Origin of the sequence: Streptomyces morookaense (assembly GCF_013030945.1) — a bacterium.
GTDB classification, from domain to species: domain Bacteria; phylum Actinomycetota; class Actinomycetes; order Streptomycetales; family Streptomycetaceae; genus Streptomyces; species Streptomyces morookaensis.
The window spans coordinates 1-51,651 of the sequence record NZ_JABBXF010000019.1 but is presented as its reverse complement, the minus strand read 5'-3'; the positions used below and the strand labels follow the sequence as shown (position 1 = coordinate 51,651).

The following is a 51,651-nucleotide window of genomic DNA, read 5'->3' as shown; positions in this document are numbered from 1 at the left end:
CCACACGTTCTCCCAGTACAGCTGGACCGGCGTCGAGGTCTTCTTCCTCATCAGCGGCTTCGTCATCTGCATGAGCAGCTGGGGCCGCTCGGTCGGCGACTTCTTCGTCTCCCGCATCTCCCGGCTGTACCCGGCCTATTGGGTCGCGGTGGCGGTGACGTTCACCGTGATCACCCTCTGGCCCGTCGTCCCGCTGTTCCACCGCACGGACAGCTGGACGCACGCCGCGATCAACTTGACCATGCTGCAAGGGGGCATGGGGATCCCGGACGTCGACGGCGTGTACTGGACCCTCTTCTGCGAGCTGAAGTTCTATCTCCTCTTCGCCCTCGCGGTCGTGGCCCGGGGTGTGGGCTACCGCAACTGCGTGATCTTCTGCTGCCTTTGGACGGTCGCCGGCATCGTCGACTACACGGCGCCGAGCCAGCTCCTCGACATGTGGGCCATGCCGCTCTTCTCGCCGTACTTCGTGGCGGGCATCGCGTTCTATCTGATGTACCGGTACAAGCCGAACGCCGTGCTCACGGGCATCGTGCTGGTCTCGTTCCTGCTCGCCGAGAACCAGATCGTCAAGCGCGTCGGCTTCAACCTGACCGAGCCGCACCGCCCCATCCCGGCCTGGCCGGCCCAGGTGATCGTGGCACTGGCCTTCGCCTTCATGGCACTGCTGGCGCTGGGCGCCTTCGACCGCATCCAGTGGCGCTGGCTGACCACGGCGGGCGTCCTCACCTACCCGCTGTACCTGCTGCACGAGAACATCGGCTGGACCATCATCGCTGCGCTCCGCCGTACGGCTCCGCCGCTGGTGCTGGTGGCGGGGACGACGGTGGCCATGATGCTGGCCGCGTACGTCCTCCACCGGCTGGTGGAACGCCCGTTGGGCCCGAGGCTGAGCCGCTGGCTCAAGAGCGCCACGGCGGAGATCAGGAGCCTCTGAAACTGCGGGCTCGTCGTGGCTGGTCGCGCAGTTCCCCGCGCCCCTTACGGGGCGCAGAACCGCAAAATCCCCGCGCCCCGTGAGGGGCGCGGGGAACTGCGCGAGCAACCGGGAACGAGCCGCACCCGTCAGGCTGCGTGCACCACGTCCTTCTCCTCGGCGAAGTGGCAGGCCGACTCATGCGCCGCCAACGTGCTGCGGCCGGCGAACACCTCCGGCACCGCCAGCACCGGCACCTCCTCCGCGCACTTGTCCTGCGCCTTCCAGCACCGCGTGCGGAACCGGCAGCCCGACGGCGGGTTCGCCGGCGACGGCACGTCACCGGTGAGGATGATCCGCTCGCGACCCTCGCGCGCCTCCGGGTCCGGGACCGGGACGGCCGACAGCAGCGCCTGCGTGTACGGGTGCGTCGGGTGGTCGTAGATCTCCGCGTCCGTGCCGATCTCGGCCAGCTTGCCGAGGTACATCACGCCCACGCGGTCCGAGATGTGCCGGACGATCGACAGGTCGTGCGCGATGAAGACGTAGGACAGGTTGAACTCGTCCTGCAGCTTCTCCATCAGGTTGATGACCTGGGCCTGGACGGACACGTCCAGGGCCGACACCGGCTCGTCGCAGATGATGATCTCGGGGTTGAGCGCCAGGCCGCGCGCGATGCCGATGCGCTGCCGCTGGCCGCCCGAGAACTGGTGCGGATAGCGGTTGATGTACTCCGGGTTGAGGCCCACGACGTCCAGCAGCTCCTGGACCCGCCGCCGGCGGTCGCCCTTCGGGGCCACCTCGGGGTGGATGTCGAAGGGCTCGCCGATGATGTCGCCCACCGTCATACGGGGGTTGAGCGAGGTGTACGGGTCCTGGAAGACCATCTGGATGTTGCGGCGCACGGCCTTCAGGGCGCGCCCGGACAGCTTGGTGATGTCCTGGCCCTTGTAGAAGACCTCGCCGGAGGTGGCCGTCTCCAGGGTCATCAGCAGCTTGGCGACGGTGGACTTGCCGCAGCCGGACTCGCCGACGATGCCGAGCGTCTCGCCCTGGTAGAGGTCGAAGGAGACCCCGTCGACGGCCTTGACCGCGCCGACCTGCTTCTTGAACAGGACGCCCTGCGTCAGCGGGAAGTGCTTGACGAGGTTGCGGACCTGGAGGATCGGCTCGCCGCGCTCCACCGGGGCGTCGAGCACGGCCTCCACCTCGGCGGTCGTGCTGGCGTCACTGGCCACGACGTCGGAGAGGGCCTCGTCCTTCATGCCGGTCTCAGCCATGGATCGTCTCCTTCCAGAAGTGGCACGCGCTTCCGCGTCCGGCCATGGCCGCGCCGTCCTGCTCGGTCACCTGGTGCAGCGCGGGGGTCTCCGAGCGGCAGATGTCCTGGGCCTTGGGGCAGCGCGGGTTGAAGGCGCAACCGGTGGGAATGCGCAGCAGGTTGGGCGGCAGGCCCTTGATCGCGTAGAGCTCCTGGCCCTTCTGGTCCAGGCGCGGGATCGAGTCCAGCAGACCCCGGGTGTAGGGGTGCGCGGGGCGCTTGTACAGCTCGTGCACGGGCGCCGTCTCCACGATCCGGCCCGCGTACATCACCGCGATCTTGTCGGCGACGTCCGCGACGACGCCGAGGTCGTGGGTGATGAGGATGAGCCCCATGTTGAACTCGCGCTGCAGCTCGGCGAGCAGGTCCATGACCTGGGCCTGGACGGTGACGTCCAGGGCGGTCGTCGGCTCGTCCGCGATGATCAGGTCCGGCTCCAGGGCCAGCGCCATCGCGATCATGATGCGCTGCCGCATACCGCCCGAGAACTGGTGCGGGTAGTCGTCCACCCGCTCCTTCGCGGCCGGGATACGGACCCGGTCCATCAGCTCGATGGCCTTGGCCTTGGCGTCCTTCTTGGACATGCCCTGGTGGACGCGGAACATCTCGCCCAGCTGGTAGCCCACGCTGAGCACGGGGTTGAGGGCGGACAGCGCGTCCTGGAAGATCATCGCGATCTTGGCGCCGCGGATCTTCCGGCGCTCCTCGGGGGACATCTTGAGCATGTCCTGGCCGCGGAAGAGGATCTCCCCCTTGGGGATCGCCCCCGGCGGCATGTCGAGGATGCCCATGACGGCCTGGGCCGTCACGGACTTGCCGGAGCCGGACTCGCCGAGCACGGCGAGCGTCTCGCCCGCGTTCACGGAGTAGTTGACCCCGTTGACGGCCTTGGCGATGCCGTCACGGGTGTGGAACTCCACGTGCAGATCGCGGACTTCGAGGAGCGGGGCGTCCTTCTTCCCCGACTGCTCGGGGGTGTTCGCCGTCTTCTCTGTGGGGGTGGTGGTCACGTGCGTCTCCCTCAGCGCAGCTTGGGGTCGAGGGCGTCGCGCACCGCGTCGCCGAGCATGATGAACGCCAGCACGGTCACGCTCAGGAAGCCTGCCGGGAAGAGCAGGACGTGCAGCGCGTTGCGGATCTGCTCCGAGCCGTCGGAGATGTCGCCGCCCCACGAGATGCCGTTCTGGATGCCGATGCCGAGGTAGGACAGGGTCGCCTCGAGCGAGATGTACATGCCGAGGGAGATGGTCGCCACGACGATGACCGGCGCGAGGGAGTTGGGCAGGACGTGCTTCATCAGGATCCGGCCGCTGCCCGCGCCGAGGGCCCGGGCGGCCTGGACGTAGTCCGCCTGCTTGACGGTGATCACCGCACCGCGCATGACGCGGGTGATCTGGGTCCAGCCCAGGACGCCGATGGCCGCCGAGACGGTCCAGGCCGTACGGCCGGTGAACGCCTGCAGGATGACCAGGGAGCCGAGCAGGATCGGCACGCCGGAGAAGATGTCGGTGAGCCGGGAGAGGACCGCGTCCACCCAGCCGCCGAAGTAGCCGGCGATCATGCCGATGAGCATGCCGAGCACGGTGACGATCGCGGTGGTGACGACGCCGACGATGATCGAGGCGCGGGCGCCGTAGATGACACGCGCGTAGATGCTGCGGCCCTGGGCGTCGTAGCCGAACCAGTCCGCGTCGCCGATGTGGCTGAAGTTGGGCTTCTGGAGGAAGTGCGTCAGGTCGCCCGGCTTCGGGTCCGCGTCGGTGAACCAGCCGGGGAAGGCCGAAATGGCCAGCAGCAGCAGGATGATGACCGCGGAGACGATGAAGACGGGCCGGCGGCGCAGGTCCCGCCAGGCGTTGGACCAGAGGCTGTTGGAGGTTTCCTTCTTCGGCTTCTCCGGGGTGACGTCCCCGGTGCCGGCGGGGGAAACGGTCGCGGTTGCCCGGGCAGTTGCGGTGTCGTTCAGCTCAGGCATAGCGGATCCTCGGGTCCAGAACGGCGTAGAGGAGGTCGACCAGGAGGCTCGCGACCAGGTACACGACGACCAGGAAGGTCACGGTCCCGACCACCAGCGGGCCGTCGGCCCCGGTGATGGCCTTGTAGAGCGTGTTGCCGACGCCCTTGACGTTGAAGATGCCCTCGGTGACGATCGCGCCGCCCATCAGGGCGCCGAGGTCGGTCCCGAGGAACGTCACCACCGGGATGAGGGAGTTGCGCATCAGGTGCACGCCGACGACGCGGCGGCGCGGCAGGCCCTTGGCGATCGCGGTGCGGATGTAGTCGGAGCGGATGTTCTCGACCACGCTGGTGCGGGTGAGCCGGGAGACGTACGCGAGCGAGACCGAGCCGAGCACGATGCCGGGGAGGATCAGCTGCGTGATGTCGTTGGAGTCCGTGACCGTGGGATTGACGATGCCCCACTTCGTCCCGATGTAGACCTGCGCGAGATAGCCGATCACAAAGATCGGGATCGAGATGACCAGCAGGGTCAGGACGAGGACGATCTGGTCCACGATCTTGCCCCGCTTGAGGCCCGTCAGCATGCCGAGGGCGATGCCGAAGACGGCCTCCAGCACGAAGGCCACGAGCGCGAGCTGAATGGTGACGGGGATCGCGTCCCCGAGGATGTCGGACACCTCGCGCTGGCTGAAGCTCGTGCCGAGGTCGCCCTTGAACAGGTTGCTGAGGTACATCCAGTACTGCTCGATGAGGGACTTGTCGAGTCCGTACTGGTGCTTGAGCCGGGCCACGGTGGCCGGGTCGGCGGCCTTGTCGCCGAAGAGCGCCTTCACGGGGTCGCCCGGGAGGGCGTACACCGCAAGGAAGATGATCAAAGTGGTGCCGATGAACACCGGGATCATCTGGAGCAGGCGTCGCAGGATATAACGCCCCATCGTGCCTCCAATGCGGTCGGCACGACGGCGGCCGGAGGGTCCTCCCGGAACCCGCCGGCCGCCCGCCGTGCGACCGGTTCAACCGTCCCCGGCGGTGGGCGCCGGGGACGGAACGCCGGTGTGTGAGCTACTTCTTGAGAACCTGGACGTCGGTCCAGACCGGGTCGCCGATCCAGTCGTAGGTCACGTCCTTGACGTGCGTGGAGTAGCCGCCGTTCTCCTCGTAGTTCCACAGCGGGATCTGCGGCATGTCCTTGAAGAGGACCTCTTCGGCCTTCTGGTACAGCTTCGCCGACTCCTCGGGCGACTTGGCCTTGTCGGCCTCGTTCGCGAGGTCGTCGAACTCCTTGCTGCTGTAACCGGAGTCGTTGGAGGCGGCACCCGTGCGGTACACGTCGGCGAGGAAGCTCGCGATGTGCGGGTAGTCGGCCTGCCAGCCGGTGCGGAACATGTCGCCGGCGCCCAGCTTCTTGCTGGTGATCAGGTCACGCGACGTCTTGAAGTCCGGCTTCGGGTTGCCCTCGCAGGCGACGCCGACCGTCTTGGTGATGGAGTTGCAGACCGCGTCCACCCACGGCTTGTGGTTGCCGTCGCTGTTGTAGAGGATCGTGATCTTGTTGCCCGGGACGCCGCCGCCGTCCTTGATGAACTGCTTGGCCTTGTCCGGGTTGTACTGCAGGAGGTCGTTCTTGGCATTCGGGTCGTAGCCGAGGATGCCCGGGGTGAGGAAGCTGTTGGCGGGCTTGCGGGAGCCCTGCAGCACCGTCTTGGTGATGGTGTCGCGGTCGATGGCCATGGACAGGCCCTGGCGGACCTTGGCCTTGTCGACGCCGTCCCAGTCCTTGTTGTACATGGCGAAGCCGATCATCTGGATCGTCGCCATCGGCTGGTCCACGGCGCGGTCGCCGAGGTCCTGCTTGTACTTGGTGAGGCTGGACGGCGGGACCATGTCCAGCACGTCGAGGTTGTTGGACTGCAGGTCGGCGTAGGCCGCCTCGCCCTTCAGGTAGAACTTGAAGTCGACGCCGCCGTTCTTCGGCTTGTCGTCGCCCTTGTAACCGTCCCACGAGCGCAGGGAGATCTGGGAGTTGTGGTCCCACTTCTCCACCTGGTAGGGGCCGTTGCCGATCGGCTTCTGGCCGAACGCCTTGGGGTCCTTGAAGAACGCCTTCGGCAGCGGGGAGAGGGCCGGGTAGCCCGTCTTGTACTGCCAGTAGGAGACCGGCTGCTTGAGCTCGACGGTGAAGGTCTTGTCGTCCTTGACCACGAGGCCCGACATCTTGTCGGCCGTCGGGTCGCCCTTCTCCGGGTGGACGTCGTCGTAGCCCTTGATGTCGGCGAACCAGGAGCTGTTCAGCTGCGCGTTCTTGGTGTTGGCGCCCCAGTTCCAGGCGTCGACGAAGGACGAGGCCGTCACCGGCTCGCCGTTCTGGAACGTCCAGCCCGGCTTCAGCGTGACGGTGAAGTGCTGGGAGTCCGTGGTCTCGATCTTGTCGGCCACGGCCATCTTCAGCGACCCGTCCTTGGGCGCGAACTGCGTCAGGCCCCGGAAGATGCTCTTGAGGATGCGACCGCCGCCGACCTCGTTGCCGTTGGCCGGCTGCAGCGGGTTCTGCGGCTCCGTCGACTGATAGGTGAAGATGCCCTTGGCATCCGGGTCACCGGACGCCCCGTCGCTCTTGTTTCCGCCGCAGGCAGTCGCAGCCATCGCCACGACTATTGCGCACGCCGCCCACTTGGCGCTCTTGGCACCGCGCATGGGTTCGCCTCCTCATGAGTCCACTATCACTACGAGTGAGGCGCCGGTCCCCCTGCTGACACCCCTGACAGCGGAGCGGGAACCGGCACCTCGAGTGTGCTCGTGAGTCGGCGCTCCCCACAGCGCGTGACCCATTGACCCGAGCTCAGTGAACCCAACTATTAAGTAACTGCGGCCTGTAAACCACACTTAAAGGGTTTCGCTTTGGTCACATCGACCCCTGACGAAAGTTGAGAAACCGGACAAAGACCGCACAGACAGACAGCTACGAAACGGACTGTTAACACGGCATCCGGACGCGGGATGACGATTTCCGGACGCGCGGCAGGGGCCCCGGCATGCTGCCGGGGCCCCTGCCGTCTGCCGGATGACCGGCGGAATCACGCGTCGGCGAGACGAACGATCATCTTGCCGGTGTTCTCCCCCCGGAGCATTCCGAGGAAGGCTTCGACGACTCGGCCGAAACCGTCCGCCACGGTCTCGTCCGGTACCAGGGCGCCCGACCGGATGTGCGGGACGAGACGCTCCTCCATCTCCTCCTGAAGATGCGGGTAGTTGCGGACCAGGAAGCCCTCGAGCCGGATGCTCTTGCCCACCACGTCGTAGAGGTTGCGCGGTGCGGCAGGGGGCCGCCCGGGGTCGTTGTACGTGGACACCGCTCCGCACCACACGATGCGGCCGTGGGACCGTACCGCGTCGATCGCCGCCTCGAGGTGTTCGCCGCCGACGTTCTCCAGGCAGACGTCCACCCCGTCCGGGGCCGCCTTCGCGAGCAGTTCGGTGACCGGGCCGTCGTGGTAGTCGAAGGCCGCGTCGAACCCCAGGTCCTCCACGAGGTGACGGACCTTGGCCGCCGACCCCGCACTGCCGATCAGCCGCCCGGCGCCGAGGATGCGGGCCAGCTGCCCGGCGGCCGTCCCCACCCCGCCCGCCGCGGCGGAGATGTACAGGGAGTCGCCCGGCTCGAGACGGGCGATGCGGGTGAGTGCCACGTAGGCGCTCAGACCCGTGCCGCCGAGGATGCTGAGGTAGGCGCTGGGCGGCACGCCGTCGTGCCGGGGCAGCACCCTGGCCTCCTCCCCCGTCACCAGGGCGTGCGTGCGCCAGCCCTGCCGGTGGAAGACCAGGTCGCCCACCGCCAGGCGCGGGTCCTCGGAGGCGATGACGCGGCCTATGGACCGGCCCTCCAGGGGGCTGTCGAGCGCCCACACCCCGTTCATGCACTCGCGCATGTAGGGGTCGACGGACAAGTAGAGGTTCTCGACGAGGGCCGTGCCCGCGGTGGGGGCCGGCAACTCGCCTGTGACGAACGCGAAGTGCTCGGCGGCCGGCATGCCCTCGGGCTCGGCGACCTGGTGCACGGCGGAGAACCGGACGGTCATGACGACCTCACTTCCTGGTGATTCCGGCCAGGACGGGCTCGCCGCCGACCGGGTTGACAACGACGTTCGTGTACGCGGCGGAGTGGAGCGTGGAGCCCTTGACGTACCAGACGGGCATGGCGGGCATGTCCTCCGCCACCAGGTCCTCGGCCCGCTGGTAGTACGCGATGGCCTGGTCGGGCGTGGGCGCGCTGTTGCCCTCGGCCACGAGCTCGTCGAAGCGGGGGTCGGTCCAGCCGGTCACCGCGGTAGAGCCGTTCTTGCCGTACAGCGGCGTGAGGAAGTTCTCCATGCTCGGGTAGTCGGAGTTCCAGCCGCTGCGGAACATACCGGTCATGCCGTTGGTGTGGATCTTGTCCACGTACTGCGAGTACGGCAGGTCGGCCTTGACCACGTAGTCGATGCCCAGGTTGCGCTTGAGCTGTTCGCCGAGGGCGGCCATCCACACCTGGTGATCGGCGCCGGAGTTGGTCCACAGCTCCAGAGTGCCGCCGTGCCAGCCGCCCGCCTCGGCCAGCAGCTGCCGGGCCTTCTCCGGGTCGTAGACACAGTACTGGCACGAGGGCCGGGCGCCGGGGAAGACCGGGGAGACGAAGCCCCTGGCGGGCTCGTGCGCACCGTGATAGATGGTGTCGACCAGCGCCTTGCGGTCGACCGCCATGGAGATCGCCTGGCGGATCCGCTTGTCCTTGAAGCGGGCATCGTAGGTGGGGAAGGCGATCCGCTGCAGGGACGCCATCGGCACCTCGATGAGCTGGTGCGGGTACTTCTGCCGGGCCTCCTGCAGCTTGTCGCCGGGCAGGAGCTTGCGGATGACGTCCAACTCGCCCTTCTCGTAGGCGGCGTAGCCGTCCGAGACGTTGGACATCAGCTTGAACGTGATGCGCGGGGACTTGCCCTTGTCCCCCTTGTACCGGTCGAAGCGGACCGTCCGGATGACCTTGTTGTGCTCCCACTTCTCGATCCGGTAGGGCCCGTTGCCGATCGGCTTCTCGTCGCAGGCCTCGATGTGGGCCAGGCATGCCTTGGCCATCGGGTGGAAACCGATGTAGCCCAGCATGGTCCTGAAGCCGCTGTAGGGCTCGGACAGGGTGACCTTGAAAGTGCGGCCGTCGACCTTGCGCAGGCCCGAGAGGGCCTTGGCCCGGGGCGGAGCAGGCGGTTGGCCGGCGCCGGCTGCGGGGCCCTCCTGCAGGTCCGCGAAGCCCTGGATGCTGTGGAAGAAGTCGTTGTTGGCCTGGTGGTTGGGCCCGTACGCGGTGTAGTTCCACGCCCTGATGTAGGCGTCGGCGTTCACCGGCTCACCGTTGTGGAAGGTCAGCCCACGTTTGAGACGGATGGTCCATACCCGCTGGTCGGCGGACGGGGTGATGGACTCGGCCTGCACGTTGACCGGCTGCAGCGTCCTGGGGTCGTAGCGGACCAGTCCGGCGTAGAGCACGGAATCGACGATGAGGCTCTCGCTCTGGTCCACGTTGCCCGGGACGAGGTGGCCCGGTTCCTCTGCGAAGACGCGCAGTCCCTCGCTGCGGTCGGTGGCACCGGCGGTACCGCCGCCGGACACGCCGGTGAAGGCGAGGACGGTGGCCGCGGCACCGGCGGCCAGTCGGGCGGGCTTGGGTCTGGTGAGCATCAGTCTTCCCTGGACGAATGAGGTGAGGTGAGGTGAACGGGGCATGCGACCGGTTACCGGCTCACGGCCGCTCCGGGGCGGAAGCGCACGGCCGGCCAGATGCTGCCGACGGCGAACACCAGCATGATCACGGACACGCTGACGAAGCCGGCGCTGAGCGAGGTCTTCGCCGCCTGTCCGACCGACGGCATCAGGACCACCGACCCCAGGCCGATCGCCAGCAGCCGGAGGGAGGCCATCTTGGCCTTGTCCCCGTCGCCCGCGTGCTGCTGCAGCGAGGAGAGCAGCCAGACCAGGCTGTTGAGGTTGGCGAAACCCGCCGTCAGGAAGGCGGCGAAGTGCACGGCGGGCACCGCGGTGCACGACAGCACCAGGGCGATCCCGGCCTGCACCGCCAGCCAGAAGGGCAGCAGTTTCTGCCGGGCGGTGCGGGAGGTGAAGAAGGAAGCGGTGATCATGCCGATGCCGAAGGTGGCCTCCAGCGCCGAGACGTACCAGCTCTGCCTGCCGTAGAACTCGTCGACCAGCGGCACGACCAGGGTGCTCAGGCTGTTGGCGAACAGGAAGTCCGCGGCACAGGTCACCACCATGGCGAAGACCACCAGTTCCCGGCGGTACTGCCCGAACATCCGGCGCCAGTCGCCGAGCAGCCCCAGGACGGCGGACCGCAGCATCGCCACGGACAGCGGCTGGGTGCGCTCCGGCACCACCGTCCGGATGCGGGACGCGATGCCCGCGCACACGGCCGACGAGCCCGCGCTCACCAGCAGTGCCCCGACCGGTGAGCCATAGGCGAGGACCACGCCCAGCAGGGCCATGCCCACCACCACACCGGCCTGGAAGACCATGCCGGTGACGGCGTTGAACTGGACCACGCCCTCCTTGCCGACATGGTGGGCCGTGAACTTGAACAGCGCGGCGCGCTCCACGTTGTCGAAGACCGCCAGCAGGACGGCCGCCGCCAAGATGAAGGGCACCGGGTCGCCGAGCCGCATCGAGGTGATGCCGACGATCGCGAGGACGCAGCTCGCCTTGCCCAGAGCGGCGGTGATGTAGACGCGCGTGGAGCTGAGCGCATCGACGACCGGCCCGCAGAACGGCAGCACGCAGATCGCTCCGGCCCCCTGCGAGGCGACGACGGAGACGAACGCCTGAGTGCTGCCCGTGAGTTGGAAGAGAACCTGGCCGAGTGCGAGGACGTTCAGACCGAAGGCGAGGCTGGACATCAGGATCGCTCCCAGCATCCGGCGCGCCCGGCCGTCCTGCCAGACCGTTCTCATGTCACTCCCCCGCCGGGGCCGGCGAGACGGCGATGTCCCGGGCGCACTGCCGGAGGAAGGCCTCCAGTTGCGCCGGGTCGCTGTGCGACGCCTCGATGAAGACCGGAACCAGCCACTCGTGGTAGGTGACGTGGTCCGGCAGGGGCTTCCCCGGCGCGAGCGTGAACAGCGCGTCGACGCAGGGATGTTCGCGCAGCTCCTCGGGCACGCCGACCGACCCGACCGTGCCCGGGCCGAGGTGGTGTCCGGGGACGGCCAGCCAGCCGTGGTAGCGGCCCGTGGGTTCCGCGGCCTCCGGCCGCTCCAGGCCGAGCCGGATGGCGATTTCGTGCGAGGGCAGGTGGATGCCCGAGTGCCGCAGGTGGGCGTTGACGACGCCGGCGCCGCCCATCCGGTTGGCCACCTCGAGGAAGACCAGCTCGCCGTCGTCGGTCTCGAAGAACTCGAGGTGGAGGCAGCCGGACTCGATCTCCAGCGCTTTGACCACGCGTTCGGCGAAGTCCCGGTAGTCACCGCGGGGGTCCGCGACCTGGTGGGACCCCAGGGGAGCACCGCCGAGGTAGTCGACGGGCTTGTTGACGTACCTGCTGACCGCGAGGTCCACCAGGGCACCGTCGCCCACCAGGCCGTCGGCGTGCAGGATGGCGCCGTCGATGTACTCCTCGAGCTGATGCTCCCGGCGGTCCGCCAGCTCCCGGTAGGCGGTCAGCGCCTCCGCGGCGGTCGCGTGGACGGTGACGCCCTCGCTGGACGCGCCCTGCCGGGGCTTGATCACGGTGCGGCCCGTCCAGGGCAGCGGCTCGCCGGGGCCCGGCTCCGCCACGAACCGGGGGTGGCGGATCCCGGACTCGGCGAGCGCCGCCTTCATGCTGACCTTGTCCCGCACCCGCTCGATCCGCTCCCGCGAGGGACCGTCCAGCCCGAGGTGGCGGCGGATGTGCCAGGCCTGCAGGATCCCGAACTCCGAGAGGGCCAGCACATGTTCGAAGCCGTCGTCCGGGGACGTACGGGCGATCACCCCCGCGACGAGGTCCTCGCCGGAGGCGAGCTCCAGCCTGCGGCAGCGCAGCCCTTCCGGCAGGTCCGCCATCCGGTCCGGATGTCCGATGTAGGTCACCTCGTGGCGGTCGTGATCGAGACCGAGGTGGTAGGGCATTTTCCGGTACGGGACCTGGTGGACGACAAGAATCCTCATGCGCGAAACTCCAAGGCGGTGATCCCCCAGCTGAATCCCATGGCACTGGACGCCATCAGCACCAGGTCGCCGCGGGCCAGCTTCTTCTCGGTGAGCAGATCCTGCAGGGCGATCAGGGTGTCCGCGCCGCCCATGTGGCCCAGCCTGTGGTAGTTGAAGACGCTCTTCTCCGGCGGCAGTCCGAGGGTCTCCAGGAGTCGCCGGTGCATGTTCCTGTCACCGTGGTTGATCAGGAAGTAGGCGACGTCGGACACATCCCGGCCGAGCGCGTCCAGGGTGTCGCCGACCAGTGCGGTGAAGTTCTCCACGTACGCGTCGGCCAGGCCGGGGCGATGCGCCGCCCGCCGGATGACCACCCGGTTCCGCCGGTGCTCACCGGCGTAGTAGTCGGACCAGCCGGGGTCGGTGCGCATCTCCGCGTGCAGGTGCTCGAACGAGACGTCCCGCCCGGACACCAGGACGGCGGCGGCGGCGTCCCCGTAGTTGAACAGGGCCTTCGACCCGGGGTCGGTGTAGTCCACCAGCCGGCTCAGCCGGTCCCCGACGAGCACCAGCGCGTACTCGCCCCGGCCCAGCGCGATCCCGTCGGCCGCGATCCTCAGCGCGGCCATCCCCGCGTTGCAGAAGTTGGTCACCTCGTAGGCGTGCGCCCGCTCGATGCCCAGCTCGTGCGCCACCTTGGCCGCCGGTGACCAGAACGGCCTGTCCCATTCCCCGGATCCGGCATAGATCACCTGCCGGATGTCCTCGGGCCGTACGGCGGTGCGGTCCAGCACGGCACGCGCCGCCCGGCAGGCCAGCTCCCACGCGCGGCCGTGGTCGCCGAGCACGGGCCAGCCGTCGCCGTGGGTGATCTTCTTGATGTCCTCGACGCCCACGCCGGACGCCGCGTGCATGTCCTGCACGCTGACGTACGACGTGGGCAGGCAGATGTCGAAGTCGACGATGCCGACCACGGATCACGCGTCCGCTTCGATGCTGATGCGGTGCACGGTGCGCGGCACGCCGGGCTCGACCTCGGTGGCCTGGTGGAAGGTGGTGCGGGTCTTCCAGATCACCAGGTCGTGCGGGGTCCAGCGGTGGGTGTGGACGTGGTCCTCGTCCGCCAGCAGACCGTCGACGAGGGAGAAGAACTCCTCGTTCTCGTTGTGGTCGAAGCCCTCGACGGAGTCCATGTACTCGCGGGAACCGTAGAGGTACGGGCGGCCGGTCCCCTCGTCGGTCTGCACCATCGGGTGCCGCACCTTGGGGTGCTCGATGTCGATCAGGGCGCGGAACTCGGCCACCGACAGGCCCACATGCTCGCTGCGGATCCGCAGACGCTTGGCGACGGTGTGCACCCCGGTGCGGCCGGCGAGCTTGTCCTTCCACTCCTGCGGCAGCCGGTCGTAGATGTCGAGCGCGCTGGCGTAGAGCGTGTGCCCGCTGGTCGAGGGGACGTTGACGCCGTGCAGCATCGTGTAGGGGGCGGGGTCCGCCACGAAGGTGGAGTCCTGGTGCCAGAAGTTGCCGACCCGGGCCACTCCCACCGGCTTGTCGTCCCGGACCTCGTTGGACGAGATCATGATCTCGGGGTGGACCGGGTGCCGGTACTTGCCGATGACGAACGGCACCGGCCGGCCCAGCCGCTTCGCGAGCGCGATCTGCTGCTCCGGGGTGAGCTCGAGGCCGCGTACGACGACGAGCTGGTGCCGGGCCAGGCGATCGGTCAACTGGTCGAAGACATCCTGCTGCTGAAGGTCCTCGTAGGTGAAGCCGGTGAACTCCGCACCGATGAACGGAGTGATTTCGCTGATCTTCAAGGGTTGCTCCTGTGTCAGTCCTGTGCGAGGCACTGCTTCAGCGCAGCGACGAAGTAGTCCATCTGCTCCCTCGTCCGGTAGGGCGGAGCAGTGACGCGGAACCGCTCCCCTCCCCTGGGCACCGACGGGAAGTTGATGGGCTGGACATAGATCCCGAACTCCTGGAACAGGCGGCGCGAGACCGCCCGGACACGCTCGCTGCCGGGCACCATGACCGGAACCAGGTGGCTCTCGGCGTCGATGAAGTCGATGCCCTCGGCCCGCAGTGCCGCCTTGAGGTACCGCGCGTTGTCCAGGAGATCGCGGCGCAAGTCGTTGCCGTCCTGGACGAGTTCGAGTCCACGGAGGGTGGCGTCCATGCTCGCCTGCGGCAGGGCCGTGGTGAAGATGAAGCCCGGCGCGTGGGACCGCACGTAGTCGAGCGGGGCGTCGGGGCCGGCGACGTAGCCGCCGACGGTTCCGAGGGCCTTGCCGAACACTCCCTGGACGAAGTCCGCCCGGTGGTCGCCGAGTTCCTCGGAGAGTCCGGCGCCGGTCGGGCCCATGATGCCGATGGCATGGGTCTCGTCGAGGTAGGTCAGCGCGTTGTGGCGCTCGGCCAGATCGAGAATGCTGCTCAGCGGCGACCGGTCGCCGTCCATGGAATAGACGGACTCGAAGACGATCAACTTCGGCCGGTCCGCGGCGTATTGGGCGAGGGCCGCATCGAGTGCCGCGACGTCGTTGTGCGGGAAGACGACCTTCTCGCATCCGCTGCGCACGATGCCCTCGATCAGCGAACGGTGGTTCAGCGCGTCGGAGAAGACGACCATGTCCGGGACCGCGGCCAGCAGGGTGCTCAGCGTCTCGAAATTGGCCACGTATCCGCTGGAAAAGATCAGCGCACGTTCCTTGCCGTGCCAGACCGCGAGCCGGTCCTCCAGCTCGACATGGGTCGTGCTGGTGCCGGCGATATTGCGCGAGCCGCCGTTACCGGTGCCGTGCACCGTCGTGGACTCGCACTGCGACTTGATCAGATCGGGATGGCGGCTCATCCCGAGATAGTCGTTGGTGCACCAGACCTGCACCTTCCGGCCTTGGTGCGAGGTGGAACCGGGCTCGTCGACGAGGTGCCCGCAGGGAATGAACTCCCGGTACAGGCCCTCCTGCCTGAGCTCCTCGATCTTCTGCCCGAATACATCGAAGGCAGCGTGGGGCTGCCTCACGGAGGCCGTGGTCATCATGTCCTTCCACAAAAGGTCGAAGTTCTCCGGGCCGTCATCCCCAGGCGGAGTCACCGGGGGCCTGTGCCTGAGCGACCTCGTGGAACGAACCGGAATCCATGTCTCCGGCCGCCGGCGCCCACCATCCGATCGCCACGATCGCGGCGAATGTGAACGCACCAATAAATTTCCGCAACGGAGCACCGCGCTTCATCTGCATTTTCCCCGATTTCCTCGACGGGGTTCCGAACACCCCGTCCAGACAAGGAAATTGTGCTGCTCGGGCACATCCGGAAGAAATGCCGCAGTGGCATCATGATCGCGCAACTCAGGAATCTGAAGGGGGAGCACATGTGCACAAATGCGGATACAGGCGGAACAACCGGTCCGGTCGAGACGTGCGCGGAAGGGCTGGAGCTCTACCGGGAGGCCCTCGCCCGGGGAGGCGTCGCGGGCGACGTACCGGAATGCCTCGTCCTGCTGGGCCTGCTCAGACCCGTCGACGGCGCCGGCACCGAACTGGTCCCCGTCCCTCCCGACATCGCCGCCGCACGGCTCTCCCGGCCCGTCGAACGTGCCATCTCCGAGCAGCAGAACGCCCTGACGGACATCCACGCCTCGCTCGCCGGGGCCCAGAACGTCTACCGGCAGGCCCAGCAGCAGGCGAAGGCCCCCCTCCGGCTGATCCTCGGCACGGCCGCGATCAGCGCCGCCCTGGAGGAGGCGGTAGGAGCGTGCCGCGAGGAGTTGCTCACCGCCCAGCCGGGCGGCGGGCGTTCCACCGAACTGCTCACCGAGGCCCTGCCCCGCGACCTCGCCCTGCAGGAGCGCGGGGTCCGCCAGCGTACGCTCTACCAGCACGCCGTACGCACCCACAGCCCGACGTTGGCCTATATCGAGCGGGTCTCGGCGAAGGGCGCGGAGATCCGCACCCTCAACGAGGTCTTCGAGCGCATGATCATCTGCGACCGGTCGGTCGCCTTCATCCCCGACCACCGGCACGAGCGGCACACCGCGGCGCTGGCCGTCGAGCACCCGGGGATCATCCAGTTCCTGGTGACGAGCTTCGAGCACCAGTGGGTGCGCGCCGAACCGGTGGTGTACCGCTCCGCCTACCAGCGGCCGCAGCTGCTCACCGACGAGACCCGCCGCGCCGTGCTGCAGCTCGTGGTGACCGGGTACACCAACGAGGCCATCGCCACCCGCCTGGGCATCAGCAGCCGCACGGTGGCCACGCACATCCAGCGGGCTGCGGAACTCCTGGGCAGCCGCAGCCGGGCCCAGCTCTGCTACCTCCTGGCCCGGTCCGGGCTCCTGGAGGACGAGCACGCCGACCGGGTCGCGCCCTCCCGCTCCTGAGCGGTCCCCCTCCCCGCAGGTCCCCGCATGCACAAACGGCCCGTCGTCCCGCTGTGGCAGCGGGAGACGGGCCGTCGTTCAACGGGCCGGGTATCAGCCGTGCTTGGCGCGCGACGCGGTGCGGCCGCGCTCCTTCTGGTCCAGGACGACCTTGCGGATGCGGACCGCCTCCGGGGTCACCTCGACGCACTCGTCGTCGCGGCAGAACTCCAGGGACTGCTCCAGCGACAGCTTGCGCGGCGGCACGATCGCCTCGAACGAATCGGCCGAGGAGGAGCGCATGTTGGTGAGCTTCTTCTCCTTGGTGATGTTGACGTCCATGTCGTCGGAGCGCGAGTTCTCGCCGACGATCATGCCCTCGTACACCTCGGTGCCCGGGTCGGTGAAGAGCACGCCGCGCTCCTGGAGGTTCGTCATCGCGAAGGCGGTGACGGCACCGGCGCGGTCGGCGACCAGGGAGCCGTTGTTACGGGTCTTCAGCTCGCCGAACCACGGCTCGTGGCCCTCGTGGATGGAGTGGGCGATGCCGGTGCCGCGGGTGTTCGTCAGGAACTCCGTGCGGAAGCCGATCAGACCGCGGGACGGGACGACGAACTCCATGCGGACCCAGCCGGAGCCGTGGTTGGACATGTTGTCCATGCGGCCCTTGCGGGTGCCCATGAGCTGGGTGACGGCGCCCATGTGCTCCTCGGGCACGTCGATGGTGATGCGCTCGACGGGCTCGTAGGTCTTGCCGTCCACCTGCTTGGTGACGACCTGCGGCTTGCCGATGGTCATCTCGAAGCCCTCGCGGCGCATCTGCTCGACCAGGATGGCGAGCGCGAGCTCACCACGGCCCTGGACCTCCCAGGCGTCGGGGCGGTCGGTGTCCAGCACGCGGAGCGAGACGTTGCCGATCAGCTCGCGGTCCAGACGGTCCTTGACCTGGCGGGCGGTGACCTTGCGGTCCTTGACCGCGGCCTTGGCGTCCGCACCCTTGCCGGTGCCGCCACGGCCGACCAGCGGCGAGGTGTTGGTGCCGATGGTCATGGAGATCGCCGGCTCGTCGACCGTGATCAGGGGCAGCGCGACCGGGTTCTCCGGGTCGGCCAGGGTCTCGCCGATCATGATGTCGGGGATACCGGCGACGGCGCAGATGTCACCGGGGCCGGCCACCTCGGCGGGCTTGCGGGTGAGGGCCTCGGTCATCATCAGCTCGGTGATGCGGACGTTGGAGACCGAACCGTCGCGCTTGATCCACGCGACCGTCTGGCCCTTGCGCAGTTCGCCCTGCTCGACGCGGAGCAGCGCGATGCGGCCGAGGAAGTTGTCGGCGTCGAGGTTGGTGACGTGCGCCTGGAGCGGCGCGTCCTCCTCGTACGCCGGGGCCGGGACGTGCTCCAGGATGGTGGAGAAGAACGGCTCCAGGCTGGTGCTGTCGGCCGGGACGGTGCCGTCCTCCGGCTTGGTCAGCGAGGCGATGCCGTCACGGCCGCAGGCGTAGACGATCGGGAACTCGATCTGGTCCTCGTCGGCGTCCAGGTCCAGGAAGAGGTCGTACGTCTCGTTGACGACCTCGTCGATGCGGGAGTCCGGACGGTCCGTCTTGTTGATGCAGAGGATGACCGGCTTCCGCTGCTGGAGCGCCTTGCGGAGGACGAAGCGGGTCTGCGGCAGCGGGCCCTCGGAGGCGTCGACGAGCAGCACGACCGCGTCCACCATCGACAGACCGCGCTCGACCTCGCCGCCGAAGTCGGCGTGGCCGGGGGTGTCGATGATGTTGATCGTGATCGGGTCCCCGCCGTCCTTGGGGTGATACTTCACCGCCGTGTTCTTGGCGAGGATCGTGATGCCCTTCTCACGCTCCAGGTCGTTCGAGTCCATGACGCGGTCGTCGACGGAGTCGAGCTGGTGGGCGGCGAAGGCGCCGGCCTGCTTGAGCATGGCGTCGACGATGGTCGTCTTGCCGTGGTCGACGTGGGCGACGATGGCGACGTTACGAATGTCGTGGCGCGTGGGCATACTTGCGGCGCTTCTCCCGGAATCGTGGATGGCGGCGCGTACGGTCCGGTACGCGCGCCCGCCGGGCAGATCAACGCCACGGCCTCACTCCATGGTACGGGGCCGCTGCCGTTTTGGCTTTCCAGGGGCTCTGACCTGGGGTTATCCCTGGTGGGAGGGCTATTGGCGGCGGAACCCCATGTCCTGGTACCGCGGCGTGGCGAGCCCGAAGGCCCCGGCGTTCACGACAGTGGCGCGCGCTCCCACCAGTTCCGGCCGCTGGTAGAGCGGGATCGACCCGGCCGCCGCCCAGATCCGCGCGTCGGCCCGGGTGACCAGGTCCCGCGAGGCGTCCTCGTCCAGCTCTCCGGCCGCCTGGTCGAAGAGCCGGTCGATCTGGTCGGTGCCGACCCGCGTGTAGTTCTGCTCGACGGTCAGCGAGCCGTCCGTGGCCGGCTGCGGCTTGGCGAAGATCGGGCGTGCGTCGGTCGCCGGGTAGGCGCTCGCGGGCCAGGAGTAGAGCGCGAGGTCGAAGTCGCCGGAGGCGATGTGGTCCTTGAAGTAGCCCGCGTCCTCGACCCTGGTGATCTCCGTGCGGATGCCGACCGCCTCCAGCTGGCGGGCGATCCGGTCGCCGACGGCCCTCAGGGACTCCGTCCCCGACCCCTTCGGCAGGACGAAGCGGAGGGCGAGCTTCTTGCCGTCCTTGAGCCGGACGGGCGCCGCCGCGCCCTTGCCGGAGGAGGAGCCGTGGTTCCGGTCGTCCCGCACTTCCCTGGAGCTGTCCTCCGCGGCCTCGGCCGGCTTCTTCCGGGCCGTCTGCCCCTCCTTCCAGCCCGCGTCGGCGAGCAGGGACATGGCCGCCCGCGGATCCATGCCGCCGATGGCGTCGCTGTTGTCCTGGTAGCCCTCCTGCCCGGCGACGAGCACATGGCTGCCGAGCGGCTCGGCGGGCAGCCCGAGCGGACGCAGGACGGACTCGGCGATGGCCCGGCGGTCGATGGCCCGGGCGACGGCGCGCCGCACGCGCTCGTCGGCGAGCGGCCCGGAGGCGCCGTTGAGGGCGAGCTGGGTGTAGGCGGGCTCCAGGGACTTGCGCACGACGAGCCCGTGCAGCTGCGGGTCGGACGGCTTGACCGGCTTCCCCGCCTTGTCCTTCTTCGGCGGCATGTTCGCCTTCGCGATGCGCGTGGCGATGTCGGGGGTGATCTCGGCGAGATCCGCCTTGCCGCTCGCCAGCGCCTCGGCCCGCTGCTCGCGCGGCACGGCGCGCAGCACGAGCCGGTCCAGCTTGGCCCGGTCGCCCCACCACTTGGGGTTCCGTTCGAGGGTGAGGGTGCCCTGGTCCTCGTCGCGGCTGCCGACCTTGAACGGCCCGGCGGCGAGCGCCAGCTCCTTGCGGGCGGAGTCGTTGAACCCGGTCGGGGTGCCCATGACGGACTTCGGGTAGAGCGGGGTGAAGAGGGAGGGCCAGTCGGCATAGCTCTTCGCGAAGGTGACCTTGACCTCGTGGGCGTCGGCCCCGCGCTCGACGCGCTCGATCCGGTCGTACCCGGCGTTGCGGGCCGTCCAGTACGCGCTGTCCTTGCCGCGCAGCGCCTTGGCCTGGGCCTCGAAGTCGGCCGCGGTGACGGCGCTGCCGTCGCTCCACACGGCGGACGGGTTGAGCTTGTAGAGCACCACCTGGCGGGGCTCGCGCCGGACGACCTCGGCGGACCGCAGGAAGTCGGGGTTGCGCTGCGGGCGGCCGTGCGCGTCGAGGGTGAACAGGGCGGGGAGCACGGCTCCGGCGACGCGCTGCGTGCTGGCGTCGGCGTCCGCCTGGAAGGTGTTGAAGGTCGTGGGCAGGGCATCGACGGCCCAGGTCAGAGTGCCCTTGTCGGCGACCTTGGCGCGCGCGGCGACGGCGATGTCCCGGGCGGCCGCGGCCCCGTCGGAGGCGTCGGGCCCGCCGGAGGAGCAGCCGGCCAGGAGGGGCAGCGGGAGCAGCACGCCCGCCGCGAGCAGCGCGGCGCAGCGGCGGGCACGGGACGACCGGGTGCGGACGGACATGGGCGCTAACCTCCGCGGGGCGGGCCGAGAACGTTCGCAGCCGGCACATACGGCCGCTGCTCGCCGCCCACTGAAGGCGACGGTCCCGGCGAAGACCCGCCGACACGTCGCCGCCGGCCCGCACAACACCCGCCTGGACGAACGTTTCCGCAGCGCCTCCGTCACCCTGACGCGCACCGCGCTTCACCCTGACGCGCACAGGGAATGCGCTCCCGCGAAGGCGCGATCGGGACGGCTATCTTCCCCTGAAGGGGTGTGACGCGCGACACTCTCTGTCGCATCTGCGCCGCCACCCGCAACCGCCGACGCGGAAGTGAGGGCACATCATGTCCGTCAAAGACGACCTGACCTCGGTCCAGCGCAGCCTGGACGAGCTGAACCGCGCACTGGGCCGGCTGGAGCAGCAGCTGGGACGCGAGCCGCTGGACGTGCGCCGGGTGCGCACGGACGCCGACCATCTGCGCGAGAGCGTCGCCCTGCTGCGCGGGGCCCAGCCCGCCGAGAGCCCGCGCCCCGCCATCGTGCCGGTGCCGATCCCGGAGGCCCCCTACGACGCCTCGCTGTGGCGGGACGCCGACGACGAGGGCCTGGGCGCGCGCGACCGGCGCGCCCCGTAGCCGGGCCGGGCACCGACACCGAACCGTCCGCCCACTCCTCCCGGAGTCCGTCTTGGCCACTGGTACCGAACCCCGAGCCGTTGCCGCCGGCGGCGTCCACCACTCCTCGCGCGCCGCGATCCCCGAGCGCCATCTGCGGCGCGACCGCTGGTGGCTGGCGCCCGCCGCGACGGCCGCCGGGCTGCTGGCGTTCGTCGTGTACTCGACGTGGCGCGCGTTCGCGGGCGACCACTACTACGCGGCGCCCTATGTCTCGCCGTTCTACTCGCCCTGTCTCGCGGAGAACTGCGTGCCCATGAAGGGCGGCGCGGACTGGGGGGTGGTCGGGGCCTGGTGGGGGCTGTCGCCCGCGCTGCTGGTCCTGATCTTCCCGCTGGGCTTCCGGCTCACCTGCTACTACTACCGCAAGGCCTACTACCGCGGCTTCTGGGCCGCGCCCGCGGCCTGCGCGGTGCCCGAGCCGCACGCGCGCTACACCGGGGAGACGCGCTTCCCGCTGATCCTGCAGAACATCCACCGCTACTTCTTCTACTTCGCGGTGATCGTCGCGGGGATCCTCACCTACGACACCGCGCTGGGCTTCAGGAACGCGGACGGCGAGTGGGGCCACATGGGCCTCGGCACCCTCGTCCTGCTCGCCAACATCGCGCTGATCTGGGCGTACACGCTCTCCTGCCACTCCTGCCGGCACATCGTCGGCGGGCGGCTGCGGAACTTCTCGCGGCACCCGGTGCGCTACCGGCTGTGGGGCTGGGTCAGCCGGCTCAACGCCCGTCATATGCAGCTCGCCTGGGCGTCCCTGATCAGCGTGGCCGTGGCGGACTTCTACGTGTACCTGATCGCGAGCGGCGCCTTCGACGATCCGCGGTTCTTCTAGGGCTTCCAGGGTTTCCGGGATTTCCGGGGTTTCCAGAACAAGGGGACAGTTTTCGATGACACAGGTGGGGCGGCAGTCCTGGGACGTGGTCGTGGTGGGCGCCGGCGGCGCCGGGCTGCGGGCCGCCGTGGAGGCGCGGGAGCGGGGGCTGCGGGTCGCGGTGATCTGCAAGTCGCTGTTCGGCAAGGCCCACACGGTGATGGCCGAGGGCGGCATCGCGGCCTGCATGGGCAACGTCAACTCCAAGGACAACTGGAAGGTCCACTTCCGGGACACCCTGCGGGGCGGCAAGTTCCTCAACAACTGGCGCATGGCCGAGCTGCATGCCCAGGAGGCGCCCGACCGGGTGTGGGAGCTGGAGACCTGGGGCGCCGTCTTCGACCGCACCGACCGCGGGATGATCTCCCAGCGCAACTTCGGCGGGCACGAGTACCCGCGGCTGGCCCACGTCGGCGACCGCACGGGCCTGGAGCTCATCCGCACCCTCCAGCAGAAGATCGTCTCCCTGCAGCAGGAGGACCACAAGGAGACGGGCGACTACGAGGCCCGCCTGAAGGTCTTCCAGGAGTGCACGGTCACCCGGGTCCTGAAGGACGGGGACCGGGTCTCCGGCGTCTTCGGCTACGAGCGCGAGTCCGGCCGGTTCTTCGCCATCGAGGCCCCCTCCGTGGTGCTGGCCACCGGCGGCATCGGCAAGTCCTTCAAGGTGACCTCCAACTCCTGGGAGTACACCGGCGACGGGCACGCCCTGGCGCTGCTCGCCGGGGCGCGGCTGGTCAACATGGAGTTCGTGCAGTTCCACCCGACGGGCATGGTCTGGCCGCCCTCCGTCAAGGGCATCCTGGTCACCGAGTCCGTGCGCGGCGACGGCGGGGTGCTGCGCAACAGCGACGGCAAGCGGTTCATGTTCGACTACATCCCGGACGTCTTCCGGGAGAAGTACGCCGACACCGAGGCCGAGGCCGACCGCTGGTACGAGGACCCCGACCACAACCGCCGCCCGCCCGAGCTGCTCCCCCGCGACGAGGTGGCCCGCGCCATCAACGCCGAGGTCAAGGCCGGGCGCGGCACCCCGCACGGCGGGGTCTTCCTGGACGTCTCCACCCGGATGCCGGCCGAGGCGATCAAACGCAAACTCCCGTCCATGCACCACCAGTTCAAGGAGCTGGCGGACGTGGACATCACGGCCGAGCCCATGGAGGTCGGCCCCACCTGCCACTACGTGATGGGCGGCGTCGAGGTCGCGCCCGACACGGCGGAGGCGGTCGGGGTGCCCGGTCTCTTCGCGGCGGGCGAGGTCGCCGGCGGCCTGCACGGCTCCAACCGCCTCGGCGGCAACTCCCTTTCGGATCTGCTGGTGTTCGGCCGCAGGGCCGGGCTCTACGCGGCGGAGTACGCGGCCTCGTTCGGCGCCGGTGACCGGCCCGCGGTCTCGGACGCGGACGTGGAGCTGGCGGAGGCGGAGGCGCTGCGCCCGTTCGGCGCGGAGGGCGCGGAGGGCGCGGAGCAGGATCCCGCGCAGGGCCCGGAGAACCCGTACGCCGTCCACCAGGAACTGCAGCAGTCGATGAACGACCTGGTGGGGATCATCCGCCGGGAGCCGGAGATGACGGAGGCACTGCGCCGCCTGGACGGCCTGCGGGCCCGCGCCCGGCGGGCCGGGGTGGAGGGGCACCGGCAGTTCAACCCCGGCTGGCACCTGGCCCTCGACCTGCGCAACATGCTGCTGGTCAGCGAGTGCGTGGCGCGGGCTGCGCTGGAGCGCACCGAGAGCCGCGGCGGTCACACGCGCGACGACCACCCGCAGATGGACCGGGAGTGGCGGCGGATCAATCTGGTCTGCCGACTCGTCGAGAACACTGCCGGGGGCGCCGCCGCGGCGGATCCGGCGCTGGGGCGGATCCGGCTGGAACGGCAGGACATGCCGCCGATGCGGCCGGACCTGCTGGCGCTGTTCGAGAAGGAAGAGCTGGTCAAGTACCTGACGGACGAGGAGCTCACCTCATGACCTACCAGGGCCGCTTCAAGGTGTGGCGGGGTGACGCCGAGGGCGGCGGCCTCGTCGACTACGAGGTGGATGTGCACGAGGGGGAGGTCGTCCTCGACATCGTCCACCGCATCCAGGCCACCACCGCCCCCGACCTGGCCGTCCGCTGGAACTGCAAGGCGGGCAAGTGCGGTTCGTGCAGTGCGGAGATCAACGGGCGCCCGCGGCTGATGTGCATGACGCGGATGTCCGTCTTCGACCCCGCGGAGACGATCACCGTGACCCCGATGCGCGCCTTCCCGGTGCTGCGCGACCTGGTCACGGACGTCTCGTACAACTACACGAAGGCCCGCGAGGTCCCGTCCTTCGTGCCGCCGCCCGGGGTGAAGGCGGGCGAGTACCGGATGATGCAGGAGGACGTCAACCGGGTGCAGGAGTTCCGCAAGTGCATCGAGTGCTTCCTGTGCCAGAACACCTGCCACGTGGTCCGCGACCACGAGGAGAACAAGCAGGTGTTCGCGGGGCCGCGCTTCCTGATGCGGATCGCCGAGCTGGACATGCACCCGCTGGACGCGGCGGAGGAGACCGGCACCGACCGGAAGCGCGGGGCGCGCGAGGAGCACGGGCTCGGCTACTGCAACATCACCAAGTGCTGCACGGAGGTGTGCCCCGAGCACATCCGCATCACGGACAACGCACTGATCCCGCTCAAGGAGAGGGTGGTGGACCGCAGCTACGACCCGCTCGTCTGGCTCGGCAACCGGATCGGACGACGCAGCAGGTAGCCGGGGCAGAGGGCGCACACCACCACGCACAGCAACCGGACAGCTGCCAGGAGTAGCGGCCCGGCGATTCCGGTCATACGCTCCAAAATGTGACGCGGCCCTCGACGCGGTGCGAACGACCCGCGGCGCGCCCCGGCATGGCCCTGGTCGCCGCCGCCCTCTCCGCGTTGTGCATCCTCCTGTTCCCCGCCGCGTCCGCCCGCGCCGACACCCCTCTCGACCTGGACTCCGGCGGCCGCATCACCGACACGGTCGGCGCCCTCGGGCACCGCCGCGGCCAGGTCGAGGCCGCCCTGGACCGGCTGCACGCCACCCAGCACATCCAGCTGTACGTCACCTACGTCCACGACTTCTCCGGCCGGGCCGCCCACGACTGGGCCGACGCCACCGCCGACCGCAACGGCCTCGGCCCCCACGACGTCCTGCTCGCCATCTCCACCTCCGGCCGCCAGTACGCCGTCTCCGCCGCCGAGGACTCCGGCTTCCGCCAGGACCAGCTCTCCACCGTGGCCGCCCTGGCCATCTCCCCCGCCCTCAAGGAGCACGACTGGGCCGGCGCCGCCATCGGCGCCGCCGACGGCTACCGCGCCGTGCTGCGCGGCGAGCCGGTCCGCACCCCGCTCATCAAGCCCGGCAGCAGCGACCCGGGCGGGGACGGGCTGCTGCCCGGCGACCGCCGGGTCTGGGTCCCGGTGGCCGCGGGCGGCGGGCTCTGCCTGGGCGGGCTCTACCTCGCCTCGCGCTACGCCGCCCGGCGCCGCCGCGCAGTCGGGTACCCGGAGGAGGCCGCGTACCCACTGGTCGCCACGGCCACCCCGGCCGGGCTCGCCCGGATGGCCCAGCCGCTGACCCCGCTCGCCGACCTGGACGTGGAGGCCTGCCGCAACCTCGTCGACACCGACGACGCGGTCCGCACCAGCGCCGAGGAACTCCACTTCGCCACCACCCAGTTGGGCCCCGCGGCGACCCGCCCCTTCGCCGAGGCCGTGGACTGGGCCCGCAGCGAACTGGCCGACGCCTTCCGGCTCCGGCAGCAGCTGGACGACGCGCCGTACGAGGACGAGGACGTCCGGCGGCACGCCCTGGACGGCATCTGCTCCCGCTGCACCAGCGCCAACCGCCGCCTGGACGCGGAGTCCACCGCCTTCGACCGGCTCCGCGGCATACGGGCCAACGCAGCCGCACTGCTCGTACGGGCCGAGGCGGCGGCCCGCGCCCTGACCCCGCGCCTGCGCACCGCCGAGGCGGCGCTGGCGGCCGTCGCCGCGCACTGCCCCGAGGCCGCCCTCGCCCCCGTCGCCCGCCACCCGGCCGAGGCCCGCGCCCGCCTCGCCTTCGCCGGCGCCGCGCTCACCGAGGCCCGGGCCGCCCTGGCCGGCGGGGACGCGGAACAGGCCGTCGTCTCCCTCCGCGCCGCCGAGGCCGCCCTCGCCCAGGCCCGCACCCTGGTCACCGCCGCACTCCGGCACGTCCGCGAACTCACGGGCGCCACGGCCCGGTTGCACGCCGCGCTCCGCACCATGGCGGACGACGCGCAGGACCCCCGCCATGTGATCCGCACCCTCGACCCCCTGACGGCCGCCCGCAGCGAGACCGCCGCGGCACGGGACTTCATCGCCACGCACCGGGGCGCGGTCGGCTGCCGGGCCCGCACCCTGCTGGCCGAGGCGGAACGCCGCCTGGCCCCGGCCCGCGGCGACCCCGCCGAGGCCGCCCGCGCCACGGCCCTGGCCCACGAGGCCCGCACCCTGGCCGAACGCGACGTGGCCGGCTACAACACCCCCACCCACGGCGTGGGCGCGGCCCTCCTGGGCGGCATCATCCTCGCGGGCCTCCTGCCACCGACTTTCGGAGGCGGCTCGACGAGGGGGCGGTTGGGGGCATGACATCGCGCCCGCACCCTCAATACAGGCTGAGCAACGCCTCAACCGCATCCGGCGGCACCGAATCCCCATCCGGCAACGCCATTTCGAACCACACCGTCTTCCCCCGGGGAATCCGCCGACTCCCCCACGCCGCACTCAACAGCCCGACGAGCTGAAGCCCCCGCCCGCCCTCGTCGGTATCGCGCGCCCGACGGCGCCTCGGCTGCACCAGCCCCCCGTCCCACACCTCGCACACCAGCGTCCGGTCCAGCAGCAGCCGCAGCCGGATCTCGCCCTCGCCGTACCGCAGCGCGTTGGTGACGAGCTCGCTGACGAGGAGCTCGGTGGTGTCGACGAGGTCGTCCAGCTCCCAGGCCGTCAGCTGGTCGCGGGCCAGCTCACGGGCGCGGGCGACCGAGCGGGGCTCGGGGGCCAGCGTCCAGTCCCCGACCCGGTCCGGCGGCAGGCCGCGCACCTTGGCCATGAGCAGGGCGATGTCGTCCTCGCCATGGTGGGTGTCGAGGGCGCCCAGCACATGGTCGCAGACATCCTCCAGCGGCCGCCCCGGATCGTGCAGGGCCTCGCGGAACGCCTCCAGGCCCTCGTCCAGCGGATGGTCCCGGGACTCGACCAGGCCGTCGGTGTAGAGGGCGAGCAGCGCGCCCTCGGGGAGCTCGACGACCGTCTCCTCGAAGGGCTCGCCCCCGACGCCCAGCGGCATGCCCGGCGGCACGTCCAGCAGCATCGCGGGCTCGCCCTCCTCGACCAGGACGGGCGGCAGATGCCCGGCGTTGGCCACCGTGCAGCGCCGGGTGACCGGGTCGTAGACGGCGTAGACGCAGGTGGCCAGGTAGACCTCGGAGAGGTCGGAGGGCCGGATGCTGCCGCGCACCCCGCGCGGGGCGGACTGCTTGCCGCCGGGCCGGCCGAGGCCGTGGGCGATCTCGTCGAGCGCGGAGAGCACCTCGGCGGGCTCCAGGTCGAGCATGGCCAACGTGCGGACGGCGGTGCGCAGTTCGCCCATGGCGACGGCCGCCCGCAGACCGCGTCCCATGACGTCGCCGACGACCAGGGCGGTGCGGTGCCCGGGCAGTTCGATGACGTCGAACCAATCACCGCCGATCTCCGTGGCCGCGTTGCCGGGCAGGTAGCGGCAGGCGATGTCGAGGCCCGCGGCCTCGGGGTCGCCCGGGGGCAGCAGGCTGCGCTGGAGGATCAGCGCCCGCTCGTGCTCGCGCCGGTAGAGCCGGGCGTTGTCGATGCAGACGGCCGCGCGGGCCGCCAGCTCGACGGCGAGCGCGGTGTCGCGCTCGCCGAACGGCTCGCTGCCCTTCGTGCGGGAGAACTGGGCCAGCCCCACCACGGTGTCCCGGGCGACCATCGGCACGGCCAGCGTGGACTGCACGACGGCGCCCAGCTCCGGGCCGCCGCCCTCGTCGCCCTCGCGGCAGGGGACGTTCTGCACATGGGCGGTGCGCAGCGCCTGGGCGCAGGGCGAGTGGAACGGGTACCGGTGCACCTCGCCGACCTGGACGGACTTGTGGTCCGCGTCGACCGGCACCCCGGAGACCGCGCTGGAGTAGGCGACGCGCCGCAACTCCCCGCTGCCGTCGGCGAGTCCGGGCGGCGCCTCGTCGCCGACGAGCAGGCCCTGGTAGAGGTCGACGGAGGCGAGGTCGCAGAACTGCGGGACGGCGACGTCCAGCAGCTCGCGGGCGGTGGTCTCCAGGTCGAGCGAGTTGCCGATGCGCGCGCCCGCCTCGTTGAGCAGCGCGAGGTTGCGGCGCACCCCCGCGGCCTCGCGCTCGGCCCGGCGCCGCCCGGTGACGTCGGTGGCGATCGCGGCCACCCCGATCGGCCGCCCGCTGCCGCTGTGCAGCCGGTACAGCGACACCGACCAGCGGCGCCGCTCGTGCCGGCCGGGCACGGGCCCGACGAGCTGAAGGTCCGCCACCGGCTTTCCGGTGTCGAGGACCTGGCGCAGCGCGGCCGTCAGCCGCTCGGCCTCGATGCGGGGCAGGAAGTCGTGCGGGGTGCGGCCGCGGTGCCAGTCGGCGGGGCGGCCGAAAGCCTGGGCGAAACTCTCGTTGACGCGCAGCAGGGTCAGGTCCGTGCCGACGAAGAAGAAGCCGAGCGGAGATTGGCCGAAAACGGCTTCCGAAGCGGCAATGTCGGTCTCTATTCCGCGCAGCGCCCTGACGTCGACGGCCACACAGAGCGCCGAGCGTTCGCCGCGCCGGTTCTCGCCGGGCATCACATAGATCTCGGCCAGGCCCTGCTGCCGGCTGTCGTCGCCGCGCTGATAGGGCACGAGGCCGGTCCAGGCCCGTCCGTCGAGGCCGCCCTCGCCCAGGAACGGGGTGTCGGTCAGCGGCCTGCGGCGCGCGGTCGGTGCGGGGGCGAGCACGTCCAGCGGATCCCTGCCGACGGCCTGCCGGGCCGTTATGCCGAACAGTTCGGCGGCCCGCTCGCTCCACTGCTCGATCCGCCCGTCGGGGCCCAGCGAGAACGCCGCCACACGGATGTGGTCGTAGAGGGAACCGGGCGGACTGTTCTGCCACATCGCCGTGGCGCCCGTACCCTCCGGACCGCCCCCTGCAGTACCCGCTGGCTTTTCGCTCACGTGCCCGTCCCCTCCGGCTCATGTGCTCGCACCGGCATCAGAAGCCCGAGTATCCAGCACGGCGGGCCCTCGGAACACGGACTTCACGATCACAGCACGGTCTCAACCCGCTATGTCTTCTCCCCGTGTCAGGAAGTCGGCAAGCTCAGCTCGAACCACACCGTTTTGCCGGTGGTCGCGGGCCGGGTGCCCCAGCGCCGTGAGGCCAGGGCGACGAGCTGGAGTCCGCGGCCGCCCTCGTCGTCGGCGCCCGCGGGGCGCTCGCGGGGCGGGTCGGGCACGGGGTCGGAGACCTCGACGAGCAGGGTGGGGCCGGCGTGCGAGTACATCCGGACGCCGATGGGGCCGCTGGCGTACCGCAGGGAGTTGGTGACCAGCTCGCTGACCAGCAGGACCGTCACGTCCGTGACCGCGTCGAGGCCCCATTCCCGCAGGGTGTCGCGGACGAGGGTGCGTGCCGTGCGCACGGCGCCGGCCTCGGCGGGAAAGGTCCACTCGGCGAATCCGGGCGTCGATGCCAGGGTCCCTGCGCTGTCGCTCACGCCGACCACATCCCAGACCGCTGCGGCCCCGCCGGTATGACCGGCTTTGGGGATAATAATCAGCACATACCCGGTATGGGGGGCGGCCTATCGTGTTCTGCGGCGTCTGTCCGCGGAGCATGCCACGTTCGGCGTAGTGGAGACCCTGTGCAGGGGGGACCCTGCGCCGCTTCACCGGGGCAGCTTCTCCAGCAGCCGTGCGGCGGCGGCCACCGCGGGGCGGTCCTGGTCCAGCCAGTCGACCTCGTCGACCCGGCCGGGGGCGAGCCAGCGTAGTTCGTCGTGGTCCTCGAGCGGGCGGGCCTCGCCCGACAGCACCCGGGCCGTCCACACCTGGAGGACGTATCCGGGCTTCAGCGGCCACTCCCCGGCGATGCGCTCCAGCGGCTCGGCCTCGATGCCCAGTTCCTCGCGCAACTCCCGCACGAGCGCCTCCTGGGGCGTCTCGCCGGGCTCCAGCTTCCCGCCGGGCAGCTCCCACCGGCCGGCCAGCTCGGGCGGGGCACTGCGCCGCGCGGCCAGCAGCCGCCCCCGGTCGAAGACCGCTCCGCCCACCACCACACGCACCGTAGCCATGGCGGGAAAGTCTAGGCGCTCCTACGAAATTTCCCCGCGCCCCCGAAGGGGCACGGGGAAATGGTCCGTGCGGGGCTAGGAAACCGCCCTGCCCACCCGCTCCACGATGTAGAGCTGCCGGTTGCCGTGGGCGTCCAGCCGGTCGGCAACGCGCTCGGCCTCCGTCCGGGTCGCATAGCGCCCGACGCGGTAGCGGTTGCCGTTCTCGTCCTGGCGGATCACCAGCCAGGGCAGGACCGGTCCGGTGTCAGTCATCGCCCCTGCCCTCCCGCCGAAGCTGCGCGCACCGGCGCACGCCCTTCGGCGCCTCCCGAAGAAACCGCAGTCCGCATATGCCCGAGCGTACGCCCGACCTTTACGCAGCGGATACGGGTTTTCACGAAGAGGTACGCATTTGGCCACCGAGGGTGGCCGCACGCGTGCTTACTTGACCTTCTCGGTCTCCGGCTCGGCGGCCGCCTCGGCCTGTTCGGCGGCGAGCATCTCCTGCTCGGTCTCCACAAGGGTGGGGTTGCGCCACGCGCTGCGCACGCCCCACATGTAGAAGGCGAGGGCGATCACGACGACGACCGCGATGTCCCAGCCGGGCGCGAGGTAGCCCTTGCCGCCGAACTCGGTGCCGCCGGCCCAGGAGACCGCGGCCATCACGAGCAGGTAGGCGACCATCCAGACGCCGGCCTGCAGGTGCGGCTTGAGCTCGGCCCACGGCTTGCGCAGCTCGTACCAGGCCCAGATCGGCAGGCCGACGGCCATGATCAGGATGACCTTGCCGGTGAGCGGCCAGCGGGCCCAGTAGAGGACCAGGGAGCCGAAGGTCATGGCGACGGGCGCGATGACGGGCATCGCGCGCAGCATGACCGGACGCTTGATCTCCGGGGCGATGCGGCGCAGCGACATCACGGCGACGGGGCCGGTGATGTACGAGATGACGGTCGCGACCGAGACGATCTCGGCGAGCGAGCCCCAGCCGCGGAAGACGGCCAGGAAGACGAAGGCGACACCCAGGTTGAGCAGCAGGGCCGGGCGCGGGACGCCGGTCTTCTTGTCGACCTTGCCGAAGATGCCGGGCAGGTGGCCGTTCTCCTGGACGCCCTGGACCATCCGGGAGGTGGTGGCGGCGTAGATCATGCCGGTGCCGGACGGGGAGATGAAGGCGTCCGCGTACAGCACGATGGCGAGCCAGTTCAGGCCCCAGGCGATGGCCAGGTCGGCCAGCGGCGACTTGTACATCTTGCCGAGCCCGGACCAGCCGTGCTGGGCCAGGTCGGAGGACGGGACGGCCATCAGGAAGGCGACCTGCAGCGCGATGTAGATGACCAGCGCGATGAGGATCGAGCCGATGACGGCCTTCGGCAGCGACTTGCCCGGGTTGCGGGCCTCGCCGGCCATGTTCAGCGGGGACTGGAAGCCGTTGAACGCCCAGACGATGCCGGAGAGCGCGACCGCGGTGAAGACCGAGCTCCAGCCGTTCGGCGTGAAGCCGCCGGCCGACTCGATGTTGTGCGTGTCGAAGTGCGACAGCATCAGCGCGCCCGCGGTGAGCGCGGGGACGACGACCTTGAAGACCGTGATCGCGTTGTTGGTCTTCGCGAACAGGGTGATCGCGAACCAGTTGAGGAAGAAGTAGAAGAGCAGCAGCACGGAGGCCAGCGCGACACCGCTGCCGGTCAGCTCCTTGCCGTCGTAGAGGGCCTTGGCCCAGTCCCACTTCCAGGAGCTCATGTACTGCACGGAGGCGGTCGCCTCGCCGGGGATGACGGAGACGATCGCGATCCAGTTGGCCCAGGCCGCCAGGTAGCCGGCGAGCGAGCCGTGCGAGAGCTGGCCGTAGCGGACCATGCCGCCGGCCTTCGGGAACATCGCGCCCAGCTCACTGTAGGTGAGCGCAATGGTCAGTGCGACGGCCGCTCCGATGACCCAGGCGAGGATCGCCGCAGGACCGGCGATGGCCGCGGCGCGCTGGGCGCCGAAGAGCCAGCCGGAACCGATGATCGACCCGAGGCCGACGGCCGTCAGGGCCACCGGACCGAGCGTCCGGCGGTAATTGGAGTGCGAACCCGCTTCGGTACTCAACGCCCCGGATCTCCTTTTCTTTCTTACTCCCCCACGGCAGGACACAAACCGCGCCATCGTACGAGCGATTTCGCCGAGTTGGTTCCGCAAAATGGCTCCGACCTGGGCGTCTGTGAGTTTTGCAACACCGGAAGGGGCACTTCCACACCGGGGCGAACCAGGACAGAAGGGGCTGTTCCTACCCGCTGGTACGGACCATGACAAGGGGTAACCGGAGTCCTGGAACCTGACTCCAAAGTCAGTTCATGTGCACGTCACGCCTACTTCACCGGCAGGTGGTAGGCGACCCGGTACCGCTCGGCGAGCATCACCACGTCCGCCGTCTCGACCGGACAGCCGCCCGCGAAGTACGTCCGCGAGACCACCAGCACGCAGTGGCCGGGCACCCCGCCGAGCGCCAGCGTCTCCTCCGCGAGCCCCGGCCGGGCGCCCACCTCCTCGGTGACGTTGTCCACGACCAGGTCGATGGCGGCCATCCGCTCGACCACTCCGCGCCCCGCCAGCGGCCCCTCCTCGGGCAGCATCACGGGCGTACGGCCCGTGACCGTCAGGGGCTCCCAGGAGGTGGAGAGCATCATGGGCTCGCCCGCGGACCGGAACAGATAGTGCGTGCGCATCACGCGGTCCCCCGGAGTGATCCGCAGCCGCCGCGCGATGGCCGCGTCCGCCATGCCCTGCTCGCTGCGCGACTCCCAGGTGCCGCCGACCCGCTCGTCGGCCTGTTCCTGACGGAACGGCGTCGAGTCGCCGAGCGCGCGGTACCCCGTGCGCACCACGGCCCGCGGCACGGGCTGCTCGCGCACATACGTCCCCGACCCGGAACGCCCCTCGACCAGGCCCTCGGCCATCAGGACCTTGCGGGCCTCCAGGGCCACCGTGTCCGAGACGCCGTACTGCTCCCGGATCCTCGCCTGGGACGGGAGCCGGGTGTGCGGCGGCAACTCGCCTGCCACGATCTTCTGGCGCAGATCGCCGGCCACACGGAGGTATGCGGGCTGGTCACCGAATGCCACGTCCACTCCCAAGGGGTTGACAGTGCGCAACAGCTTGGCAACCGTCGGTTGCGGAGCGCAACTCTAGGCCAATGAATCACCGGATGTGGTGAATTGCAGGTCGGCGGTGCGTAGTTGAGGAACGGCGGCACATGCGGGGAGCACGCACCGGGAGCACTTCTGCATCGATGCGAGTGGGGCGTGGTTACGGGGAGTCAGGGGGCCGGGAACGCGAAAGGGCCGGACCCGAAGGTCCGGCCCTTGGCGGCGTTGTGCGGCCGTCAGACGTTGAAACGGAACTCCACCACGTCCCCGTCCGCCATCACGTACTCCTTGCCCTCCATGCGCGCCTTGCCGGCCGCGCGGGCCTCGGTGACGGAGCCGGTTTCGACCAGGTCGGCGAAGGAGATGACCTCGGCCTTGATGAAGCCCTTCTGGAAGTCGGTGTGGATGACACCGGCCGCCTCGGGGGCCGTGGCGCCCTTCTTGATCGTCCAGGCGCGGGATTCCTTGGGGCCGGCCGTCAGGTAGGTCTGCAGGCCCAGGGTCTCGAAGCCGACGCGGGCCAGAGTGGCCAGGCCGGGCTCCTCCTGGCCCACGGACTGGAGCAGTTCGAGGCTCTCCTCGTCGTCCAGCTCGGCCAGGTCGGCCTCCAGCTTGGCGTTGAGGAAGATGGCCTCGGCGGGGGCCACCAGGGCCCGCTGCTCGTCCTTGAAGGCGTCGTCGGCCAGCTCGTCCTCGTCGACGTTGAAGACGTACAGGAAGGGCTTGACCGTCAGCAGGTGCAGGTCGTGCAGGACCTCGGCCTTCTCGGTGCCCTGGACGATGCCGGCGGAGAACAGGGTGGTCCCCTCCTCCAGGATCGCCTTGGCCTCCTCGACGGCCTTGACCTTCGCGGCCACGTCCTTCTTGATCCGCGACTCCTTCACCAGACGCGGCAGGACCTTCTCGATGGTCTGCAGGTCGGCGAGGATCAGCTCGGTGTTGATGGTCTCGATGTCGTCCTTGGGAGAGACCTTGCCGTCGACGTGGACGACGTTCTCGTCCTTGAAGGCGCGGATGACCTGGCAGATCGCGTCGGACTCACGGATGTTGGCCAGGAACTTGTTGCCCAGGCCCTCGCCCTCGGAGGCGCCGCGGACGATGCCGGCGATGTCGACGAAGTCGACCGTGGCGGGGAGGATCTTCTGCGAGCCGAAGATCTCCGCCAGCTTGGTGAGCCGGGCGTCCGGGACGCCGACGACGCCGACGTTGGGCTCGATGGTGGCGAACGGGTAGTTGGCCGCCAGCACGTCGTTCTTGGTCAGGGCGTTGAACAGGGTCGACTTGCCGACATTGGGCAGACCGACGATTCCGATCGTGAGCGACACGTGACGACTTCCCGTAACTTCCCGTAGCGAGATTCCCGTGGCGGGGCGCCGGTACGGGAATGGTGTAAAGGGTCCGCGGCCCGGACGGGCCGGTCCCCCAGTCTACGGGTCCGTGTCACGCACCGGCCCCGTCCGGGTGATCGGCCGAACGCACGGCCAAGGGGGGTCAAAAGGCGTGTCCCATCCCGGGTTCCCGCGGTCCGCCGACCTACTTTGGTCGCGTGGAGCAACCCAGCACGCGTACCCCCCAGCGCAAGGTCCGCCGCGACACACCGGTGCCGCGGCCCGCCGTCCCCGTGGGGGCGGGCGAGAGCAGCTCGGTCTTCCGGGCCCGGCGGCTGCCGGGCCGCACCCGCCCGCTACGGCCGCGCCGCCTGGAGCAGCTGCCCCCGGCCCGCCTGACGGGCCTCGGCAGCGGGCTGCTCGCCGCGCTGGTGATGCTGGCCGCCGGCAAGCTCGACGCCATGGCGCTGGACGGCTCGCCCGCCGTCTACGGCGTGTGCTTCCTGCTGGCCTGCACGGGCTGCGCCCTGTGGGTGCGCCCGGCCGAGGTGCTGACGGCGCCGGTGAGCGCGCCGATCGCCTTCGCGGTCGGCGCACTGCCGATCAGCAACAGCAGCGGCGGCGGCCTCGGCGCCCGGATCATGGGCCTGGTCACCGTGCTGTCGCTGCAGGCCGGCTGGCTCTACGCGGGCACCCTGCTCGCCGCGCTCATCGGGCTGTACCGGCGGGTCGCACTGATCAGGCTGCGGCGGCGGGAACGGCTCCAGCAGCGGAAGCGGCCATCGCGGCCCCCACGATCCCCGCGTTGTTCTCCAGGGCAGCAGGAACGATCTCGGCGCTGATCCCGTCGATCAGCGGCAGGAACCTGTCGGCCTTGCGGCTGACACCGCCGCCGATGACGAAGAGCTCGGGCGAGAAGAGCATCTCCACGTGGGCGAGGTACTTCTGCACCCGGCGGGCCCAGCGGGCCCAGGTCAGGCCGCCGTCCTCCTTGGCACGGGAGGAGGCGCGGGTCTCCGCGTCGTGGCCCTTGAGCTCCAGGTGGCCCAGCTCGGTGTTGGGGACCAGCCGGCCGCCGGTGAAGACGGCGCTGCCGATGCCGGTGCCGAAGGTGAGCACGACGACGGTGCCCTTGCGGCCGCGTCCGGCGCCGAAGGACATCTCGGCCAGGCCGGCCGCGTCCGCGTCGTTGAGCACGGTGACCGGGGCGCCGAGCCGCTCGCCGAGCAGGCCGGCCGCGTCCGTGCCGATCCAGCGCTTGTCCACGTTGGCCGCCGTCCGGGTCGTGCCGTCGACGACGACGCCCGGGAAGGTCGCGCCGACGGGGCCCGTGGCCCCGCCGAAGTGCCGCAGCACCTCGGCGACTCCGTCCGCGACCGCCTCCGGGGTGGCCGGGTGCGGCGTGAGCACCTTGAAGCGCTCCGCCGCCGGCTCGCCGCGCGCCAGATCGACCGGCGCGCCCTTGATGCCCGATCCGCCGATGTCCACGCCGAATACGTTCATGCCGACCACGCTACGGGCCGGGGACCGCCGTCACCCCTCGGACGGCTGCACCTTTTGCTCGGCTTCCGCGCGCAGGTCGCGACGGAGCTCCTTGGGGAGGGAGAACGTGATGGACTCCTCGGCCGCGGTGATCACCTCGACGTCCTCGAAGCCGCGCCGGGCGAGCCACTCCAGGACGCCCTGGACGAGGATCTCCGGCACCGAGGCGCCCGAGGTCACGCCGACCGTGCTCACGCCCTCCAGCCAGGCCTCGTCGATCTCCTCGGCGTAGTCGACCAGGTGCGCGTCGCGCGCGCCGGCGCCGAGGGCGACCTCGACGAGGCGGACGGAGTTGGAGGAGTTCTTCGAGCCGACGACGATCACCAGGTCGGCGTCGGCGCCCATCTGCTTGACCGCGGTCTGACGGTTCTGCGTGGCGTAGCAGATGTCGTCGCTGGGCGGGGAGAGGAGGTTGGGGAAGCGGCCCTTGAGGGCGTCGACCGTCTCCATCGTCTCGTCGACGGACAGCGTGGTCTGGGACAGCCAGACGACCTTGTCCGGGTCGCGGACCTCGACGTTCGCCACGTCCTCCGGGCCGTCGACCAGGGTGATGTGGTCGGGCGCCTCGCCGGAGGTGCCGATGACCTCCTCGTGGCCCTCGTGACCGATGAGGAGGATGTCGTAGTCCTCCTTGGCGAACCGGACGGCCTCCTTGTGGACCTTGGTGACCAGCGGGCACGTGGCGTCGATCGTCGCCAGCCTGCCGCGCGCGGCCTCCTCGTGGACCACGGGGGCGACACCGTGCGCCGAGAAGATGACGATGTTGCCCTCGGGCACCTCCGCCGTCTCCTCGACGAAGATCGCGCCCTTCTTCTCCAGCGTCTTCACGACGTACTTGTTGTGAACGATCTCGTGGCGCACGTAGACGGGCGCGCCGTACTGCTCCAGCGCCTTCTCGACGGCGATCACGGCACGGTCCACGCCCGCGCAGTAGCCACGAGGGGCGGCGAGCAGGACCTTGCGGGCAGTGGGAGTGGTCATGGCGTCCATCGTACGGGGCGGCACCGACAGCGCGCGGGGCGCGGCTGGGGGACGATGACCGCATGTCCGCATCGTCCGCATCGCCAGATTCCGGCACCTCCGGCGACGGGCTGCGCCGTGCGCTCGGCTTCCGGGACCTCGTCGTCTACGGGCTGCTGTTCATCGCCCCCATGGCGCCCGTCGGCATCTTCGGCACGCTCGACGCGAAGTCGCACGGGGCGGTCGCGCTGGTCTACGTCGTGGCGACGGTCGCGATGGGGTTCACGGCCTTCTCCTACGCGCAGATGGTGCGGGTCGCCCCGCAGGCGGGGTCTGTCTACGCGTACGCGCGCGTGGGGCTCGGCGAGGGCGCGGGGTTCGTCGCCGGATGGATGGCGTTGCTGGACTATCTGCTGATCCCGGCGGTGGCCTACCTGTTCTCGGGGATCGCGCTGCACGCGCTCGTCCCCTCCGTCCCGCAGTGGGTGTGGACGGCGGTCGCGGTGGTCGTGACGACCGCGCTGAACCTGTGGGGCGTACGGGCCGCCGCCCGGGTCGGCTTCCTGGTGCTGGCCATGGAGATCGCGGTGCTGCTGGTCTTCGTGGCCGCGGCGTGCATGGCGCTCGTGGAGCACGGGCCCCGGCGCGACTGGCTGTCCCCGTTCGGCGGCGTGGGCGGGTTCTCCTGGGACGCGGTGCTGGCCGCCGTGTCGGTGGCGGTGCTGTCGTATCTGGGCTTCGACGCGATCGCCGCGTTCGCGGAGGAGTCGGCCGGGGGGAGCGAGAAGGTCGCGCGGGCGGTGCTGACGTGCCTGGCGGTGGCGGGGGTGCTGTTCGTCCTGCAGACGTACCTGGCCGCGTTGCTCGCGCCGATGACGCCGGAGGAGCTGGCGGCGAAGCCGGCCGGTCAGGGGGCGGCGTTCTACGACACCGTCGAAGCGGCGACGGGCCCGTGGCTGCACGATCTGGTGGCCTTCAGCAAGGCGGTCGGTGCGGCGTTCGCCGCGCTGGCCGGACAGGCGGCGGCCGCGCGGCTGCTGTTCGCCATGGCGCGGGACCGGCGCCTGCCGGTCCTTCTGGCGAAGGTGGACCGGGGGTCCGGGGTGCCGCGGCCGGCCGTGCTGGGGGCGGCGGCGGTGACGCTGTGCGCCGCGGTGTGGGCGGCACGGCGGGACGACGGGCTGGACCGGCTGGTGTCCGTGGTGGACGTCGGGGCACTGGTGGCGTTCGGGCTGCTGCACCTGTCGGTGCTGGGGTGGTTCGCGGTACGGAAGCGGTCGCGTTCGGCGCGGCATGTGGTGGTGCCGCTGCTGGGGCTGGCGGTGGTGATCGTGGTGATCGCGCGGGCTGCGGTGACCGCCCAGGTGGTGGGCGGTCTTTGGCTGGCCGCGGGGTTGGGCGTGCTGGGCGCCGAGATGTTCCGGCGGTCGGCACCGGGGTGAGCGTGGGGGACCCTTGCCCGGGGTGGAGAGGCTTCGCCTCTTCACCCCCGCCGCAACGGCGGGCAACCATGACGGCGTGGCCCGGCGGTGCCGTCCCCACCGCAACCCCGCCCAGTCACACCCCGCCGCTAGGCTCGAGCGCATGGCTGCAACCACGTCCCCCGAAGCGCCGCTGCCCGTCGGTGAGGTGAGCCGGCTCATCGGCGGGTGGGTCGACCGGCTCGGTGCCGTCTGGGTGGAGGGTCAGATCACCCAGCTGTCCCGGCGTCCCGGTGCCGGCGTCGTGTTCCTGACGCTGCGCGACCCCTCGCGCGATGTCTCCCTCTCGGTCACCTGTTACCGCGCCGTCTTCGACCGCGTCGCCGACATCGTCACCGAGGGCGCCCGCGTCGTGGTGCACGCCAAGCCCGAGTGGTACGCCCCGCGCGGCCAACTGTCGCTGCGGGCGGCCGAGATCAGGCCCGTGGGCGTCGGGGAGCTGCTGGCGCGGCTGGAGCAGCTGAAGAAGTCCCTTGCCGCGGAAGGGCTGTTCGCGGCGGAGCGCAAGCAGGCGCTGCCGTTCCTGCCGCAGCTGATCGGGCTGGTCTGCGGCCGCGCCTCCGCCGCCGAGCGCGACGTGCTGGAGAACGCGCGGCACCGCTGGCCCGCCGTGCGCTTCGAGGTGCGCAACGTCCCGGTGCAGGGCGTGCACGCGGTGCCGCGCGTGATCGAGGCGGTGCAGGAGCTGGACGCGCTGCCCGAGGTGGACGTGATCATCGTGGCCCGCGGCGGCGGCAGCGTGGAGGACCTGCTGCCGTTCTCCGACGAGCAGTTGATCCGCACGGTGTCCGCGTGCCGCACGCCCGTGGTGTCGGCGATCGGGCACGAGCCGGACACCCCGCTGCTCGACCTGGTGGCCGACCTGCGCGCCTCGACGCCGACGGACGCGGCGAAGCGGGTCGTGCCGGACGTGGGCGAGGAACTCGCGCGCGTACAGCATCTGCGCGACCGCGCGCTGCGCTGTGTGACGGCGCTGCTGGACCGCGAGGAGCGGGGCCTGGCGGCGGCCCGGGCGCGCCCGTGCATGGAGCGCCCGCAGCGGATGGTGGACGAGCGCGAGGAGCAGATCGCCGCGCTCGAGGACCGTGCCCGCCGCACCCTGGGCCATCTGCTGGACCGGGCGGACTCGGAGCTGTCGCACACCCTGGCCCGGGTGGTCTCCCTCTCCCCCGCCGCGACGCTCCGCCGCGGCTATGCGGTGCTGCAGCACGCCGACGGGTCCGTGGTGCGCGCGGCGGACGAGGTCGCGGCGGACGAGGAACTGCGGGCCCGGGTCGCGGAGGGCGGGTTCACGGTGCGGGCCGTTGTCGGCGGCCCGGCCTAGGCTGTTGCGCATGGCGACGGAGGCGAAGGCAGAGGCAGAGGCGGCGCTGGGCTACGAGCAGGCGCGGGACGAGCTGATCGAGGTGGTGCGCCGCCTGGAGGCGGGCGGTACGACGCTGGAGGAGTCGCTCGCGCTGTGGGAGCGCGGCGAGGAGCTGGCGAAGGTGTGCCGCCGCTGGCTGGAGGGTGCCCGGGCGCGGCTGGACGCGGCGCTGGCCCGGGAGGAACACGAGGAAGAGGCGGCGGCCGGCGAGGACTGACGGCCGGGGGCGGCGCGGGTCGGGGTGACCCCCTCCACATTTAGTTGAAAGTTAATACACTTTGCGCCTAGAGTGGCTGTCGCCAGCTTGAAAACCCCACGCGACAGGTGGTGCCCCCACATGACCCTCGCCCTCGACAAGGCAGCCCAGGACCTTCTCTTCCGCGCGGCCCACACGGCCAACGCGTTCACCGAGGAGCCCGTCACCGACGAGCAGATGCAGGCCGTCTACGACCTGATCAAGCTCGCTCCGACCGCCTTCAACCAGTCCCCGCTGCGCGTGGTCCTGGTCCGCTCCGCGGAGGCCCGCGAGCGTCTGGTGCCCCTCATGGCCGAGGGCAACCGGGCCAAGACCGGCGCCGCCCCGCTGGTCGCGATCCTCGCCGCGGACAACGAGTTCCACGAGGAGCTGCCGGCCCTCTTCCCGGCCTTCCCGCAGGCCAAGGACCTCTTCTTCGCCGAGCGCGCAGCCCGCGAGTCCTCCGCCACGCTCAACGGCGCCCTGCAGGCGGGGTACTTCATCCTCGGCCTGCGCGCCGCCGGCCTGGCCGCCGGCCCGATGACCGGCTACGACGCCGCGGCCGTGCAGAAGGAGTTCCTGGACGACGACCACACGCCGCTGATGATCGTCAACATCGGCCGCCCGGCCGCGGACGCCTACCGCCCGCGCGGCCCGCGCCTGGACTACGGCCAGGCCGTCACGACCGTCTGAGCCGCGGACAGCACGACAGAGGGCCGGGCGCCGTTGCGGCGCCCGGCCCTCTGTGTGTCTCAACCCGCCGGCGTCGCCGAGGGGGCCCCGGACGGCGTGCCCTCCGGGCTCTTCGCCTTCTCCGCCTTGAGCGCGGCGGCCATCTCCGTCAGCCGCTCGAACGTCGCGGTGCCGGTGACCACCGTCGTCACCCCGCTCCCCTCGTGCACCAGGGCGTTGTACTTCGAGCCCTCGTAGCGCTGCCAGGTGAGGCCGCCCGCCTGGACGGTCTTGTCCGTCTTCTCGGCCTGCTGGGTGGCATCGTCGACGAAGACGGCAGGCGAACCGTTGCTCTGCTCGATCCCCACGTACTGCGTCTGCGGGTCGAGGAAGCCCAGGTGCCAGACGGAGCCCATCTTGGTCTGCGGCTCGTAGCGGACCGACGTCGCCCGCCAGTCCTTGCCGAGCCCCTGGGGCGCGGCCACCGCGTACGGCGCGGCGCGGCGGGCCGCGTCCAGCTCCACCTGGTAGCCGATCGGCCGGACGGGGTCCTTGCCTGCGTCGTGCGGGATGAAGAGGTAGCTGACCCACGCCACCGGTATCACGACCGCCATGGACAGCACCATGTTGCGGATCTTCTGCTTCTTGCCGTCTCTGCCTGCCACGTCACCATCGTCCCCCATGGCCCGGTCGATCTTTACGCAGGTCGCCCGGCATGCCGCGAAACGGCCTTGACGCTGCTCATGCGTAGGGTGCCCTGCTCATTCTCGCAATCAACCGATAAAGTCATGAGCACCCTCACCCACGGCCGCCGCCGTACAGAAAGGTCCGCCCGATGACCGATCATCACTTGCCGTCCCAGCTCGAGGTCAGCCCCGAGGCACCCGACAGGAACCTTGCGCTGGAGCTCGTCCGGGTCACCGAGGCCGGAGCCATGGCCTCGGGCCGCTGGGTCGGCCGCGGCGACAAGAACGGTGCCGACGGAGCGGCCGTGCGGGCCATGCGTGCGCTGATCCACACCGTCTCGATGAACGGCGTCGTCGTCATCGGCGAGGGCGAGAAGGACAACGCCCCGATGCTCTACAACGGCGAGCGCGTGGGCGACGGGACGGGCCCGGAGTGCGATGTCGCCGTGGACCCGGTGGACGGCACGACGCTCACCGCCAAGGGCATGGCCAACGCGGTCTCCGTGATGGCCGTCGCCGAGCGGGGCAGCATGTTCGACCCGTCGGCGGTCTTCTACATGGACAAGCTCGTCACCGGCCCCGAGGCGGCCGACTTCGTCGACATCGACGCCCCCGTCGCCGTCAACATTCGCCGCATCGCAAAAGCGAAGCGCTCCTCCCCCGAGGACGTCACCGTGGTCGTCCTGGACCGCCCCCGGCACGAGGGCATCGTCAAGGAGATCCGCGAGGCGGGCGCCCGCATCAAGTTCATCTCCGACGGCGACGTGGCCGGCGCGATCATGGCCGCGCGCGAGGGCACGGGCGTGGACCTGCTGCTGGGCGTCGGCGGCACCCCCGAGGGCATCATCGCGGCCTGCGCGATGAAGTGCCTCGGCGGCACGATCCAGGCCAAGCTGTGGCCGAAGGACGAGGAGGAGCGGCAGCGCGCGCTGGACGCCGGGCACGACCTGGACCGCGTCCTGCACACCGAGGACCTGGTCAGCGGGGAGAACGTGTTCTTCGTCGCGACCGGCATCACCGACGGCGAGCTGCTGCGCGGGGTGCGCTACCGCGCGGAGACCGCGACCACGCAGTCGCTGGTGATGCGCTCCAAGTCCGGCACGATCCGGCTGATCGAGTCCGAGCACCGGCTGTCGAAGCTGCGCGCCTACAGCTCGATCGACTTCGAGCGCCCCAGCTGACCGCGCCCCGACAGGGGCGCGGGGCAGTCACATATGCGGCTCCGCCGCGTGGGCGCGACCAGCCACGACGAGCCCGCAGCCGACGCACGAGCGCTCGACGCCACAACGGGCCGGGCCCCGCCGCAAGTTCGGCGGGGCCCGGCCCGACAGGAACCGTACCGACGGCGCTCAGCCTGCGGCAGCGACCCGCGTCGAGCGCTGGAGCTCGGCCTCGCGGCGCCGGCGGCGGGCCAGCACGACCCGGCGCTCGGCGGCCGTCAGCCCGCCCCACACCCCGTAGGGCTCCGGCTGCAACAGGGCGTGCTCCCGGCATTCGACCATCACGGGGCAGCGGGCGCAGACCCGCTTGGCGGCCTCCTCCCGGGACAGCCGCGCAGCGGTGGGTTCCTTCGACGGCGCGAAGAAGAGCCCGGCTTCATCCCGGCGGCACACCGCCTCCGAATGCCAGGGGCCCGCCTGTTCCCGAGCGGAAATCCGCTGGGACGGTACGGCGGCTTCCTGCAGGGGCTGATGCGGTAGCAGCACGGTCTACTCCTGACGACGGCTTAGCTCGGCCGGTTGAGTCACCCTTGCCGTCTCACCCTGCACGGCCATTCGCACCCGCAGCCGTACGAGAGACGATGCACCAAGCTTTACCCGCTGTGCGCGCTCTTATTCACACCGTTGCCATGACCGGAACGCCGCCGGACGCCCGTTTCCGCGGCTATTGCCCCGGCCTGAGGTTCTTGAGCCGCTTGCCCCGACGAGCCTTGGCCTCGACCCCGCCGAAGACCGCAAAACCCGTGATCACGACAACGGGGGCGTCCGGGTCCGGCGCCTCGTGGGTGCGGACGTCGAAGCCGCCGAAGATGCCCGTCCCCGTAGAACGCACGGAAACATTTTCCGGAACCTTGATCTCCACCCCGCCGAACACCGCGGAGGCGTTGATCACGATCTCCCGCTGCTCGAAGACCGCCTCGGTCAGATCGATCTCCACGCCGCCGAACATCGCGAAGGCGTTCGTGCGCGCGGGCACCCGCCAACGGCCCTTGCGCTCGGCGGCGCCGAAGACGGCGACCAGATTCTCGGCGGGCGCGGGGACGGGGCGCACGGAGGCGTCGTACGGGCGCGCGGCGGCGACCGGCCCATGGGGGCGCCCCCCGGCGGGCAGATCGTGCACCAGCGGCTCCAGCTCGCCGACGGTGCGGGCCTGGTAGACCGCGGCGATCCGCTCGCCGTGCTCCTCGGCGGTGAGCCGCCCCTCGGCCAGCGCCTCGCGCAGGATGTCGGCGACGCGGTCACGGTCGGCGTCGGAGGCGCGCATCGCGGGCGCCGTCGGGGCCTGAAGCCGCTCCTGGGGTCGGTCCTGGGGCCGCTTTTCGAGAGATGACTCGTCCACGACAGCAGGGTACCCAAACGCGATAGATCGCGATAGAGGACGGTGGCGCGGGGACGGAGTGAGCCTTACCTCACAAACCTCCCGGAGCCGCGGCGTCCTACGCTGGAGGGGCTGTCGAGGAAGCCAGCACCATCATCCGCAGAGTGAGGGAATCGCCGCGATGTCTCGGCCCGAGTTTGCCTATACCGATCTTCTGCCCCTGGGCGAGGACGACACGCCGTACCGCCTCGTCACCGCCGAGGGCGTGTCCACCTTCGAGGCCGACGGGCGCACCTTCCTCAAGGTCGAGCCGGAGGCGCTGCGCAAGCTCGCCGAAGAGGCCATCCACGACATCCAGCACTACCTGCGGCCCGCGCACCTCGCCCAGCTGCGGAAGATCGTCGACGACCCCGAGGCCTCGGCCAACGACAAGTTCGTCGCCCTCGACCTGCTGAAGAACGCCAACATCGCCGCGGCCGGCGTGCTGCCCATGTGCCAGGACACCGGCACCGCCATCGTCATGGGCAAGCGCGGCCAGAACGTCCTCACCGAGGGCGGCGACGAAGAGGCGCTCTCGCGCGGCATCTTCGACGCCTACACCAAGCTCAACCTGCGCTACTCGCAGATGGCCCCGCTGACCATGTGGGACGAGAAGAACACCGGCTCCAACCTCCCCGCGCAGATCGAGCTCTACGCGACCGACGGCGGCGCCTACAAGTTCCTGTTCATGGCCAAGGGCGGCGGCTCGGCCAACAAGTCCTTCCTCTACCAGGAGACGAAGGCGGTCCTCAACGAGGCCTCCATGATGAAGTTCCTGGAGGAGAAGATCCGTTCGCTGGGCACGGCCGCCTGCCCGCCGTACCACCTGGCGATCGTCGTCGGCGGCACGAGCGCCGAGTACGCGCTCAAGACCGCCAAGTACGCCTCCGCGCACTACCTGGACGAGCTGCCGGAGGAGGGCTCCCCGCTCGGCCACGGCTTCCGTGACAAGGAGCTGGAGGAGAAGGTCTTCGAGCTCACCCAGAAGATCGGCATCGGCGCCCAGTTCGGCGGCAAGTACTTCTGCCACGACGTGCGCGTGGTGCGCCTGCCGCGGCACGGCGCGTCCTGCCCGGTGGCCATCGCGGTGTCGTGCTCGGCCGACCGCCAGGCCGTCGCGAAGATCACCGCCGAGGGCGTCTTCCTGGAGCAGCTGGAGACGGACCCGGCGCGCTTCCTGCCGGACACGACGGACGAGCACCTCGGCGACGAGGACGTCGTCCGCATCGACCTCAACCGCCCCATGGACGAGATCCTCGCCGAACTCACCAAGTACCCGGTGAAGACCCGGCTTTCGCTCACCGGTCCGCTGGTCGTCGCCCGTGACATCGCGCACGCGAAGATCAAGGAGCGGCTGGACGCGGGCGAGGAGATGCCGCAGTACCTCAAGGACCACCCGGTGTACTACGCGGGTCCGGCGAAGACGCCGGAGGGTTACGCGTCCGGGTCGTTCGGCCCGACCACGGCCGGCCGCATGGACTCCTACGTCGAGCAGTTCCAGGCGGCGGGCGGCTCCAAGGTGATGCTGGCGAAGGGCAACCGGAGCAAGCAGGTCACCGAGGCGTGTGCCGCGCACGGCGGCTTCTACCTCGGCTCGATCGGCGGGCCGGCGGCCCGGCTGGCGCAGGACTGCATCAAGAAGGTCGAGGTCGTGGAGTACGCGGAGCTCGGCATGGAGGCGGTCTGGAAGATCGAGGTGGAGGACTTCCCGGCGTTCGTCGTCGTCGACGACAAGGGGAACGACTTCTTCACCGATCCGGCGCCGGCGCCGACGTTCACCAGCATTCCGGTGCGGAGCGCCCCGTAAGGGGCGCGGGGAACTGCGCGAGCAACCAGTGACGGCCCGCACCGGGCCGACGGCCCAGGCCAGCTACGGCCAGGGTACGTCGCCGGGTGCGGGCCGGGTTGTGCCCACCCGTTCCGCCCTGCGGAACGCCTGCCCACAACCCGTAGTAGTTACATGAAGCTCTGGCTCGAAGAGCCGTCGCACTTCTGGAGCCGCACCGGCTCCTTGGCCCCCGCCAGGGTCAGGCACAGCCCCTGTGCCGCCGCAGGCCGGAACGTCGAACCGTCGTGCGTGAAGCGCTGGTTGGCCCCGCCGTGGCACTGCCACAGTTCCACGGCGGCCCCGGCCGCGTACGCGCCCCCGGGCACGTCCACGCACCGGGCGTGCGACAGGGCCGAGTGCAACGACCCGTCGTACCACCACTCCTGGTTCCGCGCACCCGAGCACGGCCAGCCGCCCACCTCGGTGCCGTTGGCCGTTGCCGCGCCGTACGCGTCGGCGCACGTGCCCGTGGCCGCGTTCTTCAGCGGGCGGAACGCGTCGTCCCAGGCGCCCTGGTGCAGCACCGGCTTGCCCGTGCTCGCCGGGTCGGCGCAACCCGCCTCCTGGTAGCCCGAGTTGTACAGCTGCGTCAGGCAGGACGCGAAGGCGCCGTGCCCGCGCTCGTTGGGGTGGAAGGACTGCCGCACGGAGTTGGCGTCCGGCGGGATCGGGTTCGTCAGGTCGATCCACAGGCCGCGGGCCCAGGTGTCCTGCATGCACACCTCGTGCCCGTGGAAGAGGCGCGAGTTGTCGAGGTAGACGGCGCCCGTGTCCCGGGCGGCCCTGCGCATGCCGCGCTCGAAGGCCGGCACGGCCTCGTTGCGCCCCCAGCCCGCGTCGGAGGTGTAGCCGACGCAGCCGCCGGCCAGCTTCCCGGGGAAGTCGGGGTTGTCCTCGACGTCGGGGCCGATGGGGCTCGGATAGCCCATCACCACCAGCTTGTAGTCGCCGTCCGCGTACCCCGCGTCCGTCATCACCTTGCGCAGGTCGCGCACCGTCTGCTCGACCTTGGGGACGAGCCCGTCGACGCGGGCCTGCCAGCCGGGCGCGTACTTGGGCTGACAGGGACCTTGCAGGAACAGGTAGCGCTCGACGCAGTCGGTCATGACGGGACCGAACTGCAGGTCGTCGTTGGCGCCGGCGACGAGCAGCACCATCTTCACGCGTGTGGTGCGGGCCTTGACGGCCAGGTTGTCGCTCTGGACGAGCTCGTCCGCGTACTGCTTGGTGCCGCCGATACGGATGTTGGCGGTGGTGGCGCCGGAGCAGGCGACGTTGTATGTGACGTCGGCCGGGATCCCGGTGCGGTGGATGGCGGCGTCGGGCGAGCGGTGGCACCAGTTGACGGGGCCGTTGGTGCCCGGTTCGTAGACGCCGACGCCCTCGCCGGATATCTCGCTGTCGCCCAGCGAGACCAGCGAGGTCTTGCGCTGGTCGAGCGGCCGCTCGGCGGCGTCCCCGTACAGCTCGGCCGACTCCGCCGCGCGGATCTTCTCCAGCTCGGGGCTGAGCGCGGTGACCCCTGTGCGGGCGGCCGCGTGGGCGGCGGGGGCGGTGACGGCCAGGCCGCCGAGGGCGGCGGCGAGGGCCGTGACCGAAGCGAGGGCACAGCGCAGGGTGGGTCTGCGTGTCATGAAGCCTCCCCGGTGTTTTCTGTTACCCGCGGTATTTACTCGTCAGTTGTGGATTTGGGAACACCGGGAACAGGATTGACGGGGCGGATGCTCTGTTGGTCAGGAGGTCGACGACCATGAACGACAGCGAGAACGCCACCGCGCAGCAGTACCGCACCGAGCACGACTCCATGGGCGAGGTCCGTGTCCCCGCCCATGCCAAGTGGCGGGCCCAGACGCAGCGGGCCGTGGAGAACTTCCCCGTCAGCGGCCAGCGCCTGGAGCGCGCGCACATCGCCGCACTGGCCCGTGTCAAGGCCGCGGCGGCCAGGGTCAACGCCGAGCTGGGCGTGCTCGATGCGGACATCGCCGCCGCCGTGGAGGCGGCGGCGGACGAGGTCGCCGAGGGGCGCTGGGACGAGCACTTCCCCGTGGACGTCTTCCAGACCGGCTCCGGGACCTCGTCCAACATGAACGCCAACGAGGTCATCGCCACCCTCGCGAGCGAGCGCCTCGGCCGCGACGTCCACCCCAACGACCATGTCAACGCCAGCCAGTCGTCCAACGACGTCTTCCCGTCCTCCATCCACATCGCGGCCACGGCCGCCGTGACCGGCGACCTGATCCCGGCGCTGGTGCACCTGGAGACGGCGCTGGAGCGCAAGGCGGGGGAGTTCGCGGACGTCGTGAAGTCCGGCCGGACGCATCTGATGGACGCGACCCCGGTGACCCTCGGCCAGGAGTTCGGCGGCTACGCGGCACAGATCCGCTACGGCGCCGAGCGGCTGCGCGCCTCGCTGCCGCGCCTGGCCGAACTCCCGCTGGGCGGCACGGCCGTGGGCACCGGCATCAACACGCCGCCCGGTTTCTCCGCCGCCGTCATCGCCGAGGTCGCCCGCGCGACCGGGCTGCCGCTGACCGAGGCCCGCAACCACTTCGAGGCGCAGGGCGCGCGCGACGGACTGGTGGAGACCAGCGGCCAGCTGCGCACCATCGCCGTCGGCCTCACCAAAATCGCCAACGACCTGCGCTGGATGGCCTCCGGACCGCGCACCGGCCTCGCCGAGATCAACCTGCCGGATCTCCAGCCGGGTTCGTCGATCATGCCGGGCAAGGTCAACCCGGTGGTGCCGGAGGCGGTGCTGATGGTGGCGGCCCAGGTGACCGGCAACGACACGACCGTCGCCACGGCGGGCGCCGCGGGCAACTTCGAGCTCAACGTGATGCTGCCGGTGATGGCGAAGAACCTCCTGGAGTCCGTCCGGCTCCTCGCCAACGCCTGCCGGCTGCTGGCCGACCGCACGGTCGACGGCATCACCGCCAACGTCGAACGGGCGCGGGAGTACGCGGAGTCCTCGCCGTCGGTGGTGACCCCGCTGAACCGTTACCTCGGGTACGAGGAGGCGGCGAAGGTGGCGAAGAGAGCGCTGGCCGAACGGAAGACGATCCGCGAGACGGTCCTGGAGGGCGGCTATGTGGAACGGGGCCTGATCACGTCCGAGCAACTCGACGAGGCCCTGGACGTCCTGCGCATGACGCACCCGTAGTGGCGGTACCCCGCCCCGTAAGGGGCGCTGGGGGAGGAACTGCGTGAGCAACCACAGCGAACCCGCACCCGCGTACCCGTCCGGACCCCCAGGGGTGGGACACGTCACGGCGCCCGTTGCCCCGGACACCTAAGATCTGCCCATGACGGCGGACACGGTGAACACGACGGCGGCGGGCGCCGCCCCCTGGGCCCCGGGGGACCACATCCTCTGGCGCTACCGCGGCAACGCCACCGACGACGTGCACATCTGCCGTCCCGTCACCGTGGTCCGGGACACCGCCGAACTGCTCGCCGTGTGGATGGCCCCCGGCACCGACTGCGTCAAGCCGCTGCTCGCCGACGGCACCCCCGTGCACCAGGAGCCGCTCGCCACCCGTTACACCAAGCCGCGCACCACCTCGCGCACCCGCTGGCACGGCCCGGGAGTGCTCAAGCTCGCCCGGCCCGGCGAGCCCTGGTCCGTCTGGCTGTTCTGGGACGACGGCTGGCGGTTCCGGAACTGGTACGTCAACCTCGAGGAGCCGCTGGTGCGCTGGGCGGGCGGCGTCGACTCGGAGGACCACTTCCTCGACATCGCCGTCTACCCGGACCGCAGTTGGGAGTGGAAGGACGAGGACGAGTTCGCGCAGGCGCAGCGCGCCGGCCTGATGAGCGCCGGCCGGGCCGTCCGGGTGCGGGACGCCGGACGGGCGGCGGTCCGCCTGATCGAGTCCTGGGCCGCGCCCTTCGACGCCGGCTGGGAGAACTGGCGCCCCGACCCCGCCTGGACCGTCCCCCCGCTGCCCGGCGACTGGGACCGGCTCCCCGACCGCCTCCCGACCTGACCGCTTGCCGTCTCCCCTCGGGGCAACCGTAGGATCGGCCTCCGCGGTACTCGCAAGGAAGCACGACCGCACGGCATATGACGGACGATCACACGTCGCGTCGCACAGGACAGTCGCAGAAAGGGCGGAGCCGTGAGCGGTGACGACCAGCGGGAAGACTACGACGGCTACGCCCGCTTAGGGCTGGACCGCAGCGGTCAGGCGGAGGCGTTCGACGCCATCGGCGACCGCTACGACGAGGCGTTCCCGCACAAGGAGGGCCAGCTCGCGGCCGGCGCCTGGCTGGCCGGGGCCCTGCCGCCGGGGTCCCGCATCCTGGACCTGGGCTGCGGCACGGGCCTGCCGACGGCCCGTCAACTGGCCGACGCCGGGCACACGGTGGTGGGCTACGACCTCTCCCCCGGCATGCTTGATCTGGCCCGTACCAATGTGCCGGAGGCCGATTTCCACCAGGGCGACCTGGCCGCGCTGCGCGACGGCCGGCTGGGCACCTTCGACGGTGTCGCCGCCTTCTTCGCCCTGCTGATGCTGCCGCGCCCGGAGATCCCGCACGCGCTGCGCATGCTGCACGCGCTGCTGCGGCCCGGGGGCCTGCTGGCGCTCTCGATGGTCGAGGCGGACGTGGACGACTACGCGATTCCGTTCCTGGGCCACACGATCCGGGTATCGGGATATCTGCGGGACGAATTGCGTGAGGTCGTACGCGAGGCGGGTTTCGAGATCGCCGGGGAAAGCTCGCTGGCGTACGCCCCGGCGAGCACGGACGTACCACCCGAGATCCAGATCTTCCTCAACCTGCGACGCGCCTGACCCGCCCCCTCGGGCGGGTTGCACAGCCCCGACGGATGGAACCCCACGCGTGACGGAGCATCCCAACTCCCACGGAAGCGCCCCCGAGCCCGCGCACGCTCCCGCGCACGGGCACGGCGAGGACGCCGCCCCCGGCCGCAGCGCGGCCGGGGCGTACGGCACGCCCCCGCGCACCCACCACGACCCCGACCCGGCGGCACCGGGCAGGGAGCGCTGCCGAGCCGCTGCGGCGGGGGCGGCGCCCCAGGCCCGGCAGGGCGGTGACCCGGCCGCCCCGGACCCCGACGAGCGCTGCCGCACGACGGACCCGGTCCCCCACCCCCGCCAAGGCGACGAGCCCGCCACGCCGGACGCCGAGCGCGCCCGTACCGCGGACGCGGGTGCGGGCACGGCCCCGCGGGTCCGGCCCGCCGCGCAGGGTGC

Annotated in this window: 45 protein-coding genes and 1 pseudogene; 18 read left to right on the top strand and 28 right to left on the bottom strand. The window is 70.6% G+C overall.

Annotated elements, in window-relative coordinates; translation table 11 throughout:
* The coding region (locus HG542_RS10795; RefSeq protein ID WP_171080045.1) for an acyltransferase family protein at window positions 1–937 on the top strand (937 nt) is incomplete at its 5' end.
* Window positions 938–1,065: 128 nt separating this feature from the next.
* Here the strand turns inward: HG542_RS10795 and HG542_RS10790 are convergent.
* The 13 genes from HG542_RS10790 to HG542_RS10730 form a co-directional block, all read right to left on the bottom strand.
* Window positions 1,066–2,196, bottom strand: coding sequence for an ABC transporter ATP-binding protein (locus HG542_RS10790; RefSeq protein WP_171080044.1), 1,131 nt, complete (start codon window positions 2,194–2,196; stop codon window positions 1,066–1,068).
* Window positions 2,189–3,247, bottom strand: coding sequence for an ABC transporter ATP-binding protein (locus HG542_RS10785; RefSeq protein WP_171080042.1), 1,059 nt, complete (start codon window positions 3,245–3,247; stop codon window positions 2,189–2,191). Before HG542_RS10785 ends, HG542_RS10790 begins: the two co-directional genes overlap by 8 nt.
* 11 nt (window positions 3,248–3,258) lie before the next feature.
* On the bottom strand, window positions 3,259–4,212 hold the full coding sequence (locus tag HG542_RS10780; protein ID WP_171080040.1) for an ABC transporter permease: 954 nt from the start codon (window positions 4,210–4,212) through the stop codon (window positions 3,259–3,261).
* Entirely contained in the window at window positions 4,205–5,131 is a 927-nt protein-coding gene (locus HG542_RS10775) for an ABC transporter permease (protein ID WP_171080038.1), read from the bottom strand. The genes HG542_RS10780 and HG542_RS10775 overlap by 8 nt, the downstream gene beginning before the upstream one ends.
* A gap of 127 nt (window positions 5,132–5,258) precedes the next feature.
* Window positions 5,259–6,890: a peptide ABC transporter substrate-binding protein gene (locus tag HG542_RS10770; RefSeq protein ID WP_171080037.1), complete on the bottom strand. Its 1,632-nt coding sequence runs from the start codon at window positions 6,888–6,890 to the stop codon at window positions 5,259–5,261.
* A 380-nt stretch (window positions 6,891–7,270) separates the two neighbouring features.
* On the bottom strand, window positions 7,271–8,272 hold the full coding sequence (locus tag HG542_RS10765) for an NADP-dependent oxidoreductase (RefSeq protein ID WP_171080035.1): 1,002 nt from the start codon (window positions 8,270–8,272) through the stop codon (window positions 7,271–7,273).
* Between the two features lie 7 nt (window positions 8,273–8,279).
* Window positions 8,280–9,905, bottom strand: coding sequence for a peptide ABC transporter substrate-binding protein (locus tag HG542_RS10760; protein ID WP_171080034.1), 1,626 nt, complete (start codon window positions 9,903–9,905; stop codon window positions 8,280–8,282).
* Between the two features lie 53 nt (window positions 9,906–9,958).
* Complete coding sequence (locus tag HG542_RS10755; protein WP_171080032.1) at window positions 9,959–11,185, bottom strand: MFS transporter; 1,227 nt, start codon at window positions 11,183–11,185, stop codon at window positions 9,959–9,961.
* A gap of 1 nt (window position 11,186) precedes the next feature.
* Window positions 11,187–12,380, bottom strand: a complete 1,194-nt coding sequence (locus HG542_RS10750; protein WP_171080030.1) for an ATP-grasp domain-containing protein — start codon at window positions 12,378–12,380, stop codon at window positions 11,187–11,189.
* Window positions 12,377–13,336, bottom strand: coding sequence for a 3-oxoacyl-ACP synthase III family protein (locus HG542_RS10745; protein WP_171080028.1), 960 nt, complete (start codon window positions 13,334–13,336; stop codon window positions 12,377–12,379). The genes HG542_RS10750 and HG542_RS10745 overlap by 4 nt, the downstream gene beginning before the upstream one ends.
* A gap of 3 nt (window positions 13,337–13,339) precedes the next feature.
* On the bottom strand, window positions 13,340–14,182 hold the full coding sequence (locus HG542_RS10740) for a TauD/TfdA dioxygenase family protein (RefSeq protein WP_171080026.1): 843 nt from the start codon (window positions 14,180–14,182) through the stop codon (window positions 13,340–13,342).
* 14 nt (window positions 14,183–14,196) lie between these two features.
* Window positions 14,197–15,387: a 5-aminolevulinate synthase gene (gene hemA / locus HG542_RS10735; protein ID WP_229922527.1), complete on the bottom strand. Its 1,191-nt coding sequence runs from the start codon at window positions 15,385–15,387 to the stop codon at window positions 14,197–14,199.
* Between the two features lie 52 nt (window positions 15,388–15,439).
* Window positions 15,440–15,604 carry a hypothetical protein gene (locus HG542_RS10730; RefSeq protein WP_171080022.1) on the bottom strand — a complete coding sequence of 55 codons (165 nt, stop codon included), beginning with the start codon at window positions 15,602–15,604 and terminating at the stop codon, window positions 15,440–15,442.
* Between the two features lie 131 nt (window positions 15,605–15,735).
* Between HG542_RS10730 and HG542_RS34925 the strand changes: the two genes are divergently transcribed.
* Window positions 15,736–16,743 carry a helix-turn-helix domain-containing protein gene (locus HG542_RS34925; RefSeq protein WP_229922528.1) on the top strand — a complete coding sequence of 336 codons (1,008 nt, stop codon included), beginning with the start codon at window positions 15,736–15,738 and terminating at the stop codon, window positions 16,741–16,743.
* Between the two features lie 93 nt (window positions 16,744–16,836).
* On the opposite strand, the gene typA is transcribed toward HG542_RS34925, so the two are convergent.
* Window positions 16,837–18,744 carry a translational GTPase TypA gene (gene typA / locus HG542_RS10720; protein ID WP_171080020.1) on the bottom strand — a complete coding sequence of 636 codons (1,908 nt, stop codon included), beginning with the start codon at window positions 18,742–18,744 and terminating at the stop codon, window positions 16,837–16,839.
* Window positions 18,745–18,903: 159 nt separating this feature from the next.
* A complete protein-coding gene (locus tag HG542_RS10715) occupies window positions 18,904–20,775 on the bottom strand; it encodes an ABC transporter family substrate-binding protein (protein ID WP_171080018.1) in 1,872 nt (623 codons plus the stop codon).
* Between the two features lie 326 nt (window positions 20,776–21,101).
* Between HG542_RS10715 and HG542_RS10710 the strand changes: the two genes are divergently transcribed.
* The 5 genes from HG542_RS10710 to HG542_RS10690 all read left to right on the top strand — a co-directional run bounded on the left by HG542_RS10710 (window position 21,102) and on the right by HG542_RS10690 (window position 26,927).
* Window positions 21,102–21,392: an Rv0250c family protein gene (locus tag HG542_RS10710; RefSeq protein WP_171080016.1), complete on the top strand. Its 291-nt coding sequence runs from the start codon at window positions 21,102–21,104 to the stop codon at window positions 21,390–21,392.
* Between the two features lie 52 nt (window positions 21,393–21,444).
* The gene (sdhC, locus tag HG542_RS10705) at window positions 21,445–22,269 is read left to right on the top strand and encodes a succinate dehydrogenase subunit SdhC (RefSeq protein ID WP_171080014.1); all 825 of its coding nucleotides are present in this window, start codon (window positions 21,445–21,447) and stop codon (window positions 22,267–22,269) included.
* A 55-nt stretch (window positions 22,270–22,324) separates the two neighbouring features.
* Window positions 22,325–24,277 carry a fumarate reductase/succinate dehydrogenase flavoprotein subunit gene (locus HG542_RS10700; RefSeq protein ID WP_171080012.1) on the top strand — a complete coding sequence of 651 codons (1,953 nt, stop codon included), beginning with the start codon at window positions 22,325–22,327 and terminating at the stop codon, window positions 24,275–24,277.
* Window positions 24,274–25,041, top strand: coding sequence for a succinate dehydrogenase/fumarate reductase iron-sulfur subunit (locus HG542_RS10695; RefSeq protein ID WP_171080011.1), 768 nt, complete (start codon window positions 24,274–24,276; stop codon window positions 25,039–25,041). Before HG542_RS10700 ends, HG542_RS10695 begins: the two co-directional genes overlap by 4 nt.
* An 89-nt stretch (window positions 25,042–25,130) precedes the next feature.
* Window positions 25,131–26,927: a TPM domain-containing protein gene (locus HG542_RS10690; protein ID WP_308438042.1), complete on the top strand. Its 1,797-nt coding sequence runs from the start codon at window positions 25,131–25,133 to the stop codon at window positions 26,925–26,927.
* A gap of 16 nt (window positions 26,928–26,943) precedes the next feature.
* Here the strand turns inward: HG542_RS10690 and HG542_RS10685 are convergent, their stop codons facing one another.
* From HG542_RS10685 to ychF, 7 genes are all read right to left on the bottom strand, one after another.
* On the bottom strand, window positions 26,944–29,469 hold the full coding sequence (locus HG542_RS10685; RefSeq protein ID WP_171080049.1) for a SpoIIE family protein phosphatase: 2,526 nt from the start codon (window positions 29,467–29,469) through the stop codon (window positions 26,944–26,946).
* 188 nt (window positions 29,470–29,657) lie between these two features.
* Window positions 29,658–30,080 carry an ATP-binding protein gene (locus HG542_RS10680; protein ID WP_171080048.1) on the bottom strand — a complete coding sequence of 141 codons (423 nt, stop codon included), beginning with the start codon at window positions 30,078–30,080 and terminating at the stop codon, window positions 29,658–29,660.
* A gap of 162 nt (window positions 30,081–30,242) precedes the next feature.
* The gene (locus HG542_RS10675; RefSeq protein WP_171080010.1) at window positions 30,243–30,647 is read right to left on the bottom strand and encodes a (deoxy)nucleoside triphosphate pyrophosphohydrolase; all 405 of its coding nucleotides are present in this window, start codon (window positions 30,645–30,647) and stop codon (window positions 30,243–30,245) included.
* 75 nt (window positions 30,648–30,722) lie between these two features.
* Window positions 30,723–30,902 (bottom strand): SPOR domain-containing protein, encoded by a 180-nt coding sequence (locus HG542_RS10670; RefSeq protein WP_171080009.1) that lies wholly within the window; start codon window positions 30,900–30,902, stop codon window positions 30,723–30,725.
* A gap of 168 nt (window positions 30,903–31,070) precedes the next feature.
* The gene (locus HG542_RS10665; RefSeq protein ID WP_227726635.1) at window positions 31,071–32,720 is read right to left on the bottom strand and encodes an APC family permease; all 1,650 of its coding nucleotides are present in this window, start codon (window positions 32,718–32,720) and stop codon (window positions 31,071–31,073) included.
* 260 nt (window positions 32,721–32,980) lie between these two features.
* Entirely contained in the window at window positions 32,981–33,733 is a 753-nt protein-coding gene (locus HG542_RS10660) for a GntR family transcriptional regulator (RefSeq protein ID WP_171080007.1), read from the bottom strand.
* Between the two features lie 260 nt (window positions 33,734–33,993).
* Window positions 33,994–35,082: a redox-regulated ATPase YchF gene (gene ychF / locus HG542_RS10655; protein ID WP_171080005.1), complete on the bottom strand. Its 1,089-nt coding sequence runs from the start codon at window positions 35,080–35,082 to the stop codon at window positions 33,994–33,996.
* Window positions 35,083–35,303: 221 nt separating this feature from the next.
* On the opposite strand from ychF, the gene HG542_RS10650 reads away from it, so the two are divergent.
* A complete protein-coding gene (locus HG542_RS10650) occupies window positions 35,304–35,927 on the top strand; it encodes a DUF6542 domain-containing protein (protein ID WP_227726483.1) in 624 nt (207 codons plus the stop codon).
* Here the strand turns inward: HG542_RS10650 and ppgK are convergent.
* Together ppgK and HG542_RS10640 are read right to left on the bottom strand one after the other, a co-directional pair.
* A complete protein-coding gene (ppgK, locus tag HG542_RS10645) occupies window positions 35,824–36,588 on the bottom strand; it encodes a polyphosphate--glucose phosphotransferase (RefSeq protein ID WP_171080004.1) in 765 nt (254 codons plus the stop codon). The two genes, HG542_RS10650 and ppgK, sit on opposite strands and share 104 nt — an antisense overlap.
* 30 nt (window positions 36,589–36,618) lie before the next feature.
* On the bottom strand, window positions 36,619–37,608 hold the full coding sequence (locus HG542_RS10640; RefSeq protein WP_171080002.1) for a 4-hydroxy-3-methylbut-2-enyl diphosphate reductase: 990 nt from the start codon (window positions 37,606–37,608) through the stop codon (window positions 36,619–36,621).
* Window positions 37,609–37,670: 62 nt separating this feature from the next.
* Here HG542_RS10640 and HG542_RS10635 point away from each other — a divergent pair, with 62 nt between their 5' ends.
* The 4 genes from HG542_RS10635 to HG542_RS10620 all read left to right on the top strand — a co-directional run bounded on the left by HG542_RS10635 (window position 37,671) and on the right by HG542_RS10620 (window position 41,362).
* Window positions 37,671–39,029 (top strand): APC family permease, encoded by a 1,359-nt coding sequence (locus HG542_RS10635; RefSeq protein WP_171080000.1) that lies wholly within the window; start codon window positions 37,671–37,673, stop codon window positions 39,027–39,029.
* Between the two features lie 142 nt (window positions 39,030–39,171).
* Window positions 39,172–40,392 (top strand): exodeoxyribonuclease VII large subunit, encoded by a 1,221-nt coding sequence (gene xseA / locus HG542_RS10630; RefSeq protein WP_171079998.1) that lies wholly within the window; start codon window positions 39,172–39,174, stop codon window positions 40,390–40,392.
* A gap of 10 nt (window positions 40,393–40,402) precedes the next feature.
* Complete coding sequence (locus HG542_RS10625; RefSeq protein WP_171079996.1) at window positions 40,403–40,651, top strand: exodeoxyribonuclease VII small subunit; 249 nt, start codon at window positions 40,403–40,405, stop codon at window positions 40,649–40,651.
* Between the two features lie 120 nt (window positions 40,652–40,771).
* Window positions 40,772–41,362 (top strand): malonic semialdehyde reductase, encoded by a 591-nt coding sequence (locus HG542_RS10620; RefSeq protein WP_171079994.1) that lies wholly within the window; start codon window positions 40,772–40,774, stop codon window positions 41,360–41,362.
* A gap of 59 nt (window positions 41,363–41,421) precedes the next feature.
* Here HG542_RS10620 and HG542_RS10615 read toward each other — a convergent pair whose 3' ends face one another.
* The gene (locus HG542_RS10615) at window positions 41,422–42,006 is read right to left on the bottom strand and encodes a DUF4245 domain-containing protein (RefSeq protein WP_227728154.1); all 585 of its coding nucleotides are present in this window, start codon (window positions 42,004–42,006) and stop codon (window positions 41,422–41,424) included.
* A 170-nt stretch (window positions 42,007–42,176) separates the two neighbouring features.
* On the opposite strand from HG542_RS10615, the gene glpX reads away from it, so the two are divergent.
* Entirely contained in the window at window positions 42,177–43,208 is a 1,032-nt protein-coding gene (gene glpX, locus HG542_RS10610) for a class II fructose-bisphosphatase (protein WP_171079990.1), read from the top strand.
* A gap of 168 nt (window positions 43,209–43,376) precedes the next feature.
* Here glpX and HG542_RS10605 read toward each other — a convergent pair whose 3' ends face one another.
* Window positions 43,377–43,733 (bottom strand): WhiB family transcriptional regulator, encoded by a 357-nt coding sequence (locus HG542_RS10605; protein WP_171079988.1) that lies wholly within the window; start codon window positions 43,731–43,733, stop codon window positions 43,377–43,379.
* Window positions 43,734–43,911: 178 nt separating this feature from the next.
* Window positions 43,912–44,586: a DUF1707 SHOCT-like domain-containing protein gene (locus HG542_RS10600; RefSeq protein ID WP_373313098.1), complete on the bottom strand. Its 675-nt coding sequence runs from the start codon at window positions 44,584–44,586 to the stop codon at window positions 43,912–43,914.
* A 160-nt stretch (window positions 44,587–44,746) separates the two neighbouring features.
* Here HG542_RS10600 and HG542_RS10595 point away from each other — a divergent pair, with 160 nt between their 5' ends.
* Complete coding sequence (locus HG542_RS10595) at window positions 44,747–46,411, top strand: fumarate hydratase (RefSeq protein WP_171079987.1); 1,665 nt, start codon at window positions 44,747–44,749, stop codon at window positions 46,409–46,411.
* A gap of 149 nt (window positions 46,412–46,560) precedes the next feature.
* On the opposite strand, the gene HG542_RS10590 is transcribed toward HG542_RS10595, so the two are convergent.
* The gene (locus HG542_RS10590; protein ID WP_171079985.1) at window positions 46,561–48,066 is read right to left on the bottom strand and encodes a ricin-type beta-trefoil lectin domain protein; all 1,506 of its coding nucleotides are present in this window, start codon (window positions 48,064–48,066) and stop codon (window positions 46,561–46,563) included.
* 116 nt (window positions 48,067–48,182) lie between these two features.
* On the opposite strand from HG542_RS10590, the gene HG542_RS10585 reads away from it, so the two are divergent.
* From HG542_RS10585 to HG542_RS10570, 4 genes and pseudogenes are all read left to right on the top strand, one after another.
* Window positions 48,183–49,592, top strand: a complete 1,410-nt coding sequence (locus tag HG542_RS10585) for a class II fumarate hydratase (protein ID WP_171079983.1) — start codon at window positions 48,183–48,185, stop codon at window positions 49,590–49,592.
* A gap of 142 nt (window positions 49,593–49,734) precedes the next feature.
* Entirely contained in the window at window positions 49,735–50,418 is a 684-nt protein-coding gene (fomD, locus tag HG542_RS10580; protein ID WP_171079981.1) for a cytidylyl-2-hydroxypropylphosphonate hydrolase, read from the top strand.
* 132 nt (window positions 50,419–50,550) lie between these two features.
* Window positions 50,551–51,228, top strand: a complete 678-nt coding sequence (locus HG542_RS10575; RefSeq protein ID WP_171079979.1) for a class I SAM-dependent DNA methyltransferase — start codon at window positions 50,551–50,553, stop codon at window positions 51,226–51,228.
* Between the two features lie 49 nt (window positions 51,229–51,277).
* Window positions 51,278–51,651, top strand: a pseudogene (locus HG542_RS10570) (hypothetical protein); the annotation flags it as partial.

What these genes read in the sequence shown, in the direction of transcription:
- HG542_RS10670 (WP_171080009.1), bottom strand. Translation starts at nt 30,902, where the DNA reads ATGACTGACACCGGACCGGTCCTGCCCTGGCTGGTGATCCGCCAGGAC.
- HG542_RS10715 (WP_171080018.1), bottom strand. Translation starts at nt 20,775, where the DNA reads ATGTCCGTCCGCACCCGGTCGTCCCGTGCCCGCCGCTGCGCCGCGCTG.
- HG542_RS10750 (WP_171080030.1), bottom strand. Translation starts at nt 12,380, where the DNA reads ATGAGGATTCTTGTCGTCCACCAGGTCCCGTACCGGAAAATGCCCTAC.
- HG542_RS34925 (WP_229922528.1), top strand. Translation starts at nt 15,736, where the DNA reads ATGTGCACAAATGCGGATACAGGCGGAACAACCGGTCCGGTCGAGACG.
- HG542_RS10685 (WP_171080049.1), bottom strand. Translation starts at nt 29,469, where the DNA reads ATGTGGCAGAACAGTCCGCCCGGTTCCCTCTACGACCACATCCGTGTG.
- typA (WP_171080020.1), bottom strand. Translation starts at nt 18,744, where the DNA reads ATGCCCACGCGCCACGACATTCGTAACGTCGCCATCGTCGCCCACGTC.
- xseA (WP_171079998.1), top strand. Translation starts at nt 39,172, where the DNA reads ATGGCTGCAACCACGTCCCCCGAAGCGCCGCTGCCCGTCGGTGAGGTG.
- HG542_RS10760 (WP_171080034.1), bottom strand. Translation starts at nt 9,905, where the DNA reads ATGCTCACCAGACCCAAGCCCGCCCGACTGGCCGCCGGTGCCGCGGCC.
- HG542_RS10595 (WP_171079987.1), top strand. Translation starts at nt 44,747, where the DNA reads ATGTCTCGGCCCGAGTTTGCCTATACCGATCTTCTGCCCCTGGGCGAG.
- HG542_RS10755 (WP_171080032.1), bottom strand. Translation starts at nt 11,185, where the DNA reads ATGAGAACGGTCTGGCAGGACGGCCGGGCGCGCCGGATGCTGGGAGCG.
- glpX (WP_171079990.1), top strand. Translation starts at nt 42,177, where the DNA reads ATGACCGATCATCACTTGCCGTCCCAGCTCGAGGTCAGCCCCGAGGCA.
- HG542_RS10775 (WP_171080038.1), bottom strand. Translation starts at nt 5,131, where the DNA reads ATGGGGCGTTATATCCTGCGACGCCTGCTCCAGATGATCCCGGTGTTC.
- HG542_RS10700 (WP_171080012.1), top strand. Translation starts at nt 22,325, where the DNA reads ATGACACAGGTGGGGCGGCAGTCCTGGGACGTGGTCGTGGTGGGCGCC.
- fomD (WP_171079981.1), top strand. Translation starts at nt 49,735, where the DNA reads ATGACGGCGGACACGGTGAACACGACGGCGGCGGGCGCCGCCCCCTGG.
- HG542_RS10585 (WP_171079983.1), top strand. Translation starts at nt 48,183, where the DNA reads ATGAACGACAGCGAGAACGCCACCGCGCAGCAGTACCGCACCGAGCAC.
- HG542_RS10625 (WP_171079996.1), top strand. Translation starts at nt 40,403, where the DNA reads ATGGCGACGGAGGCGAAGGCAGAGGCAGAGGCGGCGCTGGGCTACGAG.
- HG542_RS10635 (WP_171080000.1), top strand. Translation starts at nt 37,671, where the DNA reads ATGTCCGCATCGTCCGCATCGCCAGATTCCGGCACCTCCGGCGACGGG.
- HG542_RS10770 (WP_171080037.1), bottom strand. Translation starts at nt 6,890, where the DNA reads ATGCGCGGTGCCAAGAGCGCCAAGTGGGCGGCGTGCGCAATAGTCGTG.
- HG542_RS10780 (WP_171080040.1), bottom strand. Translation starts at nt 4,212, where the DNA reads ATGCCTGAGCTGAACGACACCGCAACTGCCCGGGCAACCGCGACCGTT.
- HG542_RS10640 (WP_171080002.1), bottom strand. Translation starts at nt 37,608, where the DNA reads ATGACCACTCCCACTGCCCGCAAGGTCCTGCTCGCCGCCCCTCGTGGC.
- HG542_RS10620 (WP_171079994.1), top strand. Translation starts at nt 40,772, where the DNA reads ATGACCCTCGCCCTCGACAAGGCAGCCCAGGACCTTCTCTTCCGCGCG.
- HG542_RS10695 (WP_171080011.1), top strand. Translation starts at nt 24,274, where the DNA reads ATGACCTACCAGGGCCGCTTCAAGGTGTGGCGGGGTGACGCCGAGGGC.
- HG542_RS10590 (WP_171079985.1), bottom strand. Translation starts at nt 48,066, where the DNA reads ATGACACGCAGACCCACCCTGCGCTGTGCCCTCGCTTCGGTCACGGCC.
- HG542_RS10675 (WP_171080010.1), bottom strand. Translation starts at nt 30,647, where the DNA reads ATGGCTACGGTGCGTGTGGTGGTGGGCGGAGCGGTCTTCGACCGGGGG.
- ppgK (WP_171080004.1), bottom strand. Translation starts at nt 36,588, where the DNA reads ATGAACGTATTCGGCGTGGACATCGGCGGATCGGGCATCAAGGGCGCG.
- HG542_RS10765 (WP_171080035.1), bottom strand. Translation starts at nt 8,272, where the DNA reads ATGACCGTCCGGTTCTCCGCCGTGCACCAGGTCGCCGAGCCCGAGGGC.
- HG542_RS10790 (WP_171080044.1), bottom strand. Translation starts at nt 2,196, where the DNA reads ATGGCTGAGACCGGCATGAAGGACGAGGCCCTCTCCGACGTCGTGGCC.
- HG542_RS10730 (WP_171080022.1), bottom strand. Translation starts at nt 15,604, where the DNA reads ATGCAGATGAAGCGCGGTGCTCCGTTGCGGAAATTTATTGGTGCGTTC.
- HG542_RS10710 (WP_171080016.1), top strand. Translation starts at nt 21,102, where the DNA reads ATGTCCGTCAAAGACGACCTGACCTCGGTCCAGCGCAGCCTGGACGAG.